Origin of the sequence: [Clostridium] saccharolyticum WM1 (assembly GCF_000144625.1) — a bacterium.
Lineage (GTDB): Bacteria > Bacillota > Clostridia > Lachnospirales > Lachnospiraceae > Lacrimispora > Lacrimispora saccharolytica.
Genome location: NC_014376.1, coordinates 4,143,873 through 4,201,543, shown reverse-complemented (window position 1 = coordinate 4,201,543; position 57,671 = coordinate 4,143,873). Strand labels below are relative to the sequence as shown.

Genomic DNA, 57,671 nt, shown 5'->3' with positions numbered 1-57,671 from the left:
TTGACTTTAAGGTGGTGCTGAAAAGTTCTTTTTCAAGTTCTAGCGTCTTTGCTTTTTCTGTTAATCTAGCAACTAATTCTTTAATCGAATTTTTCATTTTTTCGATTGATGTTGCCAGTTGACCAACCTCATCTTTTCTTATTATAATTTCGTGATCTATATCTTGATCCAAGACCCCGTTAGAAATTAAGTTTGCCAAATCCGCAGTTTTCAGCAAGGGCTTCGTTATACTTTTGGACAACAAATACACCAAAAAAATTGTACAAAAAGCTACAATTAAAAACAAAAGAGAAATGGACCAAATTTGATTGTGAAAGGCAGTATCTATGTCTTGCCTTTTGTCTTCAATTTTTTGATTGATGTCATCAATGTAATTTCCGGTACCCACCACCCAGTTAAAAGGTTTAAACAGCTTAACATAGCCCCGTTTCATCAGAGGTTCAGTTTGATTTGCTTTAGGAAACCAATAGTCTTGGTATCCGCTTCCAAATTCCAGAGCAATATCTATAAATTGCTTTAAAACAGGAGTTCCTCGGGCATCGTGGAAGTCATAACGGTTGGTTCCTTCAATACTGGAACCAAGCAGCACGACGTTAATCCCCTCTGTTGTATCAATCCAAAAATAGCCGTCATCATTATATCTGAGGTTTCGGACCAGATCGGCACCTAACGCTTGCGATTCCGCAAAAGTCAATTCGCCGGATTCATATTTTTTATAGACGCCGTCCAGCAGTGTAATTACATTGTCTACTTGGTTTTTTATGTTTATGTCGTAATTGCTCCGAGTTGTTTGCTCAATGAGTTGAAAATCATTTTGCACATTAAGGTATGCACTGTATAGAAACACAACGGATATCGCAATCATCAAGGCAAGAATTGATGCAACAAAGATAAATAGCTTTGTCCTAATTTTAATATTATTTATAAATTTTAACATTTTAGTCCCTCCTTCTCAATACCTATAGTCTAATACCTCTCTGAATAAATTTTACTGCAACGCTCCTTAGTATAACGATTTTCGGAATTTATTGAGGGCTTAGGAGAATTTAAATTTGCTGGTTGCTTGACAAACATTAATGTAGAAATTTGCCACAATTTGTCTAATTCAGTAATATTATAGCAATTCAAAGCTCAAATTGCAATTGCAAGATGACCCTGATAGAATGTGCCAGAAAATTGAGAGGTATATATTCCGCTTAAGAATAGCCTGTGATTGAGTGCCTTCCTTCGTTTCAATCCGTACCTCCGGCTGCTTGTTGTAGGTACCCAAAGGAACGGAATAACGGTTGCTGTCGTAGATAATGGTGTTGTCCTTTCGGACGGTGCGGCAAACCACAGGAAGTACAGCTTCATCAAAACCAACCAGCGGCCGAAGATGCTCACATTCTTCCTTGAAAACCTCAGCGGGAATACGTTTTGTGGTTCCGTGCACCTTTGCATTGGCGGTACGAGACAGCCACTCCAAACAACTGCCGTTGAGAATCCCGTCATCCACATAAAGGCGATTGCTCAAGAAGTTGCCCTTGATATATTTTACCGTGTTCTCAATTTTCCCTTTGCTTTCGGGGTCTGCGCCACGGCACATGTAGATTGTCATTTTCGTCTCTTGCCGGAACTTTTCAAATTCATAGGTGTAGACAATATCTCCGGCATTTTCGCTGACGCATACAATGCTGTCCTGGTCAAAAACCATTTCACGCGGCATTCCACCGAAATATCTGAAACAGTTGTGGCAAATATTCACCAAGTCTGCTGCTGTGAAAGGTCGGCTTTGCATTTCGGCATACTTGTACCGGGATGCCGAGAGCAGAAATGCTGCTGCATAAACTCTGGTCTGTCCACCGTCAACATTCGGCATCAGGAGCTGTCCAAAGTCCACCTGCATCTGCTGCCCCATCGGGAGCTCGGGTACCGCTTCATAGTCTCTCGGAATAGGAACCTTCTTCAAGCCGTATTCCTCTCGGAGCCGCTTGACATACCGTGAAACGGTGCGTTCCCGGAAGTCTTCGTTATAATGCTCTTTTAGCCAGTCGCAGACCTGTGCGGAGGAAAGTGTTGGATAAGCCCTCAACCAATACAGAATCTGGTCGCGGTAATCATCCACGCTGCTCCCACGCTTCAGGGCCTGCTGCTGCGTTTCATACTCATCTGCCGTCATTGTCCAATACCTGTCCACTGTACGGCGATTGATTTGAAGCTGTGCCGCCACGGCAGCTCGCTTAAAGCCCATGTCTTTTAATTGTTGAATAGAATTGTACACACGATACCCCTTCATTTCTCGCCACCTCCGTTTCGGCTGGCTTCATTTTACCAACTCCTCGGAGGTTGTGCAGTCTTGGCGAAAAACTGTGCACTTTATGTGTCGAAAAACTGTGCAGTTCTATTGACATAGCCTTGTATATGCTCCTAAATAAGAGTATAATTTTACTAAATATGCCTAAAAGAGAGGAAAAAGTAAGTATGAATAAAAGTTGGGTGATTTTTAAGCTGGAATGTAAATGGAGAATTTTTCGAATTTTCAGAAAATTATTAAATAATATGATAGGACAAGGTATGGGATATAGCTCGGTAAGTGTCTGTCTTGTAAATAGAATTGTGAATCATGAATTAGCTGATTTAATGGAGTTACAGAAACGAGTAGAAAAAATAACTGGTATTAAAATAGATTATTATAGAAAGCATGAAATATAGATAGTAAATAATCTGTATTTATGGGAGGGATTAAAGTGATTGAAGAAGAGTATAGCACAATTTACAAGAGATTAATTCGTAGGTTTATAATTTCTTCATTTATATTACTTTCTGTATTTATGTTAAAGCAGTTTATAATACATTATCAAATAGTACAGGAAGAGAATACGTCGTATATTGTTAATATTGCCGGGAGGCAAAGAATGTTAAGTCAAAAAGTAGTCAAGGATATGTCTTTGATTCAACTTGATCAGACTATTTCAGATGATGAACGATATAAGACGGATATGGAAGATAGTCTTGAATTATGGAAGAAATCACATTATGAACTCTTGGATTTAAATAAGTCAGAAACTATCTTTAGTAATAATTCAAGTAGGATTAATCAAATGTATCAGGATTTAGAGCCTATTTTTATAAGTATCATTGATGAAGCAAATCTTTTTTTGAAGGAATCGAGAGAGTCAGGCGCTGATATAACCAAAACAAACGAGCACATAAGTACCATACTTTTTCATGAATCTGAATACTTAAAGAAAATGGATTCTATTGTATGTACCTACGAAATAGAAGCAAAGGAATCTGTCAAATTAATAGAGCAAACGCACACAATTCTTTTTCTCATAATACTATTAACTATAGTTTTTATATTAATTAAAATCTTCATCCCATTACTCGATTATTTAAAGAGTGCATTTTGGAATGCAAATGAAAGTAATAAGAATTTAATTAAAATGTTTCAAACCATGAAAGGAGCGCTGTTCGTTATTAAAAGGGATGGACAGATACTCTTCATGAATGGGGATGCTGAAAAGATCATTTCGAAAGAAAATAATTCCAAGGAAATTCTATATTTAGCAACCAGTGTAAATTGGATTAAATTTGATGTAACGGAATTAATTGAGCAGGTAAAAAATGGCGATGGTCGAATCGAAGATATCGAAACAACCATTGAGGATAAAGATGGGAACATGATTTCAGTTATTATATCTGCCGTTACGGGGATTTATAACGGCTCTGAGGCGGTCATGATTAACCTTTTTGATGTGACAGCACAAAAACAGGCTGAGAATGCACTGAAAAATATTGCAATAAAAGACGAATTAACAGGATTATATAATCGACATTTTTTAGAAAGTATTATAGACGAAGAATTTGATAGGGCAAAACGATACGATATTCCTCTGTCAGCTGCATTATTAGATTTAGATCATTTTAAAAAAGTGAATGATAAATGGGGGCACCCAGTCGGAGATTCTGTCCTAAAATTAACAGCAAATCTCCTTCAAAACAATATTAGAAAATCTGATTATGCGATTCGAATTGGTGGAGAAGAGCTATTAATTCTAATGCCAAATACAGATTCACAGGGTGCATATGTGACGGCTGAAAAAGTAAGAAAAGCAATAGAAGAAGCAATACATCCAGTTGTAGGAAGATATACAGCCAGCTTTGGAGTTGCGGAGCGAACGATGGAAGAAAAATATACAGATCTTTATTCAAGAATAGACAAAGCATTGTACCAGGCAAAAAACAATGGAAGAAATCGAGTGGTAATTGCAGATATATGAGACGATTCAGCAAATGAGGCAGGCCATTGATGAAATCACTACTGCAGCAGGTGAAGGAGCGCAAGGCACAACTGATATTGCGACTAGAGTAACAGATATCGCTTCCAAAACGGATGACGTACTGCATCAATCGATGGAAAATCAAAAGAGTGCAGAAAAACTGGATGAAATGGTTGGTTTCTTTCAGCTTTAGGAAATAAATAAATTGCCAAGGAGGGTGGATAGGATGAAAAAATGGATAACGATACCTATTGCGATATTATTTGTGGTGTATTTTATTGCGATAGTTGAGCAAAACAATATAGTTGGTGATTTGCTCTCACCTATCCTCACTTTTTTAGCTTTTGCACCTGTTTTTTATGCTTTTTTTGGAAAGAGCAGCACAAGCTTTTGAAAATATCAGGACTGTTTTATGCATTAGCCATATTTGCATGGTTTTTATGTGATTTTTCCTGGGTCCAAATGTACTTCTCTTTTTCATTTACAAATTCTCCACAATTCAATTTTGAGTACTACTCATAAAGGAATATGCAAAATTTGCGAATGAACGCTGATACTACATTTCTGAAATAAGCCTATCCTTAATTTTGGAGAACTCCTCTGCGGTTAAAACTCCATCATCAAGCATTTCCTTAGCTCGTTGTATTTTATCTAAAACCGGATTCATATTTTCACTTTCCACGGTTTTTTCACTATCTGTTTCTACTTCATTTGCTTGCATGATATCACTCCAATCTGATTCAAAGTCAGCCTTAGAATAGGTGAAATGCGCTTCCTCCAATGTATCAACAAGTCGCATACCCATAGGTCTTAATGTAGCAAAAGTAATTCCACCGGATACCACACCACCTATAATCGGTACCGCCTTGGACACACCTTTTGCAAAAACTTCTTTGGTCATTTTCGTACCAAATGCCTTGGCAATAGACTTTATAATAGGGTAGTAAAATGTTTTTGTTAATGCTTGTTGAGGTAGTTTTTTTAGAGCTTGCTTTGCGAGTGATGATGAAAGTACTCTGATTGTTTGCGCAGCACCCGATGCACCTAACATTACACCACAGTATAATATCAATTGATTTGTCACTTTTTCTTCATCTAAGATATCTCCACTCCACAAATCCCCTGCGCCATAGAGATATGATACTTCTTGTGCCAATCCCAGTGCAACACCATAAAATTGCAGCATATCAGCAGGAATTGTTGCAGCCATTGTAAATCCACCTGGTATCCCCGCAAGAAATGATGCACCTGTAGAAAGTAAAGTTTTCTTCTGTACCAATCTGCATGCAATTTTCCGAAGTTCTTTCCGTGAACACCCTGCCTCCACTGGCCCCACACTGAGAACAGCTTCTAAAGTCTCGGGAGGAGCATCTTTAAACTGTTCTTCTAAAAATGCATTTCTGTTTACCTTTACCCCGGGTATCTGAATTGCTGTACTGATGACACCAACCAATGATGGTAATGATTTTGTTTCTGTCTTTTCCATGGGCACACCCCTTCTCGTTTATATTTCATAACAGTGCTTGTAATTTACGCGCATTTAAGCGGTAAGAGGTCACAAGATTATACCAATAGCTTCTTGATCTTATCAGTGAGAATGGCTTTCCTTTTCTCATAGAATTCTTCAAAATTCTCCAATTCCAAAGAAACATCATTAGGATTAGGGATGAATGATTGCTTACAAAAGTCAATTTGTTGTTCTTCATTCATGTCGTTATAATAATCCACCAATCGCATATCGTTCTTACTTCCATTACTTCGTCCCTCAAGTAAGTGCAGATTAGGGAGCCTGTTTCTCATGCCTCTCCATCTTCTCCAATCCTCCATGGATATTGATATGGGCTTAGTGCTGTCAAACCTACTATCCGGATGAAGATGATCTTGCTCGTATTTGAATGTTCTGTTAATCCAATTGAGGGAAAGGTAGTAAAGTGCCTCACCAGCGACTCTGCTGCCTTTTTCTGCATTGATAACATCTTCAACCTTGCCGTCTGTTACCCTTAAATCACTCATTTGGTCAAGCATTTCCACACTAATTTCATAATCATTTTCATTGATGGCACTCTTCATCTGCTGTAGTTTACCGGTTGTACCAGATTGGAAATATGTAAACAGTATGGCTCGAATCAAATAAGCACGAATGGCATTAGTGTTGTCTTTATATTGAGGATTATAGTAAATAAAATATATGATGGGAAGAAGGACGTTCCAACTACCTGAAAATCTATTAACATCAATTTTCATTTCTTTAAGCACATCGTCCAGATCTTTAAGGGATTTCTTAAATGAGTTCCAATTGTTTTTAAGTTCTTCGGCAATCTTTTTATTAATATTGGATTTCACAACATCGCCATATAGCATCAGGGCAGAACGTATGATAAAATCCGTGCCAAATCCCTCGAAAGAATTCACCAGTAGTTTACCAAATTCTGTTTTTGCGCTTGGCCAGTATGCTTCTAATATGGACATAGTGATTTCGGACTTACGCAAGGCTTTTCCGCCACTATTAAATCTGACAAACATCTCCAGAGCATCATCCTGCTTCATGTCTGATATCTCAGTATAGCGTATCAACTTTTCTTCAAAAACTTTGGCATATAGCTTGTACAGAATATCTCTGGCATATTGCTTACTGTCCGCAGGTACATTTGCTATTGCTTCCTCAATAGCTGCATCTCGTCTCGATGCATCTTGGAATTTAGGCTCTAAAATAGTCCTGATTTCAAACTGCGTTGGACTGGATTTACCAGCTTTGTCGCTAAACCTTATATCGAATTTTTTGCTATTATACTCTTCCTCATCGACAGTAATTTTATTTTTATTCAATTCAATCAAGAGTTTAGCAATAATCTTACTGCCTGTCTTTTTTCTTGCATTCTTTGGCCTAAACGATGCTTCACCAAATAGTGATAAATAGAGAGATGTTAACCTTTGCTGACCATCTAAAACAGCAGTATCCGTCCTTGAAACGTCTATACCGCTCAACTCATAATTCACACTATCCGCTTGTTTTCGACTATCAAAAGTGATGGACGATAAAAAGTTGCAAAAGTAGGTGTCCCAACTTACATTATCATCATTTACATGCCAAAAAAGAAAAGTAGCAATGGGATAGTCAAGTAATATGGAGTCCCATAGCTTTTCGATTTGTTCGATACTCCAAACATATTGACGCTGAAATGCAGGCATAACATATTTTCCGCCATTAATATGTTCCATGGCTTCATATATGCTAATACTGTTGTCAAATAAGTTGCTCATTTTTACACCTCGCCATTATAAAAACTTGATTTATATTTCAATAAAGTGTCTTCCACTTCATTCCAAATCCACACCTGTTCTCCGTTATCTTCAAACACTTTTCCATGACTTTTTGCACCATCAATCTTCATCTGAGCATAGTTGCTCTTAAATGTTGGAACATATAATTCAGGATGCTCCTTGTCGCTACAAAGATTTTCCATCATACCAATAGTAGCTTCATCTGCTATAGCCAATGCTGTAAAATAGGCTTTTATAATTTTGTGATTATACTGTTCTGGTTTTAATGCCCAAACCGGAATTCGGTTATTGGCCTTTCCAAAAAAGTCTTTATCTGAATTTATGGATTGTCTGGTGTTTGATTTTGTATGATATATTTGCGATGCCTTTTCAAAAGCGTTAGCAATGTAAAGTTTCATACAGTTTTGAATAGCCAAATTCTTATCTTCGGTATTCAAAGATAGTGCCATGCAAAACTTTTCGTATATGTCGCCATCAACTTCAAAACTAATTTTTTTATCCATATTGTCACTTCCTTCCATATAATACTATGATACTACTGCAAATGCAAAAGTCAATACTCATTAGTATATTAGTGTAGACTTCTGAATCTTAATGTGGTATCTTGTGTTGCTAAAGGAGGGCGAAAATATGCCAAAACGATTTGATGACCTATACCACAGTTTCTGTAACAAGCAAGACTTTACAAATCGTATGCTTTCCGTTGAAGAAAGCAATAAGGATTTGATCAGCAAACTTGCAGAAGCAGACGGAAAAGCTGTACTACGAATCATTGATGCATTAGAAATGATTTGCAATTACCAAAGCAAGGCGAGTTTTATTCAAGGTTTCAAATTAGGCTTTGAACTGACAACTGAATTACAAAACTACAGTTCCCACAGTGCTGAGATAGACTCTCAAAACTGTGGGAATTCTTTTATGCCGCAGGAGGTGCAGAAAAATGAAGAAGAAAACTAAAATCATACTTACAGCATCCATGCTCACGATTTTTTCTCTGACGGTAACAGCCTATCACTGGCAACCACCAATACCACCAAATCAGCCCGACAGTCGCCCAGTATCGGCACTTACAGAGAGCATTAGGGATAACACCCCACCCGCAGAAAATAAAGCCGTTGTTGCGGACGAAAGCCCAATAATCAGCACCCAAAACACATCACATGACAGCACCCTTACAGAAACCAATTTTGAGCCACCAACTACAGCTGACAGCAAGGGAATTTTGACGGAGAGCAGTCCCCAAAGGGATAACCCTACCCCCACACATGCACCATCAAAAAACACCATCACAACCAAGACCTGTGAGCCCCAGATGGGAGATACCCGTATCGTAAATGGTCAAAAGCAAAGCTACTTCTTAGGCTTCGGCTGGGTAGACGATATGGGCGAGAATGAGGTTATCTACTGCGAGGGAATGTACGAGAACGGCAACAAAATTGGCAGCATGGGCGGTGGCACCTTTGTAGACGGCGATGGGGACATCAATAAAATGATCGGTATCATGGATTAAATATTAAAACAAGAACAAGGTGACGGTACCAGCCATACCGTCACCTTGTTCTATTTCTTAATCTCCGACAAATATTCCTCAATGTTAATTTCATCATTTTCGGCTTTTGTACGCCACTGGATTGCCCAGCTTGCCCACTGCTCAAATTCAGAAACCGTCATTTTCTTTTTCATATATCTTGCATAATGCGCCTTGTATGCACGGTTATAGCCTTGCCATACAGGGTCATTTTTGCATTTATCATCATATCGCTTTCTTGCACCAACCTCTCGGCAGGTTTTGGTGTTGTCCTGTGGTGCAGTGCGTTCGCAGTAGTCGGTATACTTACCAGATTGAATGAGGAAATACTGACTGCAGTTCTCACATCTCTTTGGCAGGTAGTTTGTTTCGATGCCACTAAATAAATCGTAATATAAAAATGCTCCCAGTGACTGGAACTTATATGTTTTGCAAAGAATTGATTTCCCTTTCTCATCTGCCAAAACAGAATGAGAAAACATACCGTATCCCGAAGTAAAATTCAAATATGGTGTTGTTTTTAAACTATCATATTTTTTCAGAAAAACGGTAAATCGTTCTGCTAAAACACTATTATCCAAGAACTTATGCTCTGCATTTAAGTAGTTGTCTATAAAATCAACATACACTTCCTTCACACGCAAAATATCATCAATAAAAGTGATATAGCGTTCAAATAGATTTTTTATATCTGTATTCAGTGTCTCCAAATCAGCAGACATTTCATAATCAAAAAGCTCCTCTTTTAAATCCCACGGCTCAAATTTCGTAATATAAAAATTATGTCTGTCTTCTCCGCAATCGGAATCTACATAATGATTAAACCCATATTCATTTGAAAAATCATCGCTATATAAAAGCTCGTCTTCCACTTCATCGGTATCGCCTGTTTCCCATATCCAAGGCTTTGTGTTTAATACATCAACTAATTTTTCTGAGTGCAGCTGACTACTGCTTGCAATATGGCTGGCAATGGATAGCTGATTAAAATATTGATCTATGAGTCGCATCGCTCCCTGTGCTTTCTGCACATGGGAGTTGTATTGTTCTATTCTGAAAATTTCCATATTCCCAAATAGGTCAAGCTGAGGAAGCTCCCTTACTAAAGTTTCTCTGCAGCCTTTCAAATTAGGCACCTTGGAGTTTAATATTTCTACCAAAACCTCATTAGTCAAAAAGGCTTTTTTGCCTTCCAAATAAATATCGTTGTCCTTAAAATTTGCTGTAAAAGTAAACATACAAGCTCACCCCTTTAAACATGAAATAGATGATGCAAAACACAAAAATAGAAAGTGTTTTTGTAATAGACAATAGCATCGCAAAAAATAGAGAGTTTACGAAAATAGATAATCCCAACTTGATAAATAGAGAATGTATAATTTATTGTACCACATCTATTTACAACTTGCAATAGTTGCTGTATGCTTTTGATAGATGATAGCTATCAATCTTACAACATCTATTTGAAAGGAGAGCAAATGAAGAAGTTTAACACCATCACAGGAGAAGAATTACTGTCTAAAGAAGTTAGGGAAATCCCTTTCATCATCAAAGATTTAATTCCTATCGGGCTTACACTTCTTGCGGGTTCAGCAAAGGTGGGAAAAAGCTGGCTTGCGCTTTGGCTTAGTATCGCTGTTGCCAAGGGCGAAGCTGTTTGGGGATATGAAACCACAAGGTGCACCACGCTTTATCTCTGTTATGAAGATAATGAAATTCGTATTCAAAACAGGCTTTTAGAAATTACAGACGAAGCTCCAAACAATGTTCATTTCTGTACAGAGGTTTCAAAATTAGGTGGTGAGCTGGAAACTCGCATCAGAAATTTTATTGCAGAACATCAAGACACAAAACTGATTATCATTGATACCCTGCAAACAATTCGCAGTCCCAATACAGAAAGCACCTACTCCAATGATTACTCTGATTTGACAATTCTCAAAAAGCTTGCCGACGAATACAAGATTGCTATTTTACTCATTCACCATTTTAGAAAACAAAAAGATGGTGATGTGTTCAATCAGATCACAGGCTCAACGGGTTTGCAGGGAGCAGTGGATACCATGTTTACACTAAGTCAAAGTAAGCGTGGTGAAAAAACAGCAACCCTTTCTTGTGTTGGTAGAGATATTGAAAGTCGGGAATTGGAGCTGGAACGCAGTGAAGATAATATCTGGATTAAGCTTTCAGACAGTCTCTCAGAAAGCAATCTAAAGGATTTAAGTTTTATCAAAGCAGTAGAAATTTTTATGTGTGATAAGGATAGCTACATTGGAAATGCCACGGAATTATCGACCCTGCTTAATCAAATAAGTGACGATGATTTTTCGAACAAATCCATCTCCAAAAATATCAAGCGGTTATCCAAAAGCTTTGAAAAGCTTGGAATACTGGGCTTTGCACGACGTAGCAATGGGAAAAGAATTATAGAAATCGTTAGAATTGGTGACGATAGTGCCGACCAAAAGCGTGTGTCATAATTCTTGACCCTATCGGCACTTCGTGGCGACAAACCAAGCGCCATCGTTGCCCTCTGTTTAACACTGTGTGGCGAGATTCACGATGGGATGGCATAACACCACCATATCTTCAAAAACAGCCACCAAGCGAGCAAGTGCCGACATTTTTCTTCTCTGCCAGTTACCCCTTGAACCGCAAAGATTACCGCTACCACTTTCTCTCCTCGGAGAGAGCCAGCATCGCATTCGGCTACACGCCGATGCAGCTGGGCGGGAGTACCCGCACCCATTTAGTAACGATGAAAGGAGCATATCGAATGAAAAATGCAAGACTCAATCTAAGAATTACCCCCGAGAATTTAGAGAAAATCCACCGCAAAGCAAAGAGGGCAAATAAGACCCTCACCGACTATGTCACTGCCACCTGCCTCGGCAAGGAAATAGTCATTATTACTGACCTCGCAGAGGTACTCAAGGAGCTAAAAGCCGTGGGTAGAAACCTCAATCAGCTTACCACCCTTGCGAATATGGGCAGAGTGCAAGCTATAAATTTAACGGAAACACTGGAGTGTTTTACCCAAATCAATCAGAGCATACAAGAGATTTTAGAGCGTAGGAGGTGGTCAGCATAGCCATTGTCAGCTTTGCTAAGTTTAAGAAAAAGCAGTCACGAGCCAGTATGTCTGCGGTGATGAACTATGCCATGAAAACTGAAAAGACCTTGTGCGAGGGGGAACGTTTGGTGTCTGGGCTGAACTGTTCTCCCCAAACGGTCTACCACGAATTTATCAACACCAAGCTGTTACACGGCAAGGACAGTGGAAGAATGTACTACCACATGGTACAGTCCTTCCCCAAGGGCGAAGATGTTCCACCTAAGCTTGCACACGAAATGGCGGTCAAGCTTGCTGAGCATTTCAAAGATTACGAGGTGTTAATCTGCACCCACACCGACCGCGACCATATACATTCCCACTTTATTATCAACTCTGTTGCCTTGGAAACAGGCAGAAAGTTTCACATCAGCACCCCCGAGATAGAACCGATACGACAGCTCAATGACAGACTGTGCATGGAATATGGCTTCGAGATTTGTAAGCCAAAACCAAAATTTGACCGCACCAAATCTATGAGCGTTGCGGAATACCACGCAGCCGCCAAGGGCGAAAGTTGGAAAATGCGGTTGATGAATACCATTGACGAGTGCATGAAATACGCTGTCAGCAAGGCGCAGTTTGTTGAGCTGATGGAGTTTGAGGGCTACTCAGTCAAGTGGGCGGACAGCAGGAAAAGCATAACCTACACAACACCCAAAGGCATGAAGTGCAGAGATGACCGCTTGCACGAAACAAAATATTTGAAAGAGAGGATGGAGCTTGAGCTACGAATCAGACAGAAAATTATCACTGGAAGAACTCAAACAGAGGAACAAATCAGCACCACCATCACCACCACCGACAGCCAATCCCTGTCCCCTGACACAGCAGGACTTGGACGAGCTATTCGAGATTTTAATCACGATGAAGAGCCAACTGAAAGCCTTGCAACAGCAGAACCACAGCATCAAAACGCAGATGAACAACCTACCCACGAGGACGGAGTTGGAGAAAATCAGCAAGAGCCTGTCGCAGATACAGCAGACCTTATCACAGGCTGGGAGCAAGAAAGAGCGTTCCTTTTCTCTGCCCAAGTTGAAGCTACCCAGCATAAACTGGACGGTTTTACTTTGGATACTCATCAGCTTGCTACCCTTGGGAGTGATATTGTCAGCCTTGGTCGTTCTGTGGAATCTCTTGGTGAGTCCCCTCCTGTAAGAGATGCTACCACAACTATTACACCAAGCACACGCAGAAAGAAAAAACTGGCTGTCGGTCAAAAAGAAGATGACCACGAGAACCAAGAATTTAAAATGACAATGTAAGAACTTCACCCATTTGCAAAGTCAAAGATTTTGAATGGGTTACGAGAACCTTGATACTTCGTATGATGGAGGAATTTAATGAATAAAAATACTGGATTTTATGGAGAAACCATGCCTTTAACAAGGCAGCAGGATGGAAGGATAATGTCTGTCTATCGTGATGCGGGGGTATATTTTGACGAAGCCGGTATGCGTACCGAACGACAGATGAGGATAAACGGTCAAACCTTCTTTGTTACTTCTGTATTTCCAATGGTTGCAACAGCTACACCCACAGAAAAAATCATTAAGCTGATTGACTTGGATGTAATGAAAAAAGCTGAATAGTTTCAGTTATTCAGTAGACTTTGGCAAATCGTTTGGGTATGATGTGGTTGCGGTTCTACCGCACACATCGTATTCAGTTTGCCAAGAGAAAGGAGCCGTAAAAATGGCAAACGATAAGTACACAATTTTATATGCAAGGCTAAGTCAAGATGATGGTAGTCAAGGTGAGTCCAACAGTATTAATAACCAAAGGTTGATTTTAGAAAAATACGCAAAGGAAAATGGTTTTGAAAATCTAAAATTCATGGCGGATGACGGTTTCTCGGGTACGAATTTTAACAGACCATCGTTCAAGGAGCTAATGTTGCTCGTGGAAAATGGCCAGGTCGAAACCATAATCGTAAAAGATATGAGCCGATTTGGTCGTGAGTATTTAGAGGTAGGCAGATACACAGAAATCGTATTTCCAAACTACGATGTTAGGTTTATCGCTATCGGTGATGGCATTGACAGTCTGTATGGCAATGATGATTTTACCCCTTTTAAAAATATAATTAACGAGCTTTATGCAAAAGACTGTAGCCGAAAAATTCGTGCAGCAAAGCGTGCCAAAGCTGAAACAGGTGCTTGGCTTGGTGGCAAGCCACCCTATGGTTATATGCGTGACCCTGAAAATCCAAAGAGCCATCTTATTCGCGATGAAGAATCTGCCGAGGTTGTAAAGCTGATATTTTCTCTCTGTGTTGGTGGTAAAGGTCCCAATCAGATTGCACGAGAGCTAAAAAAGCGTGAGATACTCACCCCAGCACATTACTATTATCGCAAAGAGGGGAAGAAGAATGCCAAGCTGAATTTGGAGCAGCCATACAAGTGGCACTCTGAAAATGTGATTCGAGTTTTGGAAAACGAGGTCTATCTTGGACACACTATCAGCCTTGTGAACACCACTAAGTCCTATAAAAACAAGAAGCGTGTGGTGCGTCCCACAGATGAGCAAGTGCGTTTTGAAAATACCCATGAAGCTCTTGTGGACAAAGAAACTTGGGATATCATCCAAAAGCTAAGAGAAAGCAAAATCAGACCAACACCTATGGACAACCCTAACATTTTCTCAGGACTGTTATACTGTCAGGACTGTGGGGACAAGCTTGACCTCTATCGCACCCACACCAAAGGCGAGAATTACAATAATTTCAAATGCAGAACCTACAACAAAAACGGTAAAGACTTTTGTACATCACACTACATCAGAGAGGATGCTATTAAAGCAATTGTGCTGGACGATTTAAGGCGTGTCACTCACCTTGCTCGAACACATGAAAGCTTGTTTGGAAAGTATCTCAACAAGAAAAATACCGCACAGGTGCAAAGTGATATTTCAAATTTGCAGCAAAAAGTAGTTAAGCTTAAGCATCGTGAGGAAGAATTAAAGGCACTTTTCAAACGACTATATGAAGATAATGTGCTTGGCAAAATTCCAAACGAAGTCTTCCGTGCCCTAAGTCAAGACTACCTTGACGAGCAAAAAGAAGTAGCCGTTGCTATCCCAGAGAAAGAACAAGAGCTTGAAAAACTCAAAAGCAGCATCGCCAATGTAGATTTATTTATAGCTAAAGCCAAGCAGTATCCTGAAATTCCAGAGCTGACTTCAGAAATTCTACACCTGTTTATTGATAAGATTGTGGTTGGTGAAAAGTCAGAACGATACTCAAGAACAGCGTTTCAACAGGTGACTATCTACTATCGTGATGTTGGATTACTGGATTTAGCTGATACGCAGGCACTGCAAAGGGAATTAGGCGTGGCATAGGAATAGCAAAAGGCAGACAGCTCGGTGAAAGCTGTCTGCCCAAATGCAACAAAACTATTGAATTAAAAATCTTTCCCTATAACACGGTGGTTAAAACCTGAACCGACTTTTTTCTTTTAAAGGAATGGAACTCCAAAAATAAAAATTGTGGCAATTTCATTCAGGCTGCAGCCGGCAGGCGGAATGGAATGTAACGAATTCATTGACAGGATTTATTTTTATAACACCAGAACCAATCCACACAATTTAACCCCGCTGTTTCCGGATCATTGATACGGGCTAAGGTCTGATCATAGGTGCCTGGCGGAGGTACCAGTGCCGGATTGCCGGGTTCCCAGTTGGCAGGAGTTACAACGCTGCATTTATCGGTTGTTTGAAGTGCGGTTAACAGACGCAGTATTTCATTGATATTTCTGCCGTTGGATAATGGATAAATCAGGATAGCGCGAATAATCTGGTTCGGGTCAATGAAAAAAACATTCCGGACGGTTTCCTGCTTATTGGCATCAGGAGCGATCATGCCGTAAAGGTTTGCAACCTCAGCCATGCGGTCTGCAATAACCGGAAACGGAATTTCAATGCCCGTTAATAAACGGATTTGATTTACCCATGCCAGGTGGGAGGGGTTGCTGTCTATGCTTAAACCCATCAGTTGTGTATTTAATGCTTCAAAGTGATCGTTTGCCTGTGCAAAAGCTATAAATTCGGTGGTGCATACCGGCGTAAAATCACCAGGGTGAGAAAAGAGAATCACCCATTGTCCTTTGTAATCGGACAGCTTTAGCGGTCCAAAGGTTGTCATGGCAGTAAAATCAGGGGCTTTCATACCAATGCTAACGTTCATTGCGGTTCCTTGAGAGATAATTCAAGATATTATATGACAGCATAAATGCTGTGTTTCGGTATTTTATCAATTATTCAATAGAGTCATCCCAAAACTTAAAACGATCATATAGACAGCCGCTTTATTCCCAGATCAGAGAAATGTGATATTCCTTTTTCCCATCAGCAAACGGGATTTCCTTTCCATCCACAGGCGTTCCATCCACCACTATGGAAACCTTGCCGTCCGGTTTTCTATGATCTGCATGGATATAATAATCCGCTCCCCGGAATTTCCGGACTGCGGAGAATTCCCTGATGGAATCCGGCAGGCAGGGGTCCACGATTAAACCCTTGAAACCAGGGCGGATCCCCAAGATATACTGGGAAATACATACAAACGACCATGCGGCGGTCCCTGTCAGCCAGCTATTTTTGGCCTCTCCAAAATGAGGTGCATCCTTTCCTGCAATCATCTGTGCATAAACATAAGGCTCTGCCTTGTAGATTTCACTGCTGTCCTCCCTGTGGGCCGGACAAGTGCGACGGTATACTTCATAAGCACGGTTTCCCCTGCGGAGCATGGTCTCTGATATGGAGATCCAGGGATTGTTGTGGCAGAAAATCCCTGCGTTTTCCTTATAGCCGGGAGGATAGGAGGAAATTTCCCCCAGGTTTTCCTGATACCTGGTGTATGCCGGCTGGTGCAGGACAATTCCATGATCCGTATCCAGCAATTCCTTTACGCTGTCCAACGCTTTTTCAGCAAAACCCTCTTCGATACCAATACCTCCCATGATGCAAAAGCCCTGAGGTTCTATGAATATTCGGCCTTCCCTGCATTCCCTGGATCCGACCTTCTGTCCCAATGCGTCATAGGCACGCAAAAACCAGGCCCCATCCCAGCCGGATTGTATCACGGCATCGGAAACCTCCTGTACGGATGCTTCTGCTTCGTCTGCTTCGGCGGTCAATCCCATCAGCCGGCATAATTGGGCGTATTCTTTTCCGTATTTTACATACATGCCTGCAATCATGACGGATTCCGCTACAGGCCCTTCCGAAGGACCGGTGGTTTGAAAGGATTCTCCGGGTTCTGTGGAAAAACAGTTTAAGTTCAGACAGTCATTCCAGTCAGCCCTCCCGATCAAAGGCAGACCGTGGGGCCCCAGGTGGGTTTTGGTAAAGCGGAAGGACCGCCTCAAATGCTCCATAAGGGGCTGGCTTTTCTCCGGATCGTTATCAAATGGTACGGATTCCTCCAAAAGACTTAAATCACCGGTTTCCCTGATATATGCCGATACACCGGCAATGAGCCATAATGGATCGTCATTAAAGCCGCTTCCAATGTCCCTATTTCCCTTTTTTGTCAAAGGCTGGTACTGGTGATAAGCGCTTCCGTCTTCAAACTGGGTGGAAGCAATGTCAATGATCCGTTCTCTTGCCCGTTCCGGAATCATATGTACGAACCCAAGCAGATCCTGGCAGGAATCCCGAAAGCCCATGCCCCGGCCGGTGCCTGACTCGTAGTAAGATGCGGAGCGGGACATGTTAAAGGTTACCATGCACTGATACTGGTTCCAGGTATTAACCATGCGGGCTGTTTTTTCATCGGCCATAGTGACGGAATAGTTGGAGAGAAGCTGCTCCCAGTATTGCTTTAAAGCAGCGAGGGCTTCGTCAACCTGTTGGCTCGTATGATATTTGGCCAATACAGCCTTGGCGGATTTCTTGTTGATGACATTGGGAGCAGTCCACTTTTCTTCCCTGGGATTTTCCCCATAGCCCAATACAAAAATAAATCCGGTTTCTTCTCCTGGCTCCAAATGAAGGGTCAGGCGGTGGGAGGCGATGGGGGACCAGCCGCTTGCCATGGAATCTCCGGAAGTGTTCTTTTTCACCATAAACGGCAGCTGGTTGGAGCCGTATACTCCCACAAATGTGTTTCTGTCCGTGTCAAAGCCTTGAATGTCTGCATTCACAGAATAATAAGCGTAATGGTTGCGCCGTTCTCTGTACTCTGTTTTATGGTAAATGACAGAGCCCTCTACCTCGACCTCTCCGGTGCTTAAATTTCGCTGAAAATTGGTCATGTCATCCACGGCATTCCATAAACAGAATTCCACATAGGAGAACAGGGTAAAATCTTTTGGTTCCCTGCTTTCGTTTTTTAAAACCACCTTATGAATCTCACAGGTGTCATGCAAAGGAACAAAAGCAGTAACTTCGGCAAATAAGCCGTCCTTCATTCCTTTGTACTTAGTGACCCCAAGTCCGTGACGGCATTCATAAAAATCCAGGGCTGTCTGGGTGGGCTGCCATCCAGGATTCCAGATGGTGCCGTTTTCATTGATATAATAATAGTGTCCGTTGCTGTCCAGAGGGACGTTGTTGTAGCGGTACCGTGTCAGCCTTAACAGCTTTGCATCTTTATAGAAGCTGTAGCCGCCTCCGGTGTTGGAAACCAGGGAAAAGAAATCCTCAGTACCCAGATAATTGATCCACGGCAGGGGAGTATCTGGGACTGTAATCACATATTCTTTTTCCTGGTCATCAAAATATCCATATTTCATAATTGAATAACTCCTTTCTGATCCTCTCATCTCATGGCATGATTGATGGCCAAATTACTAAAAAACATTTTTCGAAAACGATTAAGAAAAAAATAAGGGAGTTATAGGGCCATAATATACCATCCATTTTAATAATTCAAGAGATATTTCAAAAAATAAAACGCCTCATGTTTATCGGTTGTAAATAATGTACAAAATTTCATATGGATAATTATTATAATTAGATAAAAATTCAAAAGAATATTGATTTATTCCGAAGAAAGGGGTATATTAGAATTACGAAAACGATTAAGTAAAAGGATGAGACATATGATTTCTATGAAAGAACTGGCACAGCACTGCGGAGTATCCGTTGCCACAGTAAGCAAAGCACTGAATGATCAGAATGACATCGGGGAGAGTACTAAAAACAAGATCAAAAAGGCAGCAGTAAAGCTGGGGTACTATCCCAACGCTGCAGCAAGGTCATTAAAGACAAACAGAAGCTACAACATCGGTGTTTTGTTTGTTGATGAGGCCAACAGCGGTTTGACTCATGAGTATTTTGCGGCCGTACTGGAAGGCTTTAAGGTAGAAGCGGAGAAACAGGGGTATGACATAACGTTTATTAATCGTCAGATAGGAACACAAAAAGTCTCTTATTATGATCATTGTAAATATCGAAATGTGGACGGCGTGGTAATCGCCTGTGTGAATTTTGACAATCCGGAGGTGATTGACCTTTTGGCCGGTGACATTCCCGTGGTTACCGTTGATCACATCCACGAAAACTGTTCCTCGGTTTTATCTGATAACATTAAGGGAATCCAGAGCCTGATGGAATATGTTTATGAAAATGGACACAGAAGGATCGCGTATATCCACGGACAGATGAATACTGCCGTTACAAAGGCAAGACTGACCAGCTATTACCGGTTTATGGAGAGCAATGATCTGCATATTCCGGACCGTTATGTATTGGAGGCAGATTATCTGGATGTCAGCCAGGCCATGGCATACACCAGGGAACTGCTGGACAGAAAGGATCCTCCCACCTGTATTTTATACCCGGATGATACGGCCTTAATCGGTGGGTTAAATGAAATACGGGCAAGGAACTTAAGGGTCCCGGAGGATATTTCCATTGTCGGATACGATGGCAGCCGGATCTCACAGCTGTTGAACCCAAAACTGACCACCATACGCCAGGATACGGCCGCCATTGGCATGCAGGCCGCTAAAAAATTAATAAGCACCATCGAAAAACCCAAGACAACTTTTACGGAACAGATCATTGTAGAAGGAGAGCTGTTGAAGGGAGAATCGGTTGGAAAAGCTAATATTTAATGATAGTCATATCAGAAAAGGAGAGGGTAATATGAGGAAGAAAGTAGTAAGTGGATTGCTGTGTGCTGCTATGGCAGCATCGCTGATTGGAGGCTGCAGTTCCAAGAGCACTCAAAGCACTCAGAGCGGAAGCGAAGCTCCGGAGACCACCGCCAAGGAAGCCGCAACAGAAAAGGGGACCGGCAGCGCCGAGGGGAAAGTGGTGAATATCTATGTCTGGAATGATGAATTTAAGGCAAGATATGAGGATTATTATGCCTCCAAGCTGCCTGCCGGGTATACGGTGAATTTTGTAACCACTCCCAGTGAAAACAACGCCTACCAGAATGCCCTGGATGAGGCTCTGTTAAATCAGGCTGATGCAAAAGCAGATGATAAAGTGGATATGTTCCTGGTAGAGGCAGATTACATTTTAAAATATGTAAAATCTGACAGCAGCCTTGATTTAAAGGAGATCGGCATCACAGAACAGGATATGTCCAAACAATATAACTATACCAAGGAAATTGCCCAGGATTCGAACGGCGCACAGAAGGGGATTTCCTGGCAGGGCTGCCCGGGACTTTATATTTACCGCCGTTCTATAGCAAAGGATGTCCTTGGAACCGACGATCCTGCAGAAGTTCAGAAGGCGATCCATGATTGGGATTCCTTTGATAAAACTGCAGAAAAGATGAAAGAAAAAGGTTATTTTATGGTATCCGGCTTTGATGACTCCTATCGCACCTTCTCCAATAACGTATCCGCTCCGTGGGTCGATGGAAATAAAGTGGTCATTGATCCGAACATGGAAAAATGGGTGGAGCAGACTAAAAATTATACGGATAAAGGGTATAACCAGAAGACGATCCTTTGGGCGGCTGAATGGGCTGCCGGACAGGGACCGGAAGGCAAGGTTTTTGGATACTTCATGCCTGCATGGGGCGTTGATTTCGTTATGGCAGGAAACTCCCTAGCAACAGCAGAAGCGGATGGAGGAAAGCAGGAAGTAGGAAATGGCTGTTATGGTGACTGGGCAGCAACCATTGGTCCGGAGTCCTATAACTGGGGCGGAACCTGGCTTTGTGCAGCTAACGGAACTGATAACCCGGAAATCGTTGCAGATATTATGAGAACCATTTGCTGTGATGATGCTACGATGAAAAAGATCGTGGAGGAAAAGAATGATTTTGTCAATAACAAGACTGTAATGGAAGAATTGGCAAAGAGTGATTATAAGTCAGCGTTCCTTGGCGGGCAGAATCCTCTTCAGATGTACTGCGATGCGGCTGAAAAAATTGATATGAGCAAGATTTCTCCTTATGATCAGGGTCTGAATGAAGAATTCCAGACCGCCATGCATGATTACTTTAACGGTACCGTTGACAAAGACACGGCAATCAAGAATTTTTACACTGCAATTACTGAAAAGTATCCGGAATTAAAGACAGAATAGTTGTGAGCGGCAGGACGGGGGATCCCGTCCTGCGTAATACAGGAGGTTTTGCTATGGTAAATGAAAAAAGGGCAAAGACCAGAAAAAAAATCAGCTATGGGAAATGGGGATATATTTTTCTGATACCGTTTTTTGCCATCTATTTTATATTCTCCTTTATTCCCCTGGTAAATACTTTTTATAACAGCCTGTTTGAAAATTATCGTTCCGGATTAACCCAGATCGGTCCCAACTTTGTAGGACTGGAAAATTACGTATCTATATTTCAAAGTGATTTGCTTAAGTATCTGGGCAATACGATGATTTTGTGGATCATCGGGTTTATTCCCCAGATCATCATTTCACTGATCCTGGCAGTATGGTTTGCAGATTTCAGGATGAGGTTAAAAGGTAGCACCTTCTTTAAAACCATTATTTACCTGCCCAATGTCATCATGGCGGCTTCTTTTGCAATGCTTTTTTTTGCTCTGTTTTCTGATGACGGCCCCATGAACAACCTGCTTATCAGGCTGGGTGTTTCAAATAACCCCATCCGTTTTCTGGCCACCGTCTGGGGGACCAGGGGCCTGGTAGGGCTTATGAACTTTATGATGTGGTTTGGAAACACTACGATTCTTCTGATGGCAGCGATTCTCGGCGTGGATGCATCCTTATTTGAAGCGGCTTCCATTGACGGTGCAAAATCCTTGCAGATATTCACAAAGGTAACCATGCCAACCATTAAGCCTATTTTTATATATGTCCTGATCACCTCTCTGATCGGTGGACTGCAGATGTTTGATGTTCCCCAGGTGCTGACAAATGCTAAGGGAAGTCCGGACAGAACCAGTACCACGTTGATTATGTTTTTAAACAACCATCTTTACAGCAAAAATTACGGCATGGCAGGTGCTTTATCGGTAATACTCTTCGTCATTACGGCAGCACTCAGCCTGGTGGTGTTCTTTGTACTTACCGGTGCCGGGAAAAAGAGAGGAGGGCAATCATAGTGGGTAAGCTGATAAATATAAGGAAGACCGCTGCATATGTGCTTCTTTCGCTTCTGGCGTTTTTATGCCTCTTCTTCTTTTATTGTCTGATCATAAATGCTTCCAGGTCCCATCCGGAGATTTCCAAGGGATTTTCCTTTATTCCGGGCAAATCCTTTGGCACAAATTTATATAACGTACTACATAATAAAAATCTTCCGGTGGTTTATGGAATTGCCAACAGCCTTCTCATAGCCGGATGCTCTGCAGTGCTTTCCGTGTATGTTTCAGCGCTGACGGCCTACGCCATCCATGCCTATGAATTCCGGCTGCGCAACGCGGTTTATCTGTTTATTATTCTCATCATGATGATTCCCAATCAGGTAACGACTTTGGGATTTTTAAGATTGATCGGCAAAATGGGGCTAATGGATAGTTTTATACCTCTTATCCTTCCTTCTATGGCAGCTCCGGTGGTGTTTTATTTTATGGTTTCCTATTTTGAGAGCAATTTACCCCTGGAGATTGTGGAATCAGCCAGGATGGACGGATCCAATGAATTTTATACGTTCAATTTTATAGTAATTCCCATGGTTAAGCCGGCACTTGCGGTCCAGGGCATCTTTGCATTCGTAGCTTCCTGGAATAATTATTTTGTACCTTCCCTGGTACTGAAATCCAATACGAAAAAGACATTGCCCATTCTGATCGCACAGCTTCGCAGCGCTGATTTTCTGAAGTTTGACATGGGGCAGGTCTACATGCTGATTACCATTGCGATTGTTCCCGTAGCAGTCATTTATTTATGTTTATCAAAATTTATTATCGGCGGTGTGACGGCCGGCAGTGTGAAAGGATAAAAGGATGAAGTTCAGGAAGGAATTTATATGGGGGACTGCTACCTCATCATACCAGATCGAGGGAGCCTCCCGTGAGGCTGGCAAGGGGCTTTCCATCTGGGATGTATTTACCCGGGAGGAAGGAAGGATCTTTGAAGGGCATACCGGCGAAGTGGCCTGTGTTCATTACCACCGCATGAAAGAGGATGTGGCTCTGTTGGGAGAGCTGGGAGTGAAAGCCTACCGGTTTTCCATCTCCTGGCCCAGGATTTTTCCAAAGGGCTGCGGCCCGTATCATGAAAAGGGATTAAAGTTCTACTCAGATCTGGTCAATGAGCTGCTGAAATACGGAATTACCCCTTATGTAACCCTTTTTCACTGGGATTATCCCAATGATCTGGAAATGCAGGGCGGCTGGCTGAATCCTTCCAGCCCGGAATGGTTTGCCTCCTACACGGAAACCGTAGCAAAAGCATTGGGAGACCGGGTCAAACATTTCTTTACGTTCAATGAACCTCAGATATTCACCTGGCTAGGATATGATAGATGCATTCATGCTCCCGGCATCAAATACCCGGCGGATAGACTTCTTTTGATGTGCCGTCATATTGCTCTGGCCCATGGAAGAGCAGTGCAGGAAATAAGAAAATGGGTCCCGGACAGCCAGGTAGGATATGCACCTACCTGTGGGAACGCCTACTGGCCTGTAGAGGAAACGGCTGAGCTGGCCGAGGCAGCCGGAAGGCTTCAGAATTCCTTTGGGGAACAGGACTGGATCCATTCCTCGGCATTTTGGAATGAACTGTTTATAAAAGGGAAATTTCATGAAAAATGCAAGGAATTGTTTGGTTCCCGGCTGCCGGTGATAACGGCAGAAGAGCAAAAACTCATAGGCCAGCCCCTGGATTTCTGCGGGATGAACCTCTATCAGGGAACCTCTGTAAGCTTTGACCGCCAGGGAAATCTTTTGCTGGGAAGGCTTCCGGCCGGTCATGGAAAGACCGGGATGGGGTGGCCCATTACTCCCAAGGCAATGTACTGGGCAGTCCGCAATTTTTATGAGACCTATCAGATTCCTGTGTTCATTACGGAAAATGGAATGTCCGACCTTGACGTGGTATCCCTGGACGGGGCTGTTCATGACCCCGGACGGATTGATTACCTGCACCGCCATCTCATGGAGCTGGAGCGGGCAATATCAGACGGTGTTGATGTTCTGGGGTATTTCCTTTGGAGCTTCTTAGATAACTTTGAATGGGAAAAGGGTTATGACGACAGGTTTGGAATTGTCTTTATCGATTATGAAAGTCAGGTAAGGATACCCAAGGACAGTTTTTATTGGTACCGGAACCTGATAAGGGAAACGGTGGAGTGATGATGGAAAGAAAGTGCGGTTCCAGGATATGGAACTGCACTTTCTATGTATTTTTCCTATTTACTTATCCTGCAAAAGAGCTTAAGATTCCGTATCAGCATCTTCCGCAGGGGGTTGTGCATCTTCGTCAATGCTTTCTCCCTGGGGAGTAAAGGTTACATGAAGCTCATTGCCGATCTTGTCCTTTGCCTTTATGGTCAGGTTTTCTTTTTTAAGAGCAAAGGAAACGAGTCCGGTGCTCCGGTCAATGGACAAGGGAAGTATCTCCGGATGGTCCTCATCACAGCCGGAAATGGAAGAAAAATCCACGCCTGACTGGCTGTCCTCCAAACGGAAGGTAAGAACTCCGTCTTCAAATACATTGTCCTTAACGGTGGGTGGAGCGTCATCCAAAACATCGACCTGTTCATATAAAGCAGCCTTCATTTTGTTAAAGGCTGTAAGCTTAACTTCAAGCACGCCGTTGGTTGTAAGGATTGCGGTATAGGTCTTAAGTCCTATTTTTCTCAGTTCAACCGGAGAGCCGTTCAAAGCGACCTCTATATTTGTTACAGGAAGCAGGGAGTTGATCTTAAGCTCCATGGCCGTGGAAATATAATCGCTGCTTTCGCTGATGGCAACCTGGCCCTTTGGCTTGGATGTCACCAGAAAAAAGATCAGTCCATTGATGACGATGAAAGGAAGCACATAAAACAGAAGGACCGTTAGAAAACCGCTTTTCCCGGCATCGTGCCTGTTGCCGGAGCGTGCGTTCCTGCGGTTTGGTCTGATTTGATTGTTATACTGGTTCATACTGATTCCCTTTTCCTCCTGATGGTTTTTACGCCTATAAGCATATCAGAAAAAGAGTGATCTTACAAGATGATCTATCAAATCGTAATAATTTAATTTATTCTTACAAAATGTCCTATTTATGCGTGTTTGGAACCTGCAGGATATCGGCCGAAGCTGCCGCTTCACCCAGGAAAAAAGGATTTATTCTATGATGCAGCTTATTTTTCGCTTAAATTCCGGCAGCGTACCCCATAACTGGTGTTAAGCTCATATCTGCAGTAAATAGGAACAACATGTTCTTCAAAACCAGGAATATTATTGTGTTTCTCTACGATCTTGCCATCTTCGCAAGGACCCATCCTTATATTTTCCATTTTCCTTCCGATACTTTATATAGAACAAAGAAATGGGGGATACATGATGTATATTGGAAAACTGAATGGGCCGATGCCAGCCTTGAATATTAATGCTATTAACCGTACGGTTGCAAAACAGGAGGAAGTTCTGTATGGAAAAAAGAAAGAGAAGGAGAATGAGGATAAAGTAACCATTTCTCCGATTGGGAAAAAGCAGAGTATGATAGAGCTGTTAATGAAGCAAAAAGATCTCTTAAGGGAACAAAAGCAGACTATGATGGATTCCGCCGCTGAAACCGGAATTGATATCGCCTCCCAGCTGAAAGAGTATCAAAAACAAATGGACGAAATTGACAGCCAGATTGCGGAACTTCAAGCAAAACAAATGGAGGAGTCGGAAAGCGAAAGCTCTGATGGAAAAATTTATGATAAACCTAAGACGAAAGAAGAAGCCCAGCTTCAACAGTTAAACGGAATCAGCGCGCTCTCTGTGGAGCAGGAGCAGGTGAAAGCGATCTATCAGGAAAAGGGGCATTTGGACGGGGCTGTCAAGGTTTTAAAGTCGGAGATCCGCTCCGGCAATGGAAACATAGAAGCAAAATCCCAAAAGGCCGCTGCGCTTTTCGGACGTTCCCAAAGCGTTTCCAGTCAGGTTGGTTCTAAGTTAGAGGATATCCAGGAGTCAATTTCCGACGTGAATGATGATACCGTTGAAGAAATATTGCTGCAGGGAGAAGAGGACGGAGATTTGATAAAACAATAAAGTCTGATCTATCGATACGGGTATCCGTAAGATTCCGGCGCCGCTTTTCACAATCTTCCGGTCTTGGTTTTCAGCTTATTTCATGATTTTATGAAGGGCTTTAAAAGTATGGTCGTGAAAGCTGTTGTCTTTGCCCGGGTGTCTGAACTGGTTATGGAAGAAACAGAAGATAAAACAAAGTGCTGGAAGGAACGCAAATCTGCGACGCTTGAACATTTGGAACAGGCCTCAAGAGAGAGCAAGATCCTTGTTTTAGCGGACAAGCTGAGCAATCTGCGGGATGTACCGTTCATTTCTACCGGAATATATTCTCAGCCACTCCTCGTATTAAGATTAAAGAAGTCTCTATTTGCTGAAGGCTATTCATGCTCAAGAGTGCAAAACATCTGCAAAGGAAAAGACCAAATAAGTAGCTGATAAACTTCGCGAGATGAAATTAACTTCGGCAGCTAAGAAGGTCGAAGATGGTATTTGACACTATCGAATTTAAATGTTAAAAGCTTACTATCTGTTTACCTTTAAGCTATAAGCCCATATACGCATGATATCAGTACAAAGGTAGCTGGTATTACCTGGGTGCGGATGGTGCCATGGTTTAGGGCCTGCAGGCATCTGCTGCAAGTGATATTATCTGGATCAGGAAGGTAAGTCAACGGAGTCGTTGATGCCCACGCCGCATCATGATGGCGTACTGCAGTATTTGAGGCTAGTGGAGTAACTACAAATATATGGTTAAAAGTGGTTGATATAAAAACTGTAGAGTAATAATATATTCAAGTATTCTAAAATAATAAATAAAACAACGGAACTAACAGAATATTATATAAAAAGATTATGATTTTTAGGTAGTTTTCTTTTCTACCGTATCATTTATTGATTTAGTAAATTTATAACAAAGGTAATTACATAAGATAAATTTTAGAGGTACATAGTATGAAAAAAAATTCATTGATAAAATTAGCAATGGTTATTTGTTTTATTATTGGTATAATGTTTTTAAGGCAGATTCCTGCTTATGCTGAAACAAATAATAAAAGATATAAGATTAATAATACGGTATTGGAATTTAAAGAAATAATTTATGTAGATGGATCTAATGGTGATGATACTGTGGGCGATGGAAGTAAGATTAAACCTTTTAAAACAGTTGTAAAAGGCTTTGATTACATGAGTGTTAATTGTAGAGAAGGCGGAGCTATTATAATTAAAGACGGCACATATGATGTAGCTGAACTTTTTAAAGGTACTTATGAAAACTTAAATAAAAATTATAATAATATGAAAATATCTTTGCTGGCTGAAACAATGGGAAAGGTAGAATTTACAAATATTGGTGAATGGATTGTAGTGGAAAATTCTCCTGCAGCACGGATCAAAATAAATTTTTATGGATTGGTATTTAAAAGTATTATACAAGATTATTATTGCCTGGGTGCTGATGACTGGATTAATGAGTATTACAATTGTGTTTTTACACAAGGATATGGGGGGTGGAATGGGGTTGTTAGAGATGGGGCTACTGTTAAAGTGGAAAACTCTTTATTTGTAGGATCATCTGGGAAATTATACCGTATAACTCCTCTTAAAGGAAGTTCAATTAATTGCGCGTCAACAACTCAGGATATGGATCCAGCTATTGGAACTAAATCTAATTGTTTATATAATGTTACCACTGATGCTGAATATAATATAACGAGTACTGGCTGGGGAAATGCAGGGGTAGGAACGAATCCCGACGGATCAGTTGCTCATATAGGTGTATATGGTGGCCCATTTGCGTGGGGAAGAAAGGGTTTAGAAGTAAAAAATATTTTAAAGGTAGTATTAGAAGTTGATGAAAAACTCCAATTAAGTGTAGACGACAATTTAGGGGTAAATACAGAAATGGCCTGGACATCTTCAAATAATACAGTAGCTGCTATAAATGGAAATGGAGTTGTAACAGCTTTAGCACCAGGAAATACAGTCATAACAGTTACGAGTGTAGACGGTATGTATACTGAGAATATTAATGTATTAGTTGTAGAGGACGCAAACGATTACAGATTGGCAGTCGACTTAAAAGTAGGACAATCCAGCAGATTAACGATTGATGATTTAACCGATACTGTTAAAGTTACATGGACTTCGATGGACTCATCAATAGCTGATGTTTCCAGTAAAGGGAAGGTTACAGCACTAAGTAAAGGGTTAGCCTTAATAACTGCGAAAGGTGAAGATGGAAATATTATTAGCAAGGTATATGTTAGAGTAAGAGAGTAGTTTTATAAAGTTTCTCTGTTAGTTATAGTAGTGGTTTAAGGCGGGTATCCGGTATTACGGACCCGCTTTTTACAAAAAAATCATATTTTTTTGATTGCATTTGACTGCATAACACTTGTCTTTGACTGCTTTTGTACAGTGATAGTCAGGGAAGCGGAAAGCCTAAAATACCGTGATTTTAAACTGATAGTCACGGTGTTATGAGCGGGGCAAAATAAGTTCTATTAAATCGTAATAATTTGTGTTAATATATTAATGAAGTTCGAGTTGCCTCTGGCTGACCGAACGGTTATTTTTCTGAGAACGAACAAAAGGAGATTCAGTATGGTCGAGAAAGCTGTTGCCTTTGCAATCAAGTCCCATGAAGGGACCTTTCGGAAGGGGACGAAGATTCCCTATATCGTCCATCCCCTGGAGACGGCAGTCATTGTAGCATTGATGGTTACGGATGAAGAGATGATATGTGCTGCCCTTCTTCACGACGTAGTGGAAGATACGGGGGTTACAGAGGCAGAGCTTAAGGAAGAATTCGGATCCCGGGTGGCTGAACTGGTTATGGAAGAAACAGAAGATAAAACAAAGTGCTGGAAGGAACGCAAATCTGCGACGCTTGAACATTTGGAACAGGCCTCAAGAGAGAGCAAGATCCTTGTTTTAGCGGACAAGCTGAGCAATCTGCGGGCAACGGCCAGGGATTATTATCTGATGGGAGATGACCTTTGGCAGCGTTTTAACGAGAAGAATAAGTCGGAACACGCATGGTATTATAAGGGAGTTGCAAAACGTTTGACAGGACTTGAGGAATTCCCGGCATATCAGGAATATGTTAAATTGTGTGAAAAGGTTTTTGAATAGAATATGGGAAACAAAGAAAGAGGCAGGGCTTGTGTATAGATAAGCCCTGCCTCCTGTTATTTCAAAAAAAGCTTTCTTACAGGGACTTTGCCCGGTCAGAAATGTTTTTATGAAAATTAATGATCTGATGCTCGTAGATCTCATCCATCAGTGGAGAGGTAATGATAAAGTCAGCGGTTGCCCTGGTGTTTGCGATGGGAATATCGTAAACCTGGGCAATGCGTAAAAGTGCCTTCACATCCGGATCATGAGGCTGGGCGGTAAGCGGGTCGGAGAAGAAGATCACCAGATCGATCCTTCCTTCTACGATCTTTGCGCCGATCTGCTGGTCACCTCCCAGCGGTCCGCTGTTATAACCCTTTACGGGAAGGCCTGTCTGATCCGTGATCATGCGGGCAGTAGTCCCGGTACCGCAGAGCGTATGTTTTTCAAGGGCATCCTTATGCTCCTTGCACCATTCGATCAGTGCGTGCTTTTCGTTATCATGAGCGATCAGCGCAATACTTTTTTTCTTTTCCAGTGTAAGTGTGATAAAATCATCTGTAAGCATTCTGTTCCTCCTGTAAGCTTGCTCCTGTATGTAGCTCTGGAATCTAATCTTAGTTTGGTATAATACTTTGCAAGGAATACGTAATGGAAAGATCTTTTCTCGAGTACTCTTTTTTAAAATTCTGAATAATCCGCTTTAAGACCATTTCGCCGTTTTCATATGTGGCTGTGGGCAGAAGCATCAGGTACTGGCTTACGCTGTAACGGCTGAAGATATCTCCTCTCCGAAGAGATTTGCGGATGGAATCCCCAAGCTCGTCCATGGCCCGTGTCTGGACCGCAGGTTTCAGCAGTTCTCCTTTTAGATTGCTGATGGTTAAAAGGCACAGGAAGATGGAATCCCCGGTACGTTCAATGGCCCTTGTCTCTAACTGGTAAATGTCCCGGAACACAGATGGTTCACAGCAAAAAGCACCGCTGTTCATGCCGCCCTCTGAAAGGATCTCCTGTATGGTGCTTAAATCCATGGTGATTCCATGCTTTTTATCACTGATGAGCTTGTACAGGTCTTTAAACCGAATGGATGGCGTGATGGCAAATTCATTATAGAACATGTCAGTCACATGATGGTAATGCTCCATGGCCATAAGCTGGTTTCCGCTTTGGTACAGGGAATAGATCAGATAATAATGAGCATCCTCGCTGTAGGGATCAATGGCAATGGCCTGCTGGCATACATCAATGATGGTAGGAAAATCTTTTCTTTCCTCTAAAAGGAGCAAAGTTTTCTGGATCAGCTTTTGATAGAGGGAGTGATAATAGGTATGGATAGGCACGACCCAAGATTCCCACTCGGATTTTGGGAGAAAGTTCCCTTTATACAGGGCAAAGGCCTCCAGGCAAATAGACAAACGTGCATCCCCGGTAAGGTCTGGGGCTTCGGATTGAATACACAGGCCTTCAAATTGGTCGGTATCACAGATTGTTATAAGATCCTTTGTCCAGCCGTAAGCCTTACGGTTCTGGAAAACCAGCTCCTGTGTAGGATATTCCAGCGGCTCTAAAAGTTTGCGGACCCGGAACATTAAAGTCTTTAAGGCTCCTGCCGGGTTATTGCTGGCTTCATCCTTCCAAAACAGGTCAATTAATTCCTCTACCGGAATATCCCTGCCTCGGAATGTAATAAGATATTCTAAAAGGCTCCAGGGCTTTTTTGCCTGATTGTTCTGGTCTACGATCGTCCTGTCCCCCATGGATATGGAGAATCCTCCCAGCATATTTACGTGAATGATAGATTCTTGATTTTTCATAGATGTCTCCATAATAACATTTTCTATCCTTAAGTATATAGAAAAAAAGTGGAAAAGTCTAGCACTGCTTATAAAAGATTGAGATTTTTACAAAAATATTATATACTTAGAGAGGTTAAAAACAATTAAGAAAGCGGGAGTAAGCATGAAGAATAAAAAACTGGCCTATGGCGTTCTTATTCTGGCCTTAATTTTTATGGCTGCCGGCGCAGGTATGCTCTATTCTGATTTTCAAACCAGAAATCGTGCAGAACAGCAGTATGAAAGTCTTGCTGAGCTTGCAAGGGAAACTACGGCCCCAGAAACGGAGGCCGAAACCACGGAGTCGGAAACAAGTGCTGCCTATGTTTCCCCCATTGATTTTGAAAAACTGAGAAAAATCAATCCGGACATTGTGGGCTGGATCCGGATAGAAGGCACGGCCATTGATTATCCCATTGTACAGACGGATAACAATGAAACTTATCTGGATACTGATTTTGAAGGAAAGAAAAGCGTGGCGGGAGCTATTTACCTTGATTATGAAAGTGAACCTGATTTTTCCGGAAGGCATAATATTATATACGGGCATCACATGAAAAACGGTACCATGTTTAAGGACATCATAAAATACAAGGATGAGGCTTTTTTTAAGGAACATCAGGAAATTTTAATTTACACGCCCATGAGGGAGTACCATTTACGTCCATTGACTGCCCTTTATACGGATGCTTCTGGTATTCGAAGGAAAACCGTATTTGAAACAGAGGAAAATTTTCAGGCATATGTGGAGGAGATGACAAAGGGAGGCAAGTTTCAGCAAAAGCCGGAGGAACCGGTGAAACAGTTATGGTCTTTTGTAACCTGCAGCTACGAGTTCAATGATGCAAGAACCATTCTATACGCTTATGAAGTGCCTTAATTGGATAATTAGGGGGTTTTATGCATGGTACATATTATTGAAATAAAATTATATTCCAATAATCGGATGGACAGCGGTAAAAAGCAATGCCTTTTATCAGAAATCAGAAAAGCGGTTTCTGATAAGAGAAATTATTTTGTAAAATCAGCAGACGAGTGAAAAGGAGATATGATCATGGGAAAATATTTTGGAACTGACGGTTTCCGGGGAGAAGCCAATGTGACCCTGACGGTAGAGGATGCTTTTAAGGTGGGACGGTTTTTAGGCTGGTACTATGGACAGAAGAATCCGGAGGAAGTATGCAGGGTCGTCATAGGAAAAGACACAAGGCGCAGCAGCTATATGTTTGAATATTCCCTTGTGGCCGGCTTAACCGCATCAGGTGCTGACGTATACTTACTTCACGTTACCACAACCCCCAGCGTTTCCTATGTGGTGCGCACCGAAGGGTTTTCCTGCGGGATCATGATTTCCGCCAGCCATAATCCTTATTATGACAATGGGATCAAGGTTATCAATGAAAAGGGCGAGAAGCTGGAAGAAAGTGTGATAACTGAAATAGAGAAATACCTGGATGGGGAAATGGGAGAACTGCCCTTGGCAAGGCGCGACAAGATCGGCCGTACCGTAGATTTTGCAGCAGGAAGAAACCGCTATATCGGCTATCTGATCTCCATTGCAACCAGATCCTTTAAGAACAAAAAGGTGGCTTTGGACTGTTCCAACGGCAGCGCTTCCGCCATTGCCAAGAATGTATTTGACGCACTGGGAGCTGAGACCCATGTGATCAGCAATGAGCCAAACGGTTTAAACATCAATACAGGCTGCGGCTCCACCCATATCGGGCAGCTTAAGAAATTTGTAAAAGAGGTGGGAGCCGATGTGGGCTTTGCCTATGACGGGGATGCGGACCGGTGCATTGCTGTGGACGAGAACGGAGAAGAGGTGGATGGAGATGCCATCCTGTACATTTGCGGCAAGTACATGAAGGAACAGGGCACCCTTAAGAATAATAAGGTGGTGACCACCATCATGTCCAACTTCGGCCTGTACAAGGCCTTTGAGCGGGAAGGCATTGAATATGAGAAAACAGCGGTAGGCGATAAATATGTATATGAAAATATGGTGGCTAACGGTAACTGCCTGGGCGGGGAACAGTCCGGCCATATTATTTTCAGCAAGCATGCCACCACGGGTGACGGAATCCTAACCTCCTTAAAGGTGATGGAAGTGATTTTGGAAAAAAAGGAGAGCCTTGGAAAACTGGTATCCGACCTTGAGATCTATCCCCAGGTGCTTAAAAATGTTCTCGTCCACGATAAGACCGCGGCCCAGGAGGATGAGGCAGTGAAAGCAGAAGTGGAAAAGGTGGCAGAAAGCCTGGGTGACAGCGGAAGAATCCTTCTGCGCCAGTCCGGCACGGAGCCGGTTGTACGGGTAATGGTAGAGGCCGCTGATATGGAAACCTGTGAAAAATATGTGGATCAGGTGATAGAAGTAATGAGAGAAAACGGCCATCTGCTTTCCTAGAAATTTGCCAAAAGAATAGAAAGTGATCCAAAGATCCGGCAACGGCTTCCGGTTTTGGTTGCTTTCTATTTTTTTGCAGGTATGCGTAATTGTAAATCAGGACATTTCGTGATATGATTAAGGTCTGAACTGTGACAAAATGATTTTGGGAGACCAGGAAATATGGATAATAGAGAATTTTCAAATTTAGGAGACCAGATCAGGGATTCGGTGCAGAATGCCATTGATTCCATGGATTTTAACCAGTTGAACGTAACCATATCCAATACGGTTAATTCTGCGCTGGAGGAAGCCAGGAGCCAACTGATGAAGGGGGCAGAGTTTGGTAAGAACCCGCCGCCGGGAAGCTTTTCCAGCCATAGAAGAGAACGAACGGAAAGAACAGAGAGAACAGAGAGAACGGTGACCTGCCGGAAAACCCAATGGGGAGGAGATACGGCCCAGGGGGGAGATGGCGAAAACGGGCCGGGCTACCGGGCGTTTCAAACCAGCCGGGATGTCCGCAGAAAAAATGGAGATGACCAGGGAGAACTGGTGCAGCTAAACCAGGCAGGCCGTGTATCAGGGATCCTGTATACGGTATTTGGCAGCATCGGCATCGGCCTGATCCTGCTGCTGCTTTTTGTTGTCTGGATCGTGGCGCTGGTGGTGAAGCCTGTTCTTTGGGCAGTGGCAGGTTCTACCCTGTTCCTGCTTCTTTTAGGCGGTGCCTCAGGCTTTATGCTCCGCACCGGCGTTTCCATCAGGGACCGGTTAAAAAGGGCCAGGATCTATGCAAAGCAGTCGGGCAAAAGGATGTACTGCAGCATTGAGGAGCTGGCGGGAAGCATCGGAAGATCCCGTGATTTTGTATTAAAGGACGTGCAGAAGATGATAAAGCTTGGGATTTTTAAACAGGCTTATCTGGATGAGCAGAAAACCTGCCTGATCTTAAGCGAAGCCACCTACAAGCAGTATCTGGAATGCCAGAAGGCCCTTAAGGAAAGAGAACTGGAAGAGGCAAGTGAAAACACAGGAGAAGATTCTTCTTCCGATGAGATGAAACAGATGATGGCCGAAGGCCAGAATTATTTAAGGATATTAAGAGAGGCCAACGACGCCATTCCAGGCGAGGTGATTTCCCAGAAGATTTACAGCCTTGAACATGTGATCCGCAGGATTTTTGAATCCGTTTCCAGACATCCCCGGCGGATGCAGGAGATGGAACGTTTTATGGAGTATTACCTTCCCACAACCGTGAAGCTGGTAAATGCATACCGGGATTTTGACAGCGTGGGAACCCAGGGAGCCAATATTTCTTCTGCCAAGGCGGAGATTGAGAGAACCCTTGATACCATAAACCAGGCCTTTGAGCGGCTTCTTGATGATCTTTACCAGGATGCCGCCTTGGATGTTTCCACAGACGCTTCGGTAATCCAAACCATGTTAAAAAAGGATGGATGGGCGGAAAGTGATTTTACAGGAGGAATGAAGAATGAGTAAGGATATTGAAGAGATGCTTAAGGAAGCGCCGGGACTGACTCTGGCACCTCTTGAGGCGGGCAACATGGAGGAACCCCAGGTTGTCCATACAGAAAGCTCTTTAAAAGAGGCAGAGGAAGTGCCTGGGGCCGACTTAACCCCGGAAGAAGAGAAGATGGTAGCCGATTTCTCGGAAAAAATCGATTTAAGGGACTCCAATCTGATTCTTCAGTATGGAGCAGGCGCCCAAAAAAAGATTGCCGACTTTTCAGAAGCTGCACTTGATAACGTAAAGTCCAAGGATCTGGGAGAAGTGGGCCAGATTTTAACAGAAGTAGTGGTGGAGCTTAAAAGCTTTGAGGCGGAAGAGGAAGAAAAGGGCCTTTTCGGTTTTTTCAAAAAAAGCGTAAACCGGGTGGAGGGGATGAAAGCCAAGTACGCCAAGGCGGAAACCAATGTAAACCAAATCTGCAAGGTCCTTCAGAACCATCAGATCCAGCTTTTAAAGGACATAGCCCTTCTTGATAAAATGTATGATTTAAATACCACCTATTTTAAAGAGCTGACCATGTATATCCTGGCGGGAAAAAGGAAGCTTGCCCGGGTACAGCAGGAGGAGCTGCCGGCGCTTTTAGACCGGGCGGCAAAAAGCGGACTTCCGGAGGATGCACAGGCTGCCAATGACTTATCCGCCATGCTGAACCGTTTTGAAAAGAAGCTTCATGACCTGGAGCTTACCCGTATGATCTCCATTCAGATGGCTCCCCAGATCCGTCTGGTCCAGAACAACGATACCATGATGACGGAAAAGATACAATCCACCCTGGTAAACACCATTCCGCTCTGGAAGAGCCAGATGGTTCTTGCCATTGGGATCAACCATTCCGAGCAGGCTGCAAAGGCCCAGCGCGAAGTGACGGATATGACCAACGAGCTTTTGAAGAAAAATGCAGAGGTACTAAAAACCGCAACCATTCAGACGGCAAAGGAATCAGAACGGGGAATCGTGGACATGGAGACCCTTAAGAAGACCAATGAATCCCTTATAACCACCCTGGATGAAGTGGTACGTATCCAGGCAGAAGGCAGACATAAGCGCCGGGAAGCAGAGGCAGAATTAAGCCGGATGGAAGGCGAATTAAAGTCTAAGCTTTTGGAACTAAGCAGATAGACCGGTTAAAAAGACTTGCAGCAGAAAAATAATTTTCCTGTTGTAAGTCTTTTTTAGTCGTGCTATAATAACATAACACTTTACCGTGACACACTGTCAGAGCGCGGTTTGTGATTATAATGCAAAGGAATGATGAAAGATGGGGTTAGACCTATAAAAACCACGTTGTTCATTGTCAAGAAATACAGCGTGATTTATCGACTCCAAAGCCTGTAAGGATTACCATGAGGCAGAACGTGAACGATTTGTCCTATTCAGGGATGAATTCCGGCAGACTGCCGGACAGGGCAGCGATGAAAGATGATGGAGGAGATAAAACATGTTGAATTATCAAAGATATAAAAGAGTACCGGTAGTCAGTTATCCGGAGAGACAATGGCCGTGCAATGAGATTAAGAAGGCACCGATCTGGTGCAGCGTTGACTTAAGAGATGGGAACCAGGCCCTTACGGAGCCTATGGTTGTGGAAGAGAAGATTGAGATGTTTGATCTTCTCATCAAGCTGGGATTTAAGGAGATCGAGGTAGGTTTTCCTGCAGCTTCCCAGATTGAATATGATTTCTTAAGGCAGCTGGTGGAGCGAAAGCTGATTCCGGATGACGTGGTCATTCAGGTTCTGGTTCAGTGCAGGGAGCATTTGATCAAAAGGACTTTTGAAGCTCTCCAGGGAGTTAAGAAGGCGATTGTACATATTTACAACTCCACTTCAACCCTCCAGAGGGATGTGGTTTTCAATAAGGGAATGGATGAGATCAAGGAGATCGCCGTTGATGGTACGGAATGGGTGAAGCAGTATATGCAGGGCTTTGACGGAGAACTGACTCTTGAATATTCTCCCGAAAGCTTTACTGGAACAGAGCTGGAATTTGCCCTGGAAATTTGTTCTGCTGTCCAGGAAGCCTGGGGGGCAACGCCGGATAAGAAGATCATCATTAACCTTCCTTCCACCGTGGAGATGACGACTCCCAATGTTTATGCGGATCAGATCGAATGGATGAACTCCCATTTCAAGAACCGTGACGCCATTATTTTAAGCGTTCACCCCCATAATGACCGGGGAACCGGCATTGCAGCCACGGAGCTCGCCCTGTTAGCAGGAGCGGACCGTGTGGAAGGCACGCTTTTAGGAAACGGAGAGAGGACCGGTAATGTGGACCTTTTAACGGTGGCATATAATATGTTCTCTCAGGGGATCAATCCAAAGCTTCACATTGAAAATATCCGTGAGATCGTTGACGTATATGAGCGCTGTACCAAGATGGAAGTGGAACCAAGACATCCATATGCCGGAAAGCTTGTATTTACCGCATTTTCTGGCTCTCATCAGGATGCCATCAACAAGGGCATGCAGGCCATGCGTGACCGGAAGAATTCCTACTGGGAGGTGCCATACTTACCCATCGATCCGTCAGACATCGGCAGGCAGTATGAGCCGATTGTGCGGATCAACAGCCAGTCCGGCAAGGGCGGCGTAGCCTTTGTCATGGATACCTTCTACGGTTTCAAGCTTCCTAAGGGCATGCACAAGGAATTTGCAGACGTGATCCAGAGGATTTCCGAAAAGCAGGGTGAGGTCGCTCCGGAGCAGATCCTTGATGAATTTAAAAGCAGCTACACGGATAAAAAGGAACCCATACATTTCCGCAAATGCCAGATCACAGAGGCAGAGGATGATGTGGAATTCTCCACCCTTGCCAAAGTACGCTATACGGATCACGGTATAGAAAAGATTTTCGAGGGCGTAGGAAACGGACCCATCGACGCGGTGCAGAAAGGCCTGGAAAGAGAACTTGGAATCGAGATCCGGGTTCTGGACTACTACGAGCATGCACTTGCTTCCGGTTCCGGAGCGCAGGCAGCTTCCTATATCCACCTGTTGGATGTGAAGACTGGGAAGGCAACCTATGGCGTGGGAATCAGTTCCAACATCACAAGGGCATCCATTCGCGGAATCTTCAGTGCGGTCAACCGGTTATTCTATTCATAAATAACAGAGCCAGCCTTTATAAAGGCTGGCCTTTTTGTATTTTTACGTAAATTGCATATCAGATCTTTGCAGTGGATTCCCGGATCACCAGCTCTGCATCCAGGATCAGTGATTTTGGAGAGCTGAAGGGGTTTTCCATCATTTCCAGAAGCATTTCGCAGGCGGTATACCCAAGCTGCAGCCGGGGCTGGTTGACCGTTGTAATGGAAGGGCAGGTCATTGTGGAAAATTCAATGTTATCAAAGCCCACCACCATAATATCCTTTGGCACATTAAGCTTAAAGCGCATTGCAGCCCGGATGACGGCGGCAGCAAAAATATCAGAGGCAACAAAGAAGGCGTTGGGTCTGGGCTCGCTGTTTAACAGACGGCAGATGGCAGCGTAGGCCATCTGGTAGTTGATCTCCGGAAGCTGTATGATCCAGTTTTGAGGTACGGAGATTTCCGCTTTTTTCAGAGCGCTTAAGTATCCCTCCTGGCGCTTTACCGCATACTTAAAGCTTAAAGGGCCGTTGATCAGGGCAATCTTATTGCAGCCGCAGTTGCATAAGTATCCGGTTGCAGCTTCTGCTGCGGAAAAGTCATCAATGCTGACATAAGGGAATCCGGAGGCGTCCTCGTTGTATTCGCAGCATTGCACCAGAGGAGTAATAGCCCGTATCTGCTTTAGCTGTTCTTCCGATGCCCGGTTTAACAGGATGGAACCGGCGGCATTGACCCGGTGGAGCAGGTTGCAGAAGTTTCGGATAGACCCCCGGTCTAAGGGGGATTCATTGATGAGAAGGTGGCAGCCGTGAGCCTTTGCAGAAACTCTGGCCCCCTTAATGACCTCCTGATAGAACACATTCTCAATCCCCGGAATATTTAAAACAATCAGCGGCTGTTCTTCAATGGATGGCAGGGCGGTGGATTCGAAAGCATATCCAAGGGCGGCCATGGTGCTTTCCACCCGTTTGACGGTATCTGCCTTGACCAGCTCCCTGTGGTTTTGCACACGGGAGACCGTAGCCGGCGAAACCCCTGCCTGTCTGGCAATTTCTTCTATTGTAATTTTTTCCTGTTTCATTCCCTGTTCTCCCTTTGTTTGGTTGTATTCCTTAGTTTATAACACGGGAAAGGATTCTTGTAAACAATTTGTTTTCAATATTATGAAAAGTTTTCTGAAAAGATAAGAGAGGGTTGTGCAGAATGTTTATATTATTACTGTAAAATATGGGTATTACATGGAAAAACTATTAATAACGCCCAAAACATTGAAAACAATGCGAGGAAATGTTAAAATCACCTTGAAAAAATGAAAAAAATGAAAAGCTATATGAAAACAATCGGTAGAGGGAGAGAGGAAGCGATGAAGGTAGGAATCATTGGGTGCGGAAGGATTGCACAGACAAGACATATTCCTGAATATGCAGAGCATCCCGGAGTACAGATCGCAGGCTATTATGATTTTAATGTAAAGAGGGCAGAGGAACTGGCTGCCGCTTACGGCGGAAAGGTATATGAATCTGCAGATGCTCTGCTGGCAGACCGGGGAATCGATGCGGTAAGTGTTTGCACAGCCAATCATACACATGGGGAAATTACCGTTAAGGCTCTTCGGTCTGGAAAGCATGTGCTTTGTGAAAAGCCCATGGGAATCAGTCTTGAGGAGTGCAGGGCAATGGTGCATGCGGCGGCTGAGAATAACCGGAAGCTGATGATTGGACAGAATCAGAGATTTGCCAGGGCTCATGTCAGGGCAAAGGAGCTTCTTATGGAAGGCCTGATTGGAAACGTCCTCACATTTAGGACCACATTCGGCCACGGAGGGCCGGAGACCTGGAGCATAGATGGAGGAGCCAACAGCTGGTTTTTTGATAAAGAGAGTGCTTCCATGGGGGCTATGGCGGATCTGGGAGTTCATAAAACAGACTTAATCCAGTTCCTGCTGGACCAGAAGGTAGCAGCAGTGACCGCTCAAATGCTGACTCTGGATAAGAGATATGAGTCAGGAGAGCTGATCGGAGTGGATGATAACGCCATTTGCATCTACGAGATGGAACATGGTGCCATAGGAACCATGACTGCCAGCTGGACCTATTACGGCAGAGAAGATAATTCCACAGCCCTTTACGGGACCAGGGGAATGATGAAAATCTACGACGATCCGGACCATTCCATTTCCGTGATCTTAAAAAACGGAGAGCGGATTTTATACGACATTGATCAGATACAGACCAATGACAATCAGACAAAATCCGGGATCATTGACGGGTTTGTGGATGCCCTGGAGGCGGGGACAGAAGTTCCGGTCAGCGGAGCTGATGTATTAAATGCCATGGAAGCTGTGTTTGCCTGTCAGAAATCCAGCAGGGAGATGCAAAGGATCGTGATCAGGGAAAAAGGGGGAGAGTAGGGATGAAACTGGGATTTGTCAGCGCGATTCTAGAGGAATGGACCTTTGAAGATATGATTGATACAGCGGCAGCCATGGGGTTTCAATGCGTGGAGGTGGCCTGCTGGCCGGAGGGAAAGGCGGAGCGCAGGTATGCAGGAGTCAGCCACATTGACGTGGACTGCCTGACTGCAGAAAAGGCGGAGTACATAGGAAACTACTGCAAAGAACGGAATGTGGAGATTTCGGCCCTTGCTTTTTATCCGAATGTGATGGATGTGGATGAGGAAAAAAGACAGGCAAATATTTCTCATCTTAAAAAGGTAATGGATGCCAGCGCCATGCTGGGGGTCAGGCTTGTGACCACCTTTATCGGCAGGGACCAGACAAAATCTGTGGAAGAAAACCTGGAGCTTGTGAAAGAATTATGGCCGCCGATTCTTGCCCATGCAGAGGAAAAGGGAGTACGGGTCGCCATTGAAAACTGCCCCATGCTGTTTGGCAGGGAGCAGTGGCCCGGCGGACAAAATCTGATGACAACACCTGCCATCTGGGATGAAATTTTTAAAATCCTGCCCAATGAAAATCTTGGGATCAATTATGACCCATCTCATTTCATCTGGCAGATGATGGATTACATCCAGCCTATTTACCAGTTTCAGAAGAAAATCTTCCACGTTCATTACAAAGACATTAAGCTGTATGAGGATAAGCTGAAAAAGGTGGGGACCATGGCATATCCCCTGGCCTATATGTCGCCTAAGCTTCCCGGTCTGGGGGATGTGGACTGGGGAAAATACGTCAGTGCATTGACGGATATCGGCTATGACGGGTTTACCTGTATTGAAGTGGAAGACAGGGCGTTTGAGGGCTCCAGAGAAAAGATCCTGGACAGCTTGAAACTGTCTAAAAAATATATGGACCAGTTTATAATTTAGATTAAGGCAGCAAATCTGCTTTGATAGAGAAGGAAAATGTAAAAGGAGGAAACGTAATATGAAAAAAGCAGCAGCAATTATTTTGGCGGCACTGGTGGCGGTGGGAGGAACTGCTTGTTCCCAGGTAAAACCGGCTGATACCACAACAGCCGCAGCAAAATCGGAGACAACAGCGGCGGCAACAGCAGCAGAGACTGCAAAAGAAACAGAGGGCCTTAAGAATGGCGCCCATATTTATGTACTGACCGTTCCGGAGGATCATGGATGGACCGGGTCCGTGGCTACCTTTGCCAAAGAGAAAATCCAAGAGGTAAATGGAAAAGGCACCTACACGGCCGAGCTGATCACCTCTGCCAATGCGGCGGAGCAGATCCGAAACATTGAGGATATTGTTTCCAAGGGAGAGAAGAACATAGCAATGGTTATACAGCCCATTGACGATACCGTGCAGTCTGCCATTCAGGGCGTCATTGATGCGGGGATCCCCTATGTGGCGTTTGACCGGATTATTGACGGTGTGGCGGCCAAGGCCGTGTCCAATGTAAAAGGTGACAACTCCGGCATCGGCGCAGGCGCAGCCGCTTATTTTGTTTCTCTGGGACTTACACCGGGAGAAGCCATTTATGTATATGAAGGAGACACCTCTTCTGTGACCACCTTACGGGATGAAGGCTTTACCAAGTATCTGACAGGGGAACTGGATTTCGGCGGAGAGACCATTGCAGAAGATAAGAAATGGACACAGGATGATTTAACATCCATTACCTTCTCCGGTGCCATGAACTGGAGCCGTTCAGATACAAAAACAGCCTTTGAATCTCTTATGGGAGACAGCAAAAACGCCAAGATCAAATGGTTCTATGCAGAGGATGACGAGCTGGCGATGGGAATCCTGGAAGCCCTTTCCGGAGGCGGAATTGATGAGGCTACCAAGGAAACCTTCCTTTCCGGAAAACCGGCCATTACCGGCTGCGGAGGCCTTGACGAACTGTATGCAGTGCTTCGTGGAGAGACCTATCAGGATATTGCAGCAAAGTGCGGCGGCATCATGTCTGTTACCTACAGCCCGTCCATGATCCAGACAGCGATTGATGACATGGTTGATCATCTGGATGGAAAGAAAGTCACCCAGGATCATGTGATTGCCTGTGAAAATGTAACATCAGATAATGTAACTGAGTACCCATCCTTTTAGAAATCATGATCGGAAGGACAAAAGGGGCCGTTCGTCATTTAAGGAACGGTCCCTTTTAAAAAACCGGAGGTTGCGTTATGAGTTTATTGGAAATGAATGGGATTTGTAAGGCATTTAACGGAGTCCCGGTATTAAAGGGAGTCCGCTTAAAGGTGAAGCAGGGGGAGGTCCATGCCCTGTTGGGAGAAAACGGGGCAGGGAAATCCACCCTGATGAATGTACTGACAGGAGTATTTCCCAAGGACAGCGGAACGATTGCATTTGACGGCAAAGAGATCCATACCATCACCATCAGACATTCGGAGGAACTGGGAATTGCCTTTGTCCATCAGGAACTGAATTTATTTAATGACCTTAGGGTTTATGAAAATATTTTTCTTGGAAAAGAGTACATAAACAGGCTGGGAAAGCTGAACAAACGAAAGATGATGGATGAAACCAAAGAGCTGTTCCATGAGCTGGGAGTTGACATAAATCCAGGAGAGCTGGTTGCAAATTTAAAGACCAGCCAAAAACAGATGCTGGAGATTGCAAAGGCACTGTTTTTCAAGGCAAAGCTGCTGATTCTGGATGAACCAACCACATCCTTAAACAATGAAGAAGTAAAGCATTTGTTCGGAATCGTCAATCACTTAAAAAAGACAGGGACTTCTTTTATTTTCATTTCCCATAAAATGCCGGAGATCTTTGAATTGGCGGACCGGTTTACGGTATTTCGCAACGGGGAGTTTATAGGTGACGGGGCCATTGGGGATACGACTCCGGAAGCGGTGACCAGCCTGATGGTAGGAAAGAATTATTCCTCCGGAGAAGTCTATGAAAGGCGGAGGCCCGGGGAAGTGGTGCTGGAGCTTCAGGATTTCAGGACCTGGATTTGAGCTGGTGACCCTGCAGGCCAAAAAAGGTCAGATCATCGGCCTGACCGGGCTTCAAGGCTCAGGAAGCAGCGAGCTGCTGCAGTGCATGTTTGGGGTTACAAGGGCGGTATCAGGGGAGATGAGGGTCAGAGGAAAACGGGTGCCGGCTCATTCCATTCATAAGGCCATGAAATCAAAAATCGCCATGCTGGCTTCCAACCGGAAAGAAAATTCTGTTATTCCTGACATGAACCTGCTGGAAAACATGTATCTGGCGGAGCACACCCTGTCGGCAGGCAGGCCCCACATCCAAAAGCCAAGGGAAGAAGAGAAGTTTATAAGGTATCAGGCCCTTTTGAATATCAAAGCCAGAAGCAGCCGGGATTCTATTTTATCTTTAAGCGGCGGAAATCAGCAAAAGGTGTTTATTGCCAGATGGCTGAATACGGATGCAGATATACTGCTGTTTGATAATCCCACCCAGGGAATCGACGTAGGGGCTAAGGCAGAGATTTACAAGCTGATACTGGAAATGGCGAAAAAGGGAAAAACGATTCTTATCAATACCCTGGAAATACCGGAGATCCAGAAGGTGGCTGATTGCTGTGCGGTTTTTTATAACGGCAGGATTATCAAAATTCTGGACCACGAGGAAATCAATGAGTCAACGGTCATGCTGTATTCCACAAATGCCGTGAACCAGGAAATAGGAGGATAAAGAGATGAAGGCAGGAGGAAAGAAACATGGAATGTCTCTGGGCACTTTGTCCAGATGGTGCGGGGAATACAGCTTTATCATCGTATTTGTGCTGATTTTTATGGTGTATGCCTTAACCAGCAACGGACTGACCTGGAGCGGTATCATGAATATTTTCCGCCATTCGGCAGTGGTGGGGATCATCGGCCTGGGAATGGGTCTGATCTGCATGACAGGAGAAATCGATTTGTCGGTAGGTTCCATGCTGGCCTTAAACAGCGGGTTATCGGTGATCCTGTTTAACATTACGGATAGTATTTTGGCCACATTGGTGTTTGCACTCTTGTTCGGTGCGGTCTGCGGCCTGGCCAACGGTCTCCTGGTCGGATATGTAAAAATGCCGGCGTTTATCGTTACCCTGGCCACTATGCTGATCTTCCGTTCCTTTGCCCAGTATATCTGCCAGCATATTGACAAGGCTCTGGCAGGAGGCGGAAGCAGCGTGTACCGGATGATCAAGGAGCTGTCTTCCTACCAGCCGTTTTACGGTCTGGGAAACGGAAAAGTCCTGACCATTCCCATTGTAGGGGTGATCCTGATTTTTATAACAGCATTATTTGTTTACATAACGACCAGCACCAAGTACGGAAAGAAGGTCTATGCGGTGGGCAGCAATGCAAAGGGCGCTCAGATGGCAGGGATCAATGTGAGCCTGATGAAGGTGTCCGTATTTGCGCTTGGGGGAATCCTGACAGGGCTTGCTTCCTTTTTGTGGGTGGCCATGAATGCTTCCTCTGATCCGGCCACAACGGGAAACAGCTATGAAATGTATGCCATTGCAGCAGTGGTATTGGGCGGCATCAGTATGTCAGGAGGGAAAGGAAAATGCCTGGGAATCCTGTTTGGAGCCATGTCCTATACCATCATTGATAAGATCATCGTTGCCCTGAAGATGGATTCCTTAATTAATGATGCCATTAAAGGGATCATTCTGATACTGGTGATTGTGGTACAGATCATGGGGCCAAGGATCAGGGAACGGATGACAAGGCATCATTAAATGAATTATCATCTCATTGTCTATGATATAAGCAGAGGAAGGGAATTTGTTGGTGGTACCAGCAGGGATGCGGGTATCATCACCAAATTCCCTTTTTCCATCCGGTTATTCTGCCCGGCCCCTCCTGGGGAAAGCCTGGATTTTGCAAGAAGAATTTACTTTTCCCGGTGACTTTAGTATAATGGAAACAGTTGATAACTGAGACGGGAGAATGGAACCATGAAAAAATATGATTATGTGCTGGTGGGCAGCGGCCTCTATTCCGGCGTTTTTGCTTACCTGGCAAGGCAAAATGGAAAAAAATGCCTTGTAGTAGAGAAAAGGGACCATATAGGAGGCAATATTTACTGCGAGGAAATAGAACACATCCATGTGCACCGCTACGGAGCCCATATTTTCCACACCAGCAACAAGAAGGTCTGGCAGTTTGTAAATGAACTGGCAGAGTTTAACCGCTATACCAACAGCCCGGTGGCAAATTTTAAGGGTGAAATGTATAATATGCCCTTCAATATGAATACCTTCAGCAGGATGTGGGGAATATCCACACCGGCGGAGGCGAAGGCCAGGATCGAGGAGCAGAAAGCTTCCATAACCGGTGAACCGAAGAACCTGGAAGAGCAGGCCATCAGCCTTGTGGGAAGAGATATTTATGAAAAGCTGGTGAAAGGCTACACGGAGAAGCAGTGGGGAAGAGACTGTAAGGATCTCCCTGCCTTTATCATCAAACGCCTTCCCGTCCGTTTCACTTATGACAACAATTATTTTAATGACTTGTACCAGGGAATCCCCATTGGCGGATACAATGTGATCATGGAAAAGCTGTTTGAGGGCTGTGACATGGAAATGGGCGTGGACTACCTGGAACATAAGGAATATTATGACGGACTGGGAGAACGGGTGGTCTATACGGGAACCATTGATGGCTATTACGGATACCAGTTCGGAAAGCTGGAATACCGGAGTTTACGGTTTGAAACCCAGGTGGTGGATACGGATAATTACCAGGGGGTGGCTGTGGTGAACTATACGGACCGGGAGACTCCCTATACCAGAATCATTGAGCATAAGCACTTTGAATTCGGGACACAGCCAAAGACCGTGATCACCAGGGAGTATTCTGTAGACTGGAGCGAGGGCATGGAACCTTACTATCCGGTTAATGATGAACGCAATCAGGAATTGTACCAAAAATATGCTGCTCTGGCTGAAAAGGAAGACCAGGTGATTTTCGGCGGACGGTTAGGGGAATATAAATACTATGACATGGACAAGGTCATTGAATCTGCCATGAGCCGGGTGGAAAAGGAATTAGGGTGATCCCCCCCTGGGGCCAAAGCTGTTTACTTTTCATGCCGGATATAGTACAATACTACGGAACCAGGGCCGGATTTTTCCTGCCCTGAAACGTGGGTCAACTGGAGGAATCTATGAACGTTGTATACGCTTCCAACGATAATTATGCCAGGCATCTGGCTGTATCCCTTTACTCTCTTTTGGATCACAACAGGGACTTAAATGACATCCATGTATACGTTTTATCCATGGGCTTATCCGGGGTTACAAAGGAACGGCTTAAAACGGTAACGGATGAATTCGGGCGTAAGCTGACTGTCATGGAACTGGGAGATTTAAAAGCCCGTTTTTCCTATAAGGTGGATACGGGAGGCTTTGATCTAAGCATTATGGCCCGGCTGTTCGTTGGAGAGGTCCTCCCGGAGGAAACCAGCCGGATACTGTATTTAGACTGTGATACAGTGGTGCTTTCTTCCTTAAAAAATCTATGGGAAACGGACTTAAAGTCCTCCCTTTTAGGCGCAGTGATGGAGCCTACCATATATCCTTCTATTAAGGAAGAAATCGGTCTGCTGCCATCAGAGCCTTATTATAATTCCGGTGTCCTGCTCATTGATATGAACCGCTGGAAAAAGGAAAACGCCCAGAAGATGCTTCTGGATTTTTACTGCGCCAAGGGCGGTAAACTGTTTGCAGGGGACCAGGATACCATTAACGGAGCGCTGAAAGGCAGAATCAAGCCTTTATCGCCCCGGTATAATTTTTTTACCAATTACCGCTATTACCGGTACAGCCATCTGGTAAGGCTGTCCCCTGTTTATGGGAAGCTTACAGAAAAAGGATTTAAAGAGGCAAAAAAACATCCTGCCATCCTGCATTTTATGGGAGATGAAAGGCCCTGGAAAGAGGGGAATTTCAACCACTACCGCAGGGCTTACGATCATTATCTCTCTCTCACCCCTTGGGCAGGAGCGCCTAAGGAAAAGGGAACCCGGCTTTATATGGCAGCCTATCATCTGATGGACTATGCGACCTTTTTATGTCCGCCCGTCAGGGACTTTGTGAGCGCCAGGTTCGGGATGAAGGTGATTAATTCCAGAAAGGGTACATAAAAAGGAGCGGATATGAACATTAGCTGTATCATTCTCAATTACAATGACGCAGAAACCACCATCAGCCTTGTGAATTCCATAATTAATTATAAAACCCTGGATTCCATAGTGGTTGTGGACAACTGTTCCGCCGACGATTCCCTTTCAAAGCTGAAAAGGATTGCCGGGGGCAGGATCCATGTTATAGCTTCAGAAAGGAATGGAGGATATGGCTACGGCAATAATCTGGGGATCCGGTATGCTTACGGGACACTTCATGCTTCCCACGTGCTTATCGCGAATCCTGATGTAAAGGTTTCAGAGGATTGTATTAAGGCCATGAAAGATTCCTTTTTGAAATTAAACCGGCTGGGTGTTGCGGCGGCAGTCACCAGGGATGGGGCAGGTACCGTCACTCTGTCAAGCTGGCGCATCAACGGTCTGGCAGGGGATCTGCTGGATACAGGTCTAATTACCAGACGTCTTTTTGCCCCCTGGCTTAATGACAGGCCGGAGCTGCAGGCTGGGAGCACCAAGGCAGGGGCAAAGGAACGTCTTGAGGGATACCCCGCAGCACAAAATGAAAGGCAGGAAAGAGAGGACGAGCGTTACGTTTCCGTAGATGCGGTTCCAGGCTCCCTTTTTATGGCGGATATCCATGCTTTAATGGATTGCGGACTTTATGACGAAGAAGTCTTTTTATATTATGAAGAAAAGATTCTGGGTTATCAGCTAAAGAAAATGGGGTATCAGACGGTGCTCCTTTTGGACCGGTCCTATGTGCATCTCCACTCCGTATCCATTGATAAAAGTGTGAAATCCATTTTAAAGAAGCAGGCTCTCCTTCATAAGAGCAAGCTTCATTATTATAAAAAATATCTGAAGATCAACCGGTTTCAGGAATGCCTGGTAAGAGCGTTCCTGGGCTTTCTTATGGGCGAAATCTGGTTTTTGACTAAAATCCTGGGTTTGTCCTGGTAGGTTTAGCTGTATTCGCTGCTGATATAATCTTAGGTGTGTCTGGATCACCCAAATGCATGGCAGAAAAGAGGAAAGGAAGAATGCGTATGGTATCGGTGCTTCTTGCATCCTATAATGGAGAAAAATATATACGGGATCAGCTGGAATCCATATTAAACCAGACGCTTTCCGATTTATCCGTGGTGATTTCCGATGACTGTTCTACAGACGGGACTCCTGCCGTCATCCGGGAATATGAAGAGCGGTATCCGGGCCGCATAAGGAGCCTGAGGAACAGGGAGAGGTCCGGAAGTGCCCAGGATAATTTTTTCCGTCTGCTTTCATCGGTGTCTGATGAGTATGTCATGCTTTGCGATCAGGATGATGTGTGGATTCAGGATAAGGCAGAAGTTTCTTTAAGGGAAATGAAAAGACTGGAGGCGCAGTGGGGAACTGAGATCCCCCTGCTGGTTCACGGGGATCTTTCCGTAACGGATGGGGAGGGCCGCATTCTTCATGAATCCATGGCAAAATACCAGAAAATTGCCGTACATGACAACCGGTTCAGCCATTATCTGGTGGAGAACAATATTACCGGGAATACGGCTATGGTCAACAGGGCGTTTCTGCGGCTGCTTGCTGAAATTCCGGAGGAATGCGCCATGCATGACTGGTGGCTTGGTCTTTTGGCAAGCTGTTTCGGTAGGATCTCTTACCTTGCCCGACCCCTGGTTCTTTACCGGCAGCACGGAAAGAACCAGGTAGGATCCAAAAGCAGTAAGGAACAGTATGCAGAGCGGATCAGGAATCAGGATGCTGTCCGGGAAAATTACAGGAAAATGTTTGTGCAGGCACAGCAGTTTTTAAAGCTTTATGGAAATAAGATGTCCCCGGAGAAAAGGGAGACTCTGAAGCAATTTATTGCGCTTCCCGGGAAAAACCGGGCGGAAAAAATCTATATTATTTGGAAATACAAATTAATGAAAAGCACCCCGATAAGGACGCTGGGCCAGATGTTTTCCATCTGACCGGAAAATGGAGGATATTTGGCTTATGTTACCAGAAGAGAAGGAATGCCATGCAAGAATACGGTCCGGTTCAAAAAGCATGGACAAGGAAGAGGATATATTAGTGACCAGGGCATCAATGCCTTCCTATGAAGAGTTTATAGAAGAGATCAAACCCATCTGGGATACTGCCTGGATGACCAATATGGGGGAATTTCATGAAACGCTGATGGAGCAGTTAAAGGAGTATTTAAAAGTACAGAAGCTGCTTTTATTCGTCAATGGGCATATGGCGCTTGAAATGGCGCTCCAGGCCATGGATTTATCCGGCGAAGTGATCACCACTCCGTTTTCCTTTGCTTCCACCACCCATGCCATTGTGAGAAATAACTTAACCCCGGTATTCTGTGATATCCGAAAAGAGGATTATACCATTGATGCAGATCAGATTGAAACACTCATAACGGACAAGACTTCTGCAATTTTACCGGTTCATGTTTATGGAAATGTATGTGATATTGATAAAATTGAGAAAATCGCGAAAAAGCATAATTTAAAGGTAATTTATGATGCGGCTCATGCTTTCGGCGTGGAGGTGAACGGAAGGGGAATCGGGACCTATGGAGACGCTTCCATGTTCAGCTTTCATGCCACAAAGGTGTATAATACCATTGAAGGCGGGGCTGTGACCTTTCAGGATCCGTCTCTGGAGATTCTGTTTAATTATTTAAAAAACTTCGGTATCACCGGCAAGGAGACCGTGGAGTACATCGGCGGTAACGCGAAAATGAATGAATTTCAGGCAGCCATGGGCATCTGCAATCTTCGCCATGTAAAGGACAACATTGAAATGCGCTGGCTGGTGACAGAACGGTACCGGAAGCATTTGACCGGCATTCCCGGGATCCGGCTGACGGAGCCGAAACAAGGCATCCGCCAGAATTATGCGTACTTTCCTGTTGCATTTGACGGCTTTTCCCTGACAAGGAATGAGGTATATGAGCTGCTGGCTTCTCATCATATCTATGCCAGGAAATATTTTTATCCTCTGATTACAGATTTTGAATGCTATCGGGAGCAATTTTCAGGAGTCTCCCTCCCGGTTGCAAAAAAGGCGGCGGACAGCGTTCTGACGCTGCCTTTGTACGCAGGACTTCCCCTGGATCAGGTGGACCGCATCTGCGGCATTATTTTAGAGGCCAGATAAGAAGAAAGGAAAGGTCTATGAACGATGTAATGTTTAAGACTCCTGTACAGGAGATCAGGCTTTCGGATACCGCCGACAGGATGTTTATAAAGCGGGATGATCTGATGGGTTTTTCCTTTGGAGGCAACAAGGTCCGCATTGCCTGGGAATTTTTCCAGGATATGAAAGAGAAGGGCTGTGACTGTCTGGTGGCTTATGGAAGCAGCCGGTCCAATATGTGCCGCGCCCTGTCCAACTTATGCAGCAGATATGGGATTCCCTGTTACGTTCTCACTCCCAGGGAAGATTTGGTGGAGGAAGGGACCTTTAACAGCTGGATGGTTAAGTGGTTTGGTGCTCACATCCGTTTCTGCCATAAAAGCAATGTGGCGGAAGGGGTGGATAAGCTTATGGCAGAGCTGAAATCCAAAGGTTACCGTCCCTATTATATTTTCGGTGACCGTTATGGAAAGGGAAATGAAAAGGCAGCAGCCAGAGCCTATTGTCAGGCATACCGGGAATTGTTGGAATATGAGGAAGATCATGAGCTGCATTTTGACCGAATCTTTTTAGCCAGCGGGACCGGTATGACCCAGGGCGGTCTTATGGCAGGGCAGAGGCAGTATGGGGGACATGCCCGTATTACAGGGATTTCCGTTGCCCGTCCTTCTTGCCGGGGAAAAAGTGAAGTGGCCCGGTTTGCAGAAGTTGATCCGGAAGACGTAGATTTTGAAGACGGATATGTGTGCGGCGGCTATGGCCTTTATGACGGAGATATTGAGTCTGTGATCCGTATGATGATGGAACGCTTTGGAATCCCGCTGGACCCTACTTATACGGGAAAAGCGTTTTCCGGCATGCTGAAATATTTAAAAGCCAGGCCCCATGAACCGGAAAACATACTTTTTATCCATACGGGCGGGACTCCCCTGTATTTTGATTATTTAAACGCAGTATGGGATCGGAAGCAGGCGGCGAAGGAGATCACCAATAACCGCTGCACCGGGCAGTAGGCAGGAGGAATCTATGAATCAGTGGAGGGATGAAAAGAAAAGGGCTTTCCTGGCCTTACTATTTATTCTTATACTTCAGGCAGGAGTCATGTGCTGGTTTGGAAACCGGAAACAGGGCTATTTTATCGATGAAATTTATTCCTTTGGACTTTCCAACGGTTATTATAAGCCATTTATCACTTCCTACGGGGATAAGATCTTTGACCAATGGGCGGATAAGACAGTCATTGACGATTACATGACCGTACAAAAGGGAGAGCGTTTTGCATATGGCTCCGTCATCTACAATCAGAGCCAGGATGTGCATCCGCCGTTGTTTTATCTCCTCCTCCATACGGTCAGTTCCTTTTTTCCGGGAAGGTATTCCAAGTGGTTTGGCATCGGGATCAATCTGGTATGCTTTCTGATAAGCGGGGGATTCCTGTGGCTTCTGGGAAGTCGGCTTATGAAATGTCCCTGGCTGGGGCTTGTACCTGTGACCATCTGGGGATTTTCTGCAGGCGCGGTCAGTTATACCATTTACATCCGCATGTATATGGTGATGACTCTTTTTACGGTGCTGAGCGGGTATCTTCACGAAAGGATGGAGGAAGAAGGACAGACATGGCTGAAGCTCCTTCTCATCTTTGTGGTAACGGTCTGCGGGCTGCTGACCCAATACTATTTTGTCATCTACGCATTTTTTCTCTCCGGAGTTTACTTTCTGTGGAAGCTTTGGAAAAAGGCTTTTAAGGAAGCGTTTCTTTACGCAGCCGTTTTATTTGGCGGGGTGGGCACGGCGGTTTTACTCTTCCCTTCCTTCATTACCCAGATCACCAGGAAGGATGAAATCGTAGCCCAGGAGACGAGAAAGAACATCGGCAGCATAGATACTCTGATTACCAATTTAAAATCTTACGGCTACGGGATCCATTCGGATTTTCTCTCCGGTAGTTTCAAGGCGGTTCCGTTGATCCTTCTATTGGCAGCAGCGGCTGTGGCAGCGGCCTTTTTTCTTGGCCGACAGAAAAAGAAAGAAGCTTTGGGCAAATCCCAAGAGTTGGGCGGCTGGCTTTTTTTGATTTCCTGTCCTGCTGCGGTTTTCATCATTGCGTCTGTGGCTGTGGTACCTTCTCCCCGCTATATTTGCAGTCTTTATCCCTTGCTGGTCCTTGCCGGGATCTGGTTGTTATGGCGCATGACAAAACACTGTCTGCCTGCCATGAGGACTGCTATGGTCCTTTTTTCGGTTCTGTTTTTGTGTCTCTCCCTATCTTCTTACCGCCACGGCTTTGTACAGTATTTATACAGGGATGAACCGGTAAGGCTTGAGGAAGCAAAAAAATACGGGAATCTTCCCTGCCTGTATGTGACCAATTACCGGATGGCGGCCCTAACCCAGGACTTAAGGACTCTCTCCTGTTTTAAGGAGTTTTATGTGACAAACCGGGAAGGACTTGCAACGGTGGATCAGATCCTGGAAGGTAAGGAGGCAAGCCGTGGAATCCTTGTCACTGTAGATAACAACAGTTTTTGGGGAAGCGGTTATGATGGGGAGGAAGTGGTTCGGATAATCTCTGAGAAAACCGGGCTTCGGGCGGTGAAGTGCGTGTTTGCCCAGGAGCTTTCCGTAACCTATTTGCTGGAAGGCTGATAAAAACGCTTTTATCCCCCTAAAGAGAATACCTTATGCCCGGAAAAGCGGGCAGAAAAGAGGAAATTATGGATACAGTACTGGTGACAGCAATCGGGTCATTTTCAGCAGATATCGTTATCAAGAATTTAAGAACATACGGCTGCCGGGTGGTTGGCTGCGATATTTATCCGGGGGAGTGGATCGCTGACTCCGGGAATGTGGCGTCTTTTTACCAGGTCCCCCTTGCCACAGACGAGAAAAGGTATATAGACTCCGTCTTAGACCTGTGCAGGAAAGAGAAGGTGGAGGCTCTGATGGTTCTCACGGATGTGGAAGTGGACGTGTGGAACCGCCACCGGGAAGAATTGTCAAAGGCCTCATTAACCTTATGCCTTTCCTCGGAGGAGACCCTTTCTATTTGCAGGGACAAAAGGAAGCTGTGCCGTTTTCTTTCAGAAAAGGGCATTGGAAATCCCATTCCTACCCAGGAGCTTTGGGAAGCGGACTTAGAGAGCCTTTCCTTTCCTGCGGTTGTCAAGCCCTTTAACGGAAGAAGCAGTCAGGGACTTCGTTACCTTCATTCTTTTGAAGAGATGAAAGGCTTTCTGGAAAGCGCCAGCCCTGAGGGACTCATTGTACAGCCTTTTTATCCGGGAAGCATTATGACCGTAGATGTGGTAAGGCAGGCGGAAACAGGGGAAAGTATCGCTGTGTGCCGGAAGGAGCTATTGCGGACTCCAAGCGGTGCGGGAACCTCGGTCCTTGTATATTCGGATTCCCATCTGGAAGCCATGTGCAGGGAAATTGCCCATGTACTTAACGTTAACGGTTGTGTGAACTTTGAATTTATTCAGGGGGAGGACGGAACGTATCACATGCTGGAATGCAATCCCCGCTTTTCGGGAGGTGTGGAATTTTCCTGCATGGCAGGATACGACTGTATCATCAATCATTTAAGGTGTTTTACGGGGGAAGCCATAGAACCGTTGAAGGAACTTAAAAGCTTGTATATTGCAAGAAAATACGAGGAATATATTACAAAAGTAAATGCAGGAAAGGGCGGAGAGGAATGAGTGGCGTTGACGGTTCAAAAATTATGGCCAGCATAAGCTGTCTGACCTTTAACCATGGGGCTTATATCAGGCAGGCCCTGGATAGCTTTCTGATGCAGAAAACAAATTTTGAATATGAGATTCTGGTCCATGACGATGCGTCCACCGATGGGACAGGAGAGATCCTGAGGGAATATGGAGAAAAATACCCGGATAAGGTAAAGCCTTTGATACAAAGGTCGAACCAGTATTCCCAGGGGATCGACAATATCAGCGGTGCCTTTAATTTTCCCAGGGTCAGAGGCAAATATATTTTCATGTGCGACGGGGATGATTACTGGATTTCTCCGGATAAGATGCAAAAGCAGGTGGATTACTTAGAGGCTCATCCGGACTGCACCCTTTGCATACACAGCGCAGAGATCGAATTGGTGGGAAAGGCTCTGACAGAAAAAAAGATGAGGCCTTACCGGGGAAACCGGGTGATCACACCGGAAGAGATCGTGGACAAGCCTTCCGGTTATGCCATGTCTTCCATGGCTTTTCCTTCCCGCCTGGTAAAGGAGCTTCCGGATTATTATGTGGATTGTCCGGTGGGAGATACTCCCCTGCAGATGATGGCGGCTGCACAAGGGTATTGTTATTACATGGATGAACCTATGAGTGCCTACCGGGTAGGAGTGGCAGGCTCCTGGACTTCGGAGGGAAAAAGCGGAGATTATGCAAGAAAGCAGCAGATTTACTGGGAACGGATGAAAAAAGTGTATGAAGAATTTGACGCTGCAACAGAAGGACGTTTAAGGCAGGCAGCGGAGAGTGCCGCAAAACGGACATATTATCATACCATGGTCAATACCAGGCAGTTTAAAGAGATCATGAATCCGGAGTACCGCAGGTATTACAAGGAACTCACAGCCAGAACCAGGTTCTTTATCCAGGCCGAGCGCTGTGCTCCTGGGGCTTATGGGCTGCTAAGGAGAATGTTTCTTGGAAAGAATGGGTAGGAAAGCAAAATTATGGGCAGGAACCGTTTGGTACGGGTCCTGCCCATGATGCTTCATCATAATTAAATTATCTGTTCCTGATTACCGTGCAACATTAGGATCGGAAGGATCCCAGGTCTGGGTTTCGGGTATGATCTGTTCAATGGCCGGTCTCTCATAAGGTCCCGGAACCGGTGATTCGTAAATCGTAACGGTAGTTCCAATGGGACAGTGGTCATATACCCACTTGGCGTCACCGGAGAGGAGGCGGACGCATCCGGCGGACTGGGCGATGCTCATGTAATTATAAGTCGTCGGATCCAGGGTCATATTGTTAGGGCTGCTGTACAAGATAGAATGAATTAAAAAGCCCTTCCAGATACGGGTAGCGTACTGGGTAAAGATTCCATGGTTCATATCTCTCCAGCGGTATTTTGCCGGAGTCTGGAATGTCCCAAGAGGGGTGTCAGGCCCGGTAGAGGTTAAAAAGGATTTTAACGGTATAATAAAGCCGTTGTTTCCGTCCTTAACAAAGATGGTCATGCAGTTCATGGTCTTGTTGATGCTGATGAGATACGGTCCCTTTGCACCGATGACAGGCTCTAAGTCGGAGAGCATTCTTCCGGATTCATCAAAGTAATATTTGTAGCCGTCAATATACTGCCATCCGGTTACAGGATAGGAATCCTGGAAATAGTAACGTTCATTGCCTGCCCATGCCCACCCGGTAAAGGAAGTACCGTCTCCGTTAAAGTACCGGAGACCGCCGTCGATCTGACGCATTCCGTCAGCAACTGCGGAAATCACAGGCTTTTCTGTTGCATAGGGGAATTGGGAATTCTTGGCATAATAGGCCATTCTCAGCCCTGTTATGTAATGTCCGGTGCCCATGGTACCTGTGGTGGTCCCGTTTTTGGCCCAGTCCATGGTGGTCCCGTCTTCCAACTGAGCAGTATAGTATAGGTCAAACTGGTTATTCACATAACCGGAGAACCTCATCTGCACTGCTTCTATATTAATGTCATTGGCATAGTTGGTCGTCTGCTGTCCGTTTAAAACCCATGGAGACCATCCGGTGCTGGAGGTATAGGTCCGGTAAAGCACATTTCCTACAATGTTGGTAAGAAAGGTAGACAGTCCGTGAAACCCTTGTCCATTATTTGTGATCCATGCATCGTTTACAAAAGGTTGTGACCAGTTGCTGTCACCAATCATAACCGTAGTCTGAAGCCGGGGGAAATTGGCTTTTAAAGCTTCCTGGGCAGCCCTGGTAGCTTCATCCACCACGCCGTCTTCGCCGCCGCCTTCCCCTTCTTTTCCAATTTCTATGCCGGCATTTGCCAAAGCGGTTTCCGCTTCTTCCGTAGTTGTGCCTCCCTGAGTCTGGGTGCTCGTCTGGCTCTGTGTCTCAGACTTGCCGTCACTCTGACGGATAGGGACGCCATTTTTAAATCCCGGTCCATATGCTTCTTCTGCCCATGCAAGGGAAGCCTGTCCTGAAACAAGAGCAGCCGTCAGGCAGAGTACCATCAGGCTGCGTGTCAGTTTACGCATAAATAAAAACCTCCTGAATTCTATAAAATAAAACGTATATTCTTTTATACTCTAACACAATTAAACC

At 44.2% G+C, this 57,671-nt stretch carries 54 protein-coding genes and 1 pseudogene (1 of these 55 only partly in view); 41 read left to right on the top strand and 14 right to left on the bottom strand.

The annotated features are described in order from the left end of the window. Both CLOSA_RS21965 and istA read right to left on the bottom strand, forming a co-directional pair. On the bottom strand, nucleotides 1-937 hold the start of the coding sequence (locus CLOSA_RS21965; RefSeq protein WP_013274446.1) for an HD domain-containing phosphohydrolase. The gene continues 1,382 nt to the left of window position 1, outside the view; only the first 937 of its 2,319 coding nucleotides appear in the window; it begins with the start codon at nucleotides 935-937; its stop codon lies beyond the left edge, outside the window. A 177-nt stretch (nucleotides 938-1,114) separates the two neighbouring features. Beyond that, the gene (gene istA / locus CLOSA_RS19475) at nucleotides 1,115-2,275 is read right to left on the bottom strand and encodes an IS21 family transposase (RefSeq protein ID WP_013274445.1); all 1,161 of its coding nucleotides are present in this window, start codon (nucleotides 2,273-2,275) and stop codon (nucleotides 1,115-1,117) included. Between the two features lie 185 nt (nucleotides 2,276-2,460). Here istA and CLOSA_RS19470 point away from each other — a divergent pair, with 185 nt between their 5' ends. The 4 genes from CLOSA_RS19470 to CLOSA_RS22770 are packed head-to-tail and all read left to right on the top strand — an operon-like array spanning nucleotide 2,461 to nucleotide 4,656. After that, complete coding sequence (locus CLOSA_RS19470) at nucleotides 2,461-2,691, top strand: hypothetical protein (protein WP_013274444.1); 231 nt, start codon at nucleotides 2,461-2,463, stop codon at nucleotides 2,689-2,691. Nucleotides 2,692-2,726: 35 nt separating this feature from the next. Beyond that, complete coding sequence (locus CLOSA_RS21960) at nucleotides 2,727-4,262, top strand: diguanylate cyclase (protein ID WP_013274443.1); 1,536 nt, start codon at nucleotides 2,727-2,729, stop codon at nucleotides 4,260-4,262. Nucleotides 4,263-4,275: 13 nt separating this feature from the next. Continuing rightward, entirely contained in the window at nucleotides 4,276-4,455 is a 180-nt protein-coding gene (locus CLOSA_RS19460; protein ID WP_157669043.1) for a hypothetical protein, read from the top strand. 33 nt (nucleotides 4,456-4,488) lie between these two features. Then, a complete protein-coding gene (locus tag CLOSA_RS22770; protein ID WP_157669042.1) occupies nucleotides 4,489-4,656 on the top strand; it encodes a hypothetical protein in 168 nt (55 codons plus the stop codon). A gap of 162 nt (nucleotides 4,657-4,818) precedes the next feature. Here the strand turns inward: CLOSA_RS22770 and CLOSA_RS19455 are convergent, their stop codons facing one another. The 3 genes from CLOSA_RS19455 to CLOSA_RS19445 form a co-directional block, all read right to left on the bottom strand. Beyond that, on the bottom strand, nucleotides 4,819-5,748 hold the full coding sequence (locus CLOSA_RS19455; protein WP_013274441.1) for an SHOCT domain-containing protein: 930 nt from the start codon (nucleotides 5,746-5,748) through the stop codon (nucleotides 4,819-4,821). Nucleotides 5,749-5,825: 77 nt separating this feature from the next. Continuing rightward, entirely contained in the window at nucleotides 5,826-7,523 is a 1,698-nt protein-coding gene (locus CLOSA_RS19450; RefSeq protein WP_013274440.1) for a DUF262 domain-containing protein, read from the bottom strand. A gap of 2 nt (nucleotides 7,524-7,525) precedes the next feature. Continuing rightward, nucleotides 7,526-8,047: a hypothetical protein gene (locus tag CLOSA_RS19445; RefSeq protein ID WP_013274439.1), complete on the bottom strand. Its 522-nt coding sequence runs from the start codon at nucleotides 8,045-8,047 to the stop codon at nucleotides 7,526-7,528. 127 nt (nucleotides 8,048-8,174) lie between these two features. On the opposite strand from CLOSA_RS19445, the gene CLOSA_RS19440 reads away from it, so the two are divergent. Then, a complete protein-coding gene (locus CLOSA_RS19440) occupies nucleotides 8,175-8,501 on the top strand; it encodes a DUF6809 family protein (protein ID WP_013274438.1) in 327 nt (108 codons plus the stop codon). Then, nucleotides 8,485-9,054, top strand: a complete 570-nt coding sequence (locus tag CLOSA_RS21955; RefSeq protein WP_013274437.1) for a DUF6550 family protein — start codon at nucleotides 8,485-8,487, stop codon at nucleotides 9,052-9,054. The genes CLOSA_RS19440 and CLOSA_RS21955 overlap by 17 nt, the downstream gene beginning before the upstream one ends. Nucleotides 9,055-9,104: 50 nt before the next feature. Here CLOSA_RS21955 and CLOSA_RS19430 read toward each other — a convergent pair whose 3' ends face one another. Further along, complete coding sequence (locus CLOSA_RS19430; RefSeq protein WP_013274436.1) at nucleotides 9,105-10,310, bottom strand: DUF6076 domain-containing protein; 1,206 nt, start codon at nucleotides 10,308-10,310, stop codon at nucleotides 9,105-9,107. Nucleotides 10,311-10,550: 240 nt separating this feature from the next. Here CLOSA_RS19430 and CLOSA_RS19425 point away from each other — a divergent pair, with 240 nt between their 5' ends. From CLOSA_RS19425 to CLOSA_RS19405, 5 genes are all read left to right on the top strand, one after another. After that, nucleotides 10,551-11,552, top strand: coding sequence for an AAA family ATPase (locus CLOSA_RS19425; RefSeq protein ID WP_013274435.1), 1,002 nt, complete (start codon nucleotides 10,551-10,553; stop codon nucleotides 11,550-11,552). 296 nt (nucleotides 11,553-11,848) lie between these two features. Continuing rightward, nucleotides 11,849-12,163: a plasmid mobilization protein gene (locus CLOSA_RS19420; protein ID WP_013274434.1), complete on the top strand. Its 315-nt coding sequence runs from the start codon at nucleotides 11,849-11,851 to the stop codon at nucleotides 12,161-12,163. Further along, nucleotides 12,151-13,452, top strand: coding sequence for a relaxase/mobilization nuclease domain-containing protein (locus tag CLOSA_RS19415; RefSeq protein WP_013274433.1), 1,302 nt, complete (start codon nucleotides 12,151-12,153; stop codon nucleotides 13,450-13,452). Before CLOSA_RS19420 ends, CLOSA_RS19415 begins: the two co-directional genes overlap by 13 nt. 78 nt (nucleotides 13,453-13,530) lie before the next feature. Beyond that, on the top strand, nucleotides 13,531-13,779 hold the full coding sequence (locus CLOSA_RS19410) for a hypothetical protein (protein ID WP_013274432.1): 249 nt from the start codon (nucleotides 13,531-13,533) through the stop codon (nucleotides 13,777-13,779). Between the two features lie 103 nt (nucleotides 13,780-13,882). After that, the gene (locus tag CLOSA_RS19405; protein WP_013274431.1) at nucleotides 13,883-15,529 is read left to right on the top strand and encodes a recombinase family protein; all 1,647 of its coding nucleotides are present in this window, start codon (nucleotides 13,883-13,885) and stop codon (nucleotides 15,527-15,529) included. Between the two features lie 199 nt (nucleotides 15,530-15,728). Here CLOSA_RS19405 and CLOSA_RS19400 read toward each other — a convergent pair whose 3' ends face one another. Both CLOSA_RS19400 and CLOSA_RS19395 read right to left on the bottom strand, forming a co-directional pair. Further along, entirely contained in the window at nucleotides 15,729-16,373 is a 645-nt protein-coding gene (locus CLOSA_RS19400) for a peroxiredoxin (RefSeq protein ID WP_013274430.1), read from the bottom strand. Between the two features lie 121 nt (nucleotides 16,374-16,494). Continuing rightward, entirely contained in the window at nucleotides 16,495-18,924 is a 2,430-nt protein-coding gene (locus tag CLOSA_RS19395; RefSeq protein WP_013274429.1) for a GH36-type glycosyl hydrolase domain-containing protein, read from the bottom strand. A gap of 309 nt (nucleotides 18,925-19,233) precedes the next feature. On the opposite strand from CLOSA_RS19395, the gene CLOSA_RS19390 reads away from it, so the two are divergent. From CLOSA_RS19390 to CLOSA_RS19370, 5 genes are read left to right on the top strand one after another with little or no spacing between them, the layout of a single operon-like run. Continuing rightward, on the top strand, nucleotides 19,234-20,250 hold the full coding sequence (locus tag CLOSA_RS19390) for a LacI family DNA-binding transcriptional regulator (RefSeq protein ID WP_013274428.1): 1,017 nt from the start codon (nucleotides 19,234-19,236) through the stop codon (nucleotides 20,248-20,250). Nucleotides 20,251-20,281: 31 nt separating this feature from the next. Beyond that, nucleotides 20,282-21,685 (top strand): type 2 periplasmic-binding domain-containing protein, encoded by a 1,404-nt coding sequence (locus tag CLOSA_RS19385; protein WP_013274427.1) that lies wholly within the window; start codon nucleotides 20,282-20,284, stop codon nucleotides 21,683-21,685. Nucleotides 21,686-21,738: 53 nt separating this feature from the next. After that, on the top strand, nucleotides 21,739-22,674 hold the full coding sequence (locus CLOSA_RS19380; RefSeq protein ID WP_013274426.1) for a carbohydrate ABC transporter permease: 936 nt from the start codon (nucleotides 21,739-21,741) through the stop codon (nucleotides 22,672-22,674). Next, nucleotides 22,674-23,513 carry a carbohydrate ABC transporter permease gene (locus CLOSA_RS19375; RefSeq protein WP_013274425.1) on the top strand — a complete coding sequence of 280 codons (840 nt, stop codon included), beginning with the start codon at nucleotides 22,674-22,676 and terminating at the stop codon, nucleotides 23,511-23,513. Before CLOSA_RS19380 ends, CLOSA_RS19375 begins: the two co-directional genes overlap by 1 nt. Before the next feature lie 4 nt (nucleotides 23,514-23,517). Next, entirely contained in the window at nucleotides 23,518-24,867 is a 1,350-nt protein-coding gene (locus CLOSA_RS19370) for a GH1 family beta-glucosidase (RefSeq protein ID WP_013274424.1), read from the top strand. 81 nt (nucleotides 24,868-24,948) lie between these two features. On the opposite strand, the gene CLOSA_RS19365 is transcribed toward CLOSA_RS19370, so the two are convergent. Beyond that, complete coding sequence (locus tag CLOSA_RS19365; protein ID WP_013274423.1) at nucleotides 24,949-25,659, bottom strand: hypothetical protein; 711 nt, start codon at nucleotides 25,657-25,659, stop codon at nucleotides 24,949-24,951. A gap of 200 nt (nucleotides 25,660-25,859) precedes the next feature. Next, the gene (locus tag CLOSA_RS22765; RefSeq protein ID WP_013274422.1) at nucleotides 25,860-26,015 is read right to left on the bottom strand and encodes a hypothetical protein; all 156 of its coding nucleotides are present in this window, start codon (nucleotides 26,013-26,015) and stop codon (nucleotides 25,860-25,862) included. Nucleotides 26,016-26,058: 43 nt separating this feature from the next. Here CLOSA_RS22765 and CLOSA_RS19360 point away from each other — a divergent pair, with 43 nt between their 5' ends. From CLOSA_RS19360 to CLOSA_RS19345, 4 genes and pseudogenes are all read left to right on the top strand, one after another. Continuing rightward, nucleotides 26,059-26,760 (top strand): hypothetical protein, encoded by a 702-nt coding sequence (locus CLOSA_RS19360; RefSeq protein WP_157669041.1) that lies wholly within the window; start codon nucleotides 26,059-26,061, stop codon nucleotides 26,758-26,760. A gap of 281 nt (nucleotides 26,761-27,041) precedes the next feature. Then, nucleotides 27,042-27,232: pseudogene (locus CLOSA_RS22760) on the top strand (transposase); the annotation flags it as partial. 461 nt (nucleotides 27,233-27,693) lie between these two features. Then, nucleotides 27,694-29,022 (top strand): Ig-like domain-containing protein, encoded by a 1,329-nt coding sequence (locus CLOSA_RS19350; protein WP_013274420.1) that lies wholly within the window; start codon nucleotides 27,694-27,696, stop codon nucleotides 29,020-29,022. A gap of 324 nt (nucleotides 29,023-29,346) precedes the next feature. After that, nucleotides 29,347-29,877, top strand: a complete 531-nt coding sequence (locus CLOSA_RS19345) for an HD domain-containing protein (RefSeq protein WP_013274419.1) — start codon at nucleotides 29,347-29,349, stop codon at nucleotides 29,875-29,877. Between the two features lie 76 nt (nucleotides 29,878-29,953). Here CLOSA_RS19345 and CLOSA_RS19340 read toward each other — a convergent pair whose 3' ends face one another. Both CLOSA_RS19340 and CLOSA_RS19335 read right to left on the bottom strand, forming a co-directional pair. Next, on the bottom strand, nucleotides 29,954-30,427 hold the full coding sequence (locus tag CLOSA_RS19340) for a methylglyoxal synthase (protein WP_013274418.1): 474 nt from the start codon (nucleotides 30,425-30,427) through the stop codon (nucleotides 29,954-29,956). A 49-nt stretch (nucleotides 30,428-30,476) separates the two neighbouring features. Then, nucleotides 30,477-31,676: a BTAD domain-containing putative transcriptional regulator gene (locus tag CLOSA_RS19335; protein ID WP_013274417.1), complete on the bottom strand. Its 1,200-nt coding sequence runs from the start codon at nucleotides 31,674-31,676 to the stop codon at nucleotides 30,477-30,479. 145 nt (nucleotides 31,677-31,821) lie between these two features. Between CLOSA_RS19335 and srtB the strand changes: the two genes are divergently transcribed. The 6 genes from srtB to leuA all read left to right on the top strand — a co-directional run bounded on the left by srtB (nucleotide 31,822) and on the right by leuA (nucleotide 38,726). Further along, a complete protein-coding gene (srtB, locus tag CLOSA_RS19330) occupies nucleotides 31,822-32,577 on the top strand; it encodes a class B sortase (protein WP_013274416.1) in 756 nt (251 codons plus the stop codon). Between the two features lie 24 nt (nucleotides 32,578-32,601). Continuing rightward, a complete protein-coding gene (locus CLOSA_RS23430; RefSeq protein ID WP_013274415.1) occupies nucleotides 32,602-32,736 on the top strand; it encodes a hypothetical protein in 135 nt (44 codons plus the stop codon). Nucleotides 32,737-32,751: 15 nt separating this feature from the next. Then, the gene (gene glmM / locus CLOSA_RS19325) at nucleotides 32,752-34,107 is read left to right on the top strand and encodes a phosphoglucosamine mutase (RefSeq protein WP_013274414.1); all 1,356 of its coding nucleotides are present in this window, start codon (nucleotides 32,752-32,754) and stop codon (nucleotides 34,105-34,107) included. A 162-nt stretch (nucleotides 34,108-34,269) separates the two neighbouring features. Continuing rightward, nucleotides 34,270-35,589 (top strand): 5-bromo-4-chloroindolyl phosphate hydrolysis family protein, encoded by a 1,320-nt coding sequence (locus CLOSA_RS19320; protein WP_013274413.1) that lies wholly within the window; start codon nucleotides 34,270-34,272, stop codon nucleotides 35,587-35,589. Further along, entirely contained in the window at nucleotides 35,582-36,739 is a 1,158-nt protein-coding gene (locus CLOSA_RS19315; RefSeq protein ID WP_013274412.1) for a toxic anion resistance protein, read from the top strand. Before CLOSA_RS19320 ends, CLOSA_RS19315 begins: the two co-directional genes overlap by 8 nt. 319 nt (nucleotides 36,740-37,058) lie before the next feature. Next, nucleotides 37,059-38,726, top strand: a complete 1,668-nt coding sequence (leuA, locus tag CLOSA_RS19310; RefSeq protein ID WP_013274411.1) for a 2-isopropylmalate synthase — start codon at nucleotides 37,059-37,061, stop codon at nucleotides 38,724-38,726. A gap of 58 nt (nucleotides 38,727-38,784) precedes the next feature. On the opposite strand, the gene CLOSA_RS19305 is transcribed toward leuA, so the two are convergent. Next, nucleotides 38,785-39,792, bottom strand: a complete 1,008-nt coding sequence (locus CLOSA_RS19305) for a LacI family DNA-binding transcriptional regulator (protein ID WP_013274410.1) — start codon at nucleotides 39,790-39,792, stop codon at nucleotides 38,785-38,787. 249 nt (nucleotides 39,793-40,041) lie between these two features. Here CLOSA_RS19305 and CLOSA_RS19300 point away from each other — a divergent pair, with 249 nt between their 5' ends. The 15 genes from CLOSA_RS19300 to CLOSA_RS19235 all read left to right on the top strand — a co-directional run bounded on the left by CLOSA_RS19300 (nucleotide 40,042) and on the right by CLOSA_RS19235 (nucleotide 56,071). Continuing rightward, complete coding sequence (locus tag CLOSA_RS19300; RefSeq protein WP_330362165.1) at nucleotides 40,042-41,121, top strand: Gfo/Idh/MocA family protein; 1,080 nt, start codon at nucleotides 40,042-40,044, stop codon at nucleotides 41,119-41,121. A gap of 2 nt (nucleotides 41,122-41,123) precedes the next feature. Beyond that, nucleotides 41,124-42,038, top strand: a complete 915-nt coding sequence (locus CLOSA_RS19295) for a sugar phosphate isomerase/epimerase family protein (RefSeq protein ID WP_013274408.1) — start codon at nucleotides 41,124-41,126, stop codon at nucleotides 42,036-42,038. 58 nt (nucleotides 42,039-42,096) lie between these two features. After that, nucleotides 42,097-43,233 (top strand): substrate-binding domain-containing protein, encoded by a 1,137-nt coding sequence (locus CLOSA_RS19290; protein ID WP_013274407.1) that lies wholly within the window; start codon nucleotides 42,097-42,099, stop codon nucleotides 43,231-43,233. Between the two features lie 77 nt (nucleotides 43,234-43,310). After that, a complete protein-coding gene (locus CLOSA_RS23315) occupies nucleotides 43,311-44,111 on the top strand; it encodes an ATP-binding cassette domain-containing protein (RefSeq protein WP_242647764.1) in 801 nt (266 codons plus the stop codon). Beyond that, nucleotides 44,050-44,808: an ATP-binding cassette domain-containing protein gene (locus CLOSA_RS23310; protein WP_242647763.1), complete on the top strand. Its 759-nt coding sequence runs from the start codon at nucleotides 44,050-44,052 to the stop codon at nucleotides 44,806-44,808. The genes CLOSA_RS23315 and CLOSA_RS23310 overlap by 62 nt, the downstream gene beginning before the upstream one ends. Nucleotides 44,809-44,812: 4 nt before the next feature. Beyond that, entirely contained in the window at nucleotides 44,813-45,847 is a 1,035-nt protein-coding gene (locus tag CLOSA_RS19280) for an ABC transporter permease (RefSeq protein ID WP_013274406.1), read from the top strand. A gap of 219 nt (nucleotides 45,848-46,066) precedes the next feature. Next, nucleotides 46,067-47,167, top strand: coding sequence for a UDP-galactopyranose mutase (gene glf, locus CLOSA_RS19275; RefSeq protein ID WP_013274405.1), 1,101 nt, complete (start codon nucleotides 46,067-46,069; stop codon nucleotides 47,165-47,167). A 110-nt stretch (nucleotides 47,168-47,277) separates the two neighbouring features. Continuing rightward, nucleotides 47,278-48,255 carry a glycosyltransferase family 8 protein gene (locus CLOSA_RS19270; RefSeq protein ID WP_013274404.1) on the top strand — a complete coding sequence of 326 codons (978 nt, stop codon included), beginning with the start codon at nucleotides 47,278-47,280 and terminating at the stop codon, nucleotides 48,253-48,255. Between the two features lie 12 nt (nucleotides 48,256-48,267). After that, nucleotides 48,268-49,215, top strand: a complete 948-nt coding sequence (locus CLOSA_RS19265; RefSeq protein ID WP_013274403.1) for a glycosyltransferase family 2 protein — start codon at nucleotides 48,268-48,270, stop codon at nucleotides 49,213-49,215. Nucleotides 49,216-49,295: 80 nt separating this feature from the next. Continuing rightward, a complete protein-coding gene (locus CLOSA_RS19260; protein WP_013274402.1) occupies nucleotides 49,296-50,222 on the top strand; it encodes a glycosyltransferase family 2 protein in 927 nt (308 codons plus the stop codon). Between the two features lie 25 nt (nucleotides 50,223-50,247). Then, nucleotides 50,248-51,408 carry a DegT/DnrJ/EryC1/StrS family aminotransferase gene (locus CLOSA_RS19255; protein WP_013274401.1) on the top strand — a complete coding sequence of 387 codons (1,161 nt, stop codon included), beginning with the start codon at nucleotides 50,248-50,250 and terminating at the stop codon, nucleotides 51,406-51,408. A 17-nt stretch (nucleotides 51,409-51,425) separates the two neighbouring features. Further along, nucleotides 51,426-52,400, top strand: coding sequence for a 1-aminocyclopropane-1-carboxylate deaminase/D-cysteine desulfhydrase (locus CLOSA_RS19250; RefSeq protein WP_013274400.1), 975 nt, complete (start codon nucleotides 51,426-51,428; stop codon nucleotides 52,398-52,400). Between the two features lie 13 nt (nucleotides 52,401-52,413). Then, nucleotides 52,414-54,033, top strand: a complete 1,620-nt coding sequence (locus CLOSA_RS19245; protein ID WP_013274399.1) for a glycosyltransferase family protein — start codon at nucleotides 52,414-52,416, stop codon at nucleotides 54,031-54,033. 68 nt (nucleotides 54,034-54,101) lie between these two features. Beyond that, entirely contained in the window at nucleotides 54,102-55,088 is a 987-nt protein-coding gene (locus tag CLOSA_RS19240) for an ATP-grasp domain-containing protein (protein WP_013274398.1), read from the top strand. Further along, nucleotides 55,085-56,071: a glycosyltransferase family 2 protein gene (locus CLOSA_RS19235; RefSeq protein ID WP_013274397.1), complete on the top strand. Its 987-nt coding sequence runs from the start codon at nucleotides 55,085-55,087 to the stop codon at nucleotides 56,069-56,071. The genes CLOSA_RS19240 and CLOSA_RS19235 overlap by 4 nt, the downstream gene beginning before the upstream one ends. Nucleotides 56,072-56,152: 81 nt before the next feature. Here the strand turns inward: CLOSA_RS19235 and CLOSA_RS19230 are convergent, their stop codons facing one another. After that, entirely contained in the window at nucleotides 56,153-57,604 is a 1,452-nt protein-coding gene (locus CLOSA_RS19230) for a L,D-transpeptidase (protein ID WP_013274396.1), read from the bottom strand. Nucleotides 57,605-57,671 lie beyond the last annotated feature (67 nt).

Coding starts and splice junctions, on each gene's coding strand:
- glmM (WP_013274414.1), top strand. CDS start 32,752: ATGGGAAAATATTTTGGAACTGACGGTTTCCGGGGAGAAGCCAATGTG.
- CLOSA_RS19270 (WP_013274404.1), top strand. CDS start 47,278: ATGAACGTTGTATACGCTTCCAACGATAATTATGCCAGGCATCTGGCT.
- CLOSA_RS19440 (WP_013274438.1), top strand. CDS start 8,175: ATGCCAAAACGATTTGATGACCTATACCACAGTTTCTGTAACAAGCAA.
- CLOSA_RS19460 (WP_157669043.1), top strand. CDS start 4,276: ATGAGGCAGGCCATTGATGAAATCACTACTGCAGCAGGTGAAGGAGCG.
- CLOSA_RS19315 (WP_013274412.1), top strand. CDS start 35,582: ATGAGTAAGGATATTGAAGAGATGCTTAAGGAAGCGCCGGGACTGACT.
- CLOSA_RS19240 (WP_013274398.1), top strand. CDS start 54,102: ATGGATACAGTACTGGTGACAGCAATCGGGTCATTTTCAGCAGATATC.
- CLOSA_RS22770 (WP_157669042.1), top strand. CDS start 4,489: ATGAAAAAATGGATAACGATACCTATTGCGATATTATTTGTGGTGTAT.
- CLOSA_RS19365 (WP_013274423.1), bottom strand. CDS start 25,659: ATGAACCAGTATAACAATCAAATCAGACCAAACCGCAGGAACGCACGC.
- CLOSA_RS19295 (WP_013274408.1), top strand. CDS start 41,124: ATGAAACTGGGATTTGTCAGCGCGATTCTAGAGGAATGGACCTTTGAA.
- CLOSA_RS19340 (WP_013274418.1), bottom strand. CDS start 30,427: ATGCTTACAGATGATTTTATCACACTTACACTGGAAAAGAAAAAAAGT.
- CLOSA_RS19255 (WP_013274401.1), top strand. CDS start 50,248: ATGTTACCAGAAGAGAAGGAATGCCATGCAAGAATACGGTCCGGTTCA.
- CLOSA_RS23430 (WP_013274415.1), top strand. CDS start 32,602: ATGGTACATATTATTGAAATAAAATTATATTCCAATAATCGGATGGAC.
- CLOSA_RS19455 (WP_013274441.1), bottom strand. CDS start 5,748: ATGGAAAAGACAGAAACAAAATCATTACCATCATTGGTTGGTGTCATC.
- CLOSA_RS19390 (WP_013274428.1), top strand. CDS start 19,234: ATGATTTCTATGAAAGAACTGGCACAGCACTGCGGAGTATCCGTTGCC.
- CLOSA_RS19470 (WP_013274444.1), top strand. CDS start 2,461: ATGAATAAAAGTTGGGTGATTTTTAAGCTGGAATGTAAATGGAGAATT.
- CLOSA_RS19250 (WP_013274400.1), top strand. CDS start 51,426: ATGAACGATGTAATGTTTAAGACTCCTGTACAGGAGATCAGGCTTTCG.
- CLOSA_RS19265 (WP_013274403.1), top strand. CDS start 48,268: ATGAACATTAGCTGTATCATTCTCAATTACAATGACGCAGAAACCACC.
- CLOSA_RS19245 (WP_013274399.1), top strand. CDS start 52,414: ATGAATCAGTGGAGGGATGAAAAGAAAAGGGCTTTCCTGGCCTTACTA.
- CLOSA_RS19235 (WP_013274397.1), top strand. CDS start 55,085: ATGAGTGGCGTTGACGGTTCAAAAATTATGGCCAGCATAAGCTGTCTG.
- CLOSA_RS19425 (WP_013274435.1), top strand. CDS start 10,551: ATGAAGAAGTTTAACACCATCACAGGAGAAGAATTACTGTCTAAAGAA.
- CLOSA_RS21955 (WP_013274437.1), top strand. CDS start 8,485: ATGAAGAAGAAAACTAAAATCATACTTACAGCATCCATGCTCACGATT.
- istA (WP_013274445.1), bottom strand. CDS start 2,275: ATGAAGGGGTATCGTGTGTACAATTCTATTCAACAATTAAAAGACATG.
- CLOSA_RS19395 (WP_013274429.1), bottom strand. CDS start 18,924: ATGAAATATGGATATTTTGATGACCAGGAAAAAGAATATGTGATTACA.
- CLOSA_RS19280 (WP_013274406.1), top strand. CDS start 44,813: ATGAAGGCAGGAGGAAAGAAACATGGAATGTCTCTGGGCACTTTGTCC.
- CLOSA_RS19410 (WP_013274432.1), top strand. CDS start 13,531: ATGAATAAAAATACTGGATTTTATGGAGAAACCATGCCTTTAACAAGG.
- CLOSA_RS19380 (WP_013274426.1), top strand. CDS start 21,739: ATGGTAAATGAAAAAAGGGCAAAGACCAGAAAAAAAATCAGCTATGGG.
- CLOSA_RS19400 (WP_013274430.1), bottom strand. CDS start 16,373: ATGAACGTTAGCATTGGTATGAAAGCCCCTGATTTTACTGCCATGACA.
- leuA (WP_013274411.1), top strand. CDS start 37,059: ATGTTGAATTATCAAAGATATAAAAGAGTACCGGTAGTCAGTTATCCG.
- CLOSA_RS19450 (WP_013274440.1), bottom strand. CDS start 7,523: ATGAGCAACTTATTTGACAACAGTATTAGCATATATGAAGCCATGGAA.
- CLOSA_RS19350 (WP_013274420.1), top strand. CDS start 27,694: ATGAAAAAAAATTCATTGATAAAATTAGCAATGGTTATTTGTTTTATT.
- glf (WP_013274405.1), top strand. CDS start 46,067: ATGAAAAAATATGATTATGTGCTGGTGGGCAGCGGCCTCTATTCCGGC.
- CLOSA_RS19230 (WP_013274396.1), bottom strand. CDS start 57,604: ATGCGTAAACTGACACGCAGCCTGATGGTACTCTGCCTGACGGCTGCT.
- CLOSA_RS19370 (WP_013274424.1), top strand. CDS start 23,518: ATGAAGTTCAGGAAGGAATTTATATGGGGGACTGCTACCTCATCATAC.
- CLOSA_RS19300 (WP_330362165.1), top strand. CDS start 40,042: ATGAAAACAATCGGTAGAGGGAGAGAGGAAGCGATGAAGGTAGGAATC.
- CLOSA_RS23310 (WP_242647763.1), top strand. CDS start 44,050: ATGAAAGGCGGAGGCCCGGGGAAGTGGTGCTGGAGCTTCAGGATTTCA.
- CLOSA_RS23315 (WP_242647764.1), top strand. CDS start 43,311: ATGAGTTTATTGGAAATGAATGGGATTTGTAAGGCATTTAACGGAGTC.
- CLOSA_RS19430 (WP_013274436.1), bottom strand. CDS start 10,310: ATGTTTACTTTTACAGCAAATTTTAAGGACAACGATATTTATTTGGAA.
- CLOSA_RS19420 (WP_013274434.1), top strand. CDS start 11,849: ATGAAAAATGCAAGACTCAATCTAAGAATTACCCCCGAGAATTTAGAG.
- CLOSA_RS19305 (WP_013274410.1), bottom strand. CDS start 39,792: ATGAAACAGGAAAAAATTACAATAGAAGAAATTGCCAGACAGGCAGGG.
- CLOSA_RS19335 (WP_013274417.1), bottom strand. CDS start 31,676: ATGAAAAATCAAGAATCTATCATTCACGTAAATATGCTGGGAGGATTC.
- CLOSA_RS19260 (WP_013274402.1), top strand. CDS start 49,296: ATGCGTATGGTATCGGTGCTTCTTGCATCCTATAATGGAGAAAAATAT.
- CLOSA_RS19360 (WP_157669041.1), top strand. CDS start 26,059: ATGATGTATATTGGAAAACTGAATGGGCCGATGCCAGCCTTGAATATT.
- CLOSA_RS22765 (WP_013274422.1), bottom strand. CDS start 26,015: ATGGAAAATATAAGGATGGGTCCTTGCGAAGATGGCAAGATCGTAGAG.
- srtB (WP_013274416.1), top strand. CDS start 31,822: ATGAAGAATAAAAAACTGGCCTATGGCGTTCTTATTCTGGCCTTAATT.
- CLOSA_RS19290 (WP_013274407.1), top strand. CDS start 42,097: ATGAAAAAAGCAGCAGCAATTATTTTGGCGGCACTGGTGGCGGTGGGA.
- CLOSA_RS19405 (WP_013274431.1), top strand. CDS start 13,883: ATGGCAAACGATAAGTACACAATTTTATATGCAAGGCTAAGTCAAGAT.
- CLOSA_RS19345 (WP_013274419.1), top strand. CDS start 29,347: ATGGTCGAGAAAGCTGTTGCCTTTGCAATCAAGTCCCATGAAGGGACC.
- CLOSA_RS19320 (WP_013274413.1), top strand. CDS start 34,270: ATGGATAATAGAGAATTTTCAAATTTAGGAGACCAGATCAGGGATTCG.
- CLOSA_RS19445 (WP_013274439.1), bottom strand. CDS start 8,047: ATGGATAAAAAAATTAGTTTTGAAGTTGATGGCGACATATACGAAAAG.
- CLOSA_RS19385 (WP_013274427.1), top strand. CDS start 20,282: ATGAGGAAGAAAGTAGTAAGTGGATTGCTGTGTGCTGCTATGGCAGCA.